Origin of the sequence: Pseudomonas sp. BIGb0164 (assembly GCF_024810135.1) — a bacterium.
Lineage (GTDB): Bacteria > Pseudomonadota > Gammaproteobacteria > Pseudomonadales > Pseudomonadaceae > Aquipseudomonas.
The window spans coordinates 687,375-742,743 of record NZ_JANUEA010000001.1 but is presented as its reverse complement, the minus strand read 5'-3'; the positions used below and the strand labels follow the sequence as shown (position 1 = coordinate 742,743).

General features: G+C 62.6%; 55 protein-coding genes and 1 pseudogene (2 of these 56 only partly in view). 29 read left to right on the top strand and 27 right to left on the bottom strand.

What is annotated here, in order from left to right; genetic code table 11:
* Positions 1–563, top strand: the 3' portion of a protein-coding gene (locus tag M2394_RS03275; RefSeq protein WP_178924747.1) for a response regulator. The gene continues 145 nt to the left of window position 1, outside the view; only the last 563 of its 708 coding nucleotides appear in the window; the start codon falls outside the window, past its left edge; its stop codon occupies positions 561–563.
* Positions 564–1,841: an ATP-binding protein gene (locus M2394_RS03270; RefSeq protein ID WP_259171617.1), complete on the top strand. Its 1,278-nt coding sequence runs from the start codon at positions 564–566 to the stop codon at positions 1,839–1,841.
* A 112-nt stretch (positions 1,842–1,953) separates the two neighbouring features.
* On the opposite strand, the gene M2394_RS03265 is transcribed toward M2394_RS03270, so the two are convergent.
* The 4 genes from M2394_RS03265 to M2394_RS03250 all read right to left on the bottom strand — a co-directional run bounded on the left by M2394_RS03265 (position 1,954) and on the right by M2394_RS03250 (position 6,092).
* Entirely contained in the window at positions 1,954–2,745 is a 792-nt protein-coding gene (locus M2394_RS03265; protein WP_259171616.1) for a MipA/OmpV family protein, read from the bottom strand.
* 17 nt (positions 2,746–2,762) lie between these two features.
* Entirely contained in the window at positions 2,763–4,586 is a 1,824-nt protein-coding gene (locus M2394_RS03260) for a serine hydrolase (protein ID WP_259171615.1), read from the bottom strand.
* Positions 4,587–4,680: 94 nt separating this feature from the next.
* The gene (locus M2394_RS03255; protein WP_178924755.1) at positions 4,681–5,169 is read right to left on the bottom strand and encodes a GFA family protein; all 489 of its coding nucleotides are present in this window, start codon (positions 5,167–5,169) and stop codon (positions 4,681–4,683) included.
* Between the two features lie 32 nt (positions 5,170–5,201).
* The gene (locus tag M2394_RS03250; RefSeq protein WP_176995816.1) at positions 5,202–6,092 is read right to left on the bottom strand and encodes a LysR family transcriptional regulator; all 891 of its coding nucleotides are present in this window, start codon (positions 6,090–6,092) and stop codon (positions 5,202–5,204) included.
* Positions 6,093–6,358: 266 nt separating this feature from the next.
* Between M2394_RS03250 and M2394_RS03245 the strand changes: the two genes are divergently transcribed.
* From M2394_RS03245 to dctM, 8 genes are all read left to right on the top strand, one after another.
* The gene (locus M2394_RS03245) at positions 6,359–7,177 is read left to right on the top strand and encodes a MaoC family dehydratase N-terminal domain-containing protein (RefSeq protein ID WP_178924757.1); all 819 of its coding nucleotides are present in this window, start codon (positions 6,359–6,361) and stop codon (positions 7,175–7,177) included.
* 28 nt (positions 7,178–7,205) lie between these two features.
* Entirely contained in the window at positions 7,206–8,369 is a 1,164-nt protein-coding gene (locus M2394_RS03240) for an acyl-CoA dehydrogenase family protein (RefSeq protein ID WP_176995818.1), read from the top strand.
* Between the two features lie 10 nt (positions 8,370–8,379).
* Positions 8,380–9,729, top strand: coding sequence for an MmgE/PrpD family protein (locus tag M2394_RS03235; RefSeq protein ID WP_259171614.1), 1,350 nt, complete (start codon positions 8,380–8,382; stop codon positions 9,727–9,729).
* A 9-nt stretch (positions 9,730–9,738) separates the two neighbouring features.
* Positions 9,739–10,932, top strand: a complete 1,194-nt coding sequence (locus M2394_RS03230; RefSeq protein WP_259171613.1) for a CaiB/BaiF CoA-transferase family protein — start codon at positions 9,739–9,741, stop codon at positions 10,930–10,932.
* 69 nt (positions 10,933–11,001) lie between these two features.
* Positions 11,002–11,817 (top strand): CoA ester lyase, encoded by an 816-nt coding sequence (locus tag M2394_RS03225; RefSeq protein WP_259171612.1) that lies wholly within the window; start codon positions 11,002–11,004, stop codon positions 11,815–11,817.
* 153 nt (positions 11,818–11,970) lie between these two features.
* Positions 11,971–12,954: a TRAP transporter substrate-binding protein gene (locus M2394_RS03220; protein ID WP_159956088.1), complete on the top strand. Its 984-nt coding sequence runs from the start codon at positions 11,971–11,973 to the stop codon at positions 12,952–12,954.
* 174 nt (positions 12,955–13,128) lie between these two features.
* Positions 13,129–13,761 carry a TRAP transporter small permease gene (locus tag M2394_RS03215; protein WP_259171608.1) on the top strand — a complete coding sequence of 211 codons (633 nt, stop codon included), beginning with the start codon at positions 13,129–13,131 and terminating at the stop codon, positions 13,759–13,761.
* Positions 13,761–15,041: a C4-dicarboxylate TRAP transporter large permease protein DctM gene (gene dctM, locus M2394_RS03210; RefSeq protein ID WP_178924767.1), complete on the top strand. Its 1,281-nt coding sequence runs from the start codon at positions 13,761–13,763 to the stop codon at positions 15,039–15,041. The genes M2394_RS03215 and dctM overlap by 1 nt, the downstream gene beginning before the upstream one ends.
* A 64-nt stretch (positions 15,042–15,105) precedes the next feature.
* Here the strand turns inward: dctM and ampC are convergent, their stop codons facing one another.
* Complete coding sequence (gene ampC / locus M2394_RS03205; RefSeq protein ID WP_178924769.1) at positions 15,106–16,248, bottom strand: class C beta-lactamase; 1,143 nt, start codon at positions 16,246–16,248, stop codon at positions 15,106–15,108.
* 129 nt (positions 16,249–16,377) lie between these two features.
* Between ampC and M2394_RS03200 the strand changes: the two genes are divergently transcribed.
* Together M2394_RS03200 and M2394_RS03195 are read left to right on the top strand one after the other, a co-directional pair.
* Positions 16,378–17,256: a LysR family transcriptional regulator gene (locus M2394_RS03200; protein ID WP_178924771.1), complete on the top strand. Its 879-nt coding sequence runs from the start codon at positions 16,378–16,380 to the stop codon at positions 17,254–17,256.
* Between the two features lie 73 nt (positions 17,257–17,329).
* Positions 17,330–18,514, top strand: a complete 1,185-nt coding sequence (locus M2394_RS03195; protein ID WP_259171607.1) for a DUF2252 domain-containing protein — start codon at positions 17,330–17,332, stop codon at positions 18,512–18,514.
* Positions 18,515–18,639: 125 nt separating this feature from the next.
* Here M2394_RS03195 and yghX read toward each other — a convergent pair whose 3' ends face one another.
* Both yghX and M2394_RS03185 read right to left on the bottom strand, forming a co-directional pair.
* Complete coding sequence (yghX, locus tag M2394_RS03190) at positions 18,640–19,527, bottom strand: YghX family hydrolase (protein ID WP_259171606.1); 888 nt, start codon at positions 19,525–19,527, stop codon at positions 18,640–18,642.
* A 44-nt stretch (positions 19,528–19,571) separates the two neighbouring features.
* On the bottom strand, positions 19,572–20,066 hold the full coding sequence (locus tag M2394_RS03185) for a PaaI family thioesterase (RefSeq protein ID WP_259171605.1): 495 nt from the start codon (positions 20,064–20,066) through the stop codon (positions 19,572–19,574).
* Between the two features lie 134 nt (positions 20,067–20,200).
* On the opposite strand from M2394_RS03185, the gene M2394_RS03180 reads away from it, so the two are divergent.
* On the top strand, positions 20,201–20,755 hold the full coding sequence (locus tag M2394_RS03180; protein WP_178924779.1) for a YceI family protein: 555 nt from the start codon (positions 20,201–20,203) through the stop codon (positions 20,753–20,755).
* Here M2394_RS03180 and M2394_RS03175 read toward each other — a convergent pair.
* Positions 20,752–21,642 (bottom strand): DMT family transporter, encoded by an 891-nt coding sequence (locus M2394_RS03175; protein ID WP_259171604.1) that lies wholly within the window; start codon positions 21,640–21,642, stop codon positions 20,752–20,754. The two genes, M2394_RS03180 and M2394_RS03175, sit on opposite strands and share 4 nt — an antisense overlap.
* A 91-nt stretch (positions 21,643–21,733) precedes the next feature.
* Between M2394_RS03175 and M2394_RS03170 the strand changes: the two genes are divergently transcribed.
* Positions 21,734–23,059, top strand: a complete 1,326-nt coding sequence (locus M2394_RS03170) for a PLP-dependent aminotransferase family protein (protein WP_259171603.1) — start codon at positions 21,734–21,736, stop codon at positions 23,057–23,059.
* Between the two features lie 28 nt (positions 23,060–23,087).
* Here M2394_RS03170 and M2394_RS03165 read toward each other — a convergent pair whose 3' ends face one another.
* Positions 23,088–23,519, bottom strand: a complete 432-nt coding sequence (locus M2394_RS03165; RefSeq protein ID WP_176995833.1) for a nuclear transport factor 2 family protein — start codon at positions 23,517–23,519, stop codon at positions 23,088–23,090.
* Positions 23,520–23,779: 260 nt separating this feature from the next.
* Between M2394_RS03165 and M2394_RS03160 the strand changes: the two genes are divergently transcribed.
* Genes M2394_RS03160 through M2394_RS03150 form a run of 3 tightly spaced genes read left to right on the top strand, consistent with a single transcriptional unit; the run spans position 23,780 to position 25,222 of the window.
* Positions 23,780–23,998, top strand: a complete 219-nt coding sequence (locus M2394_RS03160; protein ID WP_178924785.1) for a DUF6434 domain-containing protein — start codon at positions 23,780–23,782, stop codon at positions 23,996–23,998.
* The gene (locus tag M2394_RS03155) at positions 23,995–24,465 is read left to right on the top strand and encodes a RidA family protein (RefSeq protein ID WP_259171601.1); all 471 of its coding nucleotides are present in this window, start codon (positions 23,995–23,997) and stop codon (positions 24,463–24,465) included. Before M2394_RS03160 ends, M2394_RS03155 begins: the two co-directional genes overlap by 4 nt.
* A gap of 19 nt (positions 24,466–24,484) precedes the next feature.
* Positions 24,485–25,222 carry a CPBP family intramembrane glutamic endopeptidase gene (locus M2394_RS03150; protein ID WP_178924789.1) on the top strand — a complete coding sequence of 246 codons (738 nt, stop codon included), beginning with the start codon at positions 24,485–24,487 and terminating at the stop codon, positions 25,220–25,222.
* 99 nt (positions 25,223–25,321) lie between these two features.
* Here the strand turns inward: M2394_RS03150 and M2394_RS03145 are convergent, their stop codons facing one another.
* Complete coding sequence (locus tag M2394_RS03145) at positions 25,322–27,031, bottom strand: amidase (protein WP_178924791.1); 1,710 nt, start codon at positions 27,029–27,031, stop codon at positions 25,322–25,324.
* A gap of 55 nt (positions 27,032–27,086) precedes the next feature.
* Complete coding sequence (locus M2394_RS03140) at positions 27,087–27,875, bottom strand: helix-turn-helix transcriptional regulator (protein ID WP_259171600.1); 789 nt, start codon at positions 27,873–27,875, stop codon at positions 27,087–27,089.
* A gap of 83 nt (positions 27,876–27,958) precedes the next feature.
* Between M2394_RS03140 and M2394_RS03135 the strand changes: the two genes are divergently transcribed.
* Together M2394_RS03135 and M2394_RS03130 are read left to right on the top strand one after the other, a co-directional pair.
* Complete coding sequence (locus M2394_RS03135) at positions 27,959–28,264, top strand: DUF2834 domain-containing protein (RefSeq protein ID WP_259171599.1); 306 nt, start codon at positions 27,959–27,961, stop codon at positions 28,262–28,264.
* Entirely contained in the window at positions 28,257–28,679 is a 423-nt protein-coding gene (locus M2394_RS03130) for an MAPEG family protein (RefSeq protein WP_259171598.1), read from the top strand. Before M2394_RS03135 ends, M2394_RS03130 begins: the two co-directional genes overlap by 8 nt.
* A 109-nt stretch (positions 28,680–28,788) precedes the next feature.
* Here the strand turns inward: M2394_RS03130 and M2394_RS03125 are convergent, their stop codons facing one another.
* From M2394_RS03125 to M2394_RS03115, 3 genes are read right to left on the bottom strand one after another with little or no spacing between them, the layout of a single operon-like run.
* Complete coding sequence (locus M2394_RS03125; protein WP_259171597.1) at positions 28,789–29,712, bottom strand: sugar ABC transporter substrate-binding protein; 924 nt, start codon at positions 29,710–29,712, stop codon at positions 28,789–28,791.
* 43 nt (positions 29,713–29,755) lie between these two features.
* Positions 29,756–30,889, bottom strand: a complete 1,134-nt coding sequence (locus tag M2394_RS03120) for a phytanoyl-CoA dioxygenase family protein (protein ID WP_259171596.1) — start codon at positions 30,887–30,889, stop codon at positions 29,756–29,758.
* Entirely contained in the window at positions 30,889–31,734 is an 846-nt protein-coding gene (locus M2394_RS03115) for an SDR family oxidoreductase (RefSeq protein WP_259171595.1), read from the bottom strand. Before M2394_RS03115 ends, M2394_RS03120 begins: the two co-directional genes overlap by 1 nt.
* A 124-nt stretch (positions 31,735–31,858) precedes the next feature.
* Between M2394_RS03115 and M2394_RS03110 the strand changes: the two genes are divergently transcribed.
* Positions 31,859–32,884: a LacI family DNA-binding transcriptional regulator gene (locus M2394_RS03110; protein ID WP_178924804.1), complete on the top strand. Its 1,026-nt coding sequence runs from the start codon at positions 31,859–31,861 to the stop codon at positions 32,882–32,884.
* A gap of 34 nt (positions 32,885–32,918) precedes the next feature.
* A complete protein-coding gene (gene iolG / locus M2394_RS03105; RefSeq protein WP_259171594.1) occupies positions 32,919–33,923 on the top strand; it encodes an inositol 2-dehydrogenase in 1,005 nt (334 codons plus the stop codon).
* Between the two features lie 478 nt (positions 33,924–34,401).
* Here iolG and M2394_RS03100 read toward each other — a convergent pair whose 3' ends face one another.
* The 3 genes from M2394_RS03100 to M2394_RS03090 form a co-directional block, all read right to left on the bottom strand.
* Positions 34,402–35,121 (bottom strand): M12 family metallopeptidase, encoded by a 720-nt coding sequence (locus M2394_RS03100; RefSeq protein WP_405046545.1) that lies wholly within the window; start codon positions 35,119–35,121, stop codon positions 34,402–34,404.
* A gap of 158 nt (positions 35,122–35,279) precedes the next feature.
* Positions 35,280–36,449, bottom strand: coding sequence for a GGDEF domain-containing protein (locus tag M2394_RS03095; RefSeq protein ID WP_259171593.1), 1,170 nt, complete (start codon positions 36,447–36,449; stop codon positions 35,280–35,282).
* Between the two features lie 108 nt (positions 36,450–36,557).
* Entirely contained in the window at positions 36,558–37,769 is a 1,212-nt protein-coding gene (locus M2394_RS03090; protein ID WP_178924812.1) for an MFS transporter, read from the bottom strand.
* A gap of 98 nt (positions 37,770–37,867) precedes the next feature.
* Between M2394_RS03090 and M2394_RS03085 the strand changes: the two genes are divergently transcribed.
* A complete protein-coding gene (locus tag M2394_RS03085; protein WP_176995848.1) occupies positions 37,868–38,689 on the top strand; it encodes a helix-turn-helix domain-containing protein in 822 nt (273 codons plus the stop codon).
* 3 nt (positions 38,690–38,692) lie between these two features.
* Here the strand turns inward: M2394_RS03085 and M2394_RS03080 are convergent, their stop codons facing one another.
* Both M2394_RS03080 and proP read right to left on the bottom strand, forming a co-directional pair.
* Positions 38,693–39,196: a GAF domain-containing protein gene (locus tag M2394_RS03080; RefSeq protein WP_259171591.1), complete on the bottom strand. Its 504-nt coding sequence runs from the start codon at positions 39,194–39,196 to the stop codon at positions 38,693–38,695.
* A 150-nt stretch (positions 39,197–39,346) separates the two neighbouring features.
* The gene (proP, locus tag M2394_RS03075) at positions 39,347–40,849 is read right to left on the bottom strand and encodes a glycine betaine/L-proline transporter ProP (RefSeq protein WP_178924816.1); all 1,503 of its coding nucleotides are present in this window, start codon (positions 40,847–40,849) and stop codon (positions 39,347–39,349) included.
* A gap of 244 nt (positions 40,850–41,093) precedes the next feature.
* Here proP and M2394_RS03070 point away from each other — a divergent pair, with 244 nt between their 5' ends.
* Entirely contained in the window at positions 41,094–41,624 is a 531-nt protein-coding gene (locus M2394_RS03070) for a GNAT family N-acetyltransferase (protein ID WP_259171590.1), read from the top strand.
* A gap of 143 nt (positions 41,625–41,767) precedes the next feature.
* Positions 41,768–43,171, top strand: coding sequence for an MFS transporter (locus tag M2394_RS03065; protein WP_178924819.1), 1,404 nt, complete (start codon positions 41,768–41,770; stop codon positions 43,169–43,171).
* A 37-nt stretch (positions 43,172–43,208) separates the two neighbouring features.
* Here M2394_RS03065 and M2394_RS03060 read toward each other — a convergent pair whose 3' ends face one another.
* The 3 genes from M2394_RS03060 to M2394_RS03050 all read right to left on the bottom strand — a co-directional run bounded on the left by M2394_RS03060 (position 43,209) and on the right by M2394_RS03050 (position 45,902).
* Positions 43,209–44,129 carry a helix-turn-helix domain-containing GNAT family N-acetyltransferase gene (locus M2394_RS03060; protein ID WP_259171589.1) on the bottom strand — a complete coding sequence of 307 codons (921 nt, stop codon included), beginning with the start codon at positions 44,127–44,129 and terminating at the stop codon, positions 43,209–43,211.
* Between the two features lie 70 nt (positions 44,130–44,199).
* Positions 44,200–45,492, bottom strand: a complete 1,293-nt coding sequence (locus tag M2394_RS03055) for a sorbosone dehydrogenase family protein (protein ID WP_259171588.1) — start codon at positions 45,490–45,492, stop codon at positions 44,200–44,202.
* Positions 45,489–45,902 carry a DUF2231 domain-containing protein gene (locus tag M2394_RS03050; RefSeq protein ID WP_218172601.1) on the bottom strand — a complete coding sequence of 138 codons (414 nt, stop codon included), beginning with the start codon at positions 45,900–45,902 and terminating at the stop codon, positions 45,489–45,491. Before M2394_RS03050 ends, M2394_RS03055 begins: the two co-directional genes overlap by 4 nt.
* Positions 45,903–46,075: 173 nt before the next feature.
* Here M2394_RS03050 and M2394_RS03045 point away from each other — a divergent pair, with 173 nt between their 5' ends.
* Positions 46,076–47,104, top strand: a complete 1,029-nt coding sequence (locus M2394_RS03045) for a UV damage endonuclease UvsE (protein ID WP_259171587.1) — start codon at positions 46,076–46,078, stop codon at positions 47,102–47,104.
* Positions 47,105–47,110: 6 nt separating this feature from the next.
* Here M2394_RS03045 and M2394_RS03040 read toward each other — a convergent pair whose 3' ends face one another.
* The gene (locus M2394_RS03040) at positions 47,111–48,061 is read right to left on the bottom strand and encodes a transporter (protein ID WP_259171586.1); all 951 of its coding nucleotides are present in this window, start codon (positions 48,059–48,061) and stop codon (positions 47,111–47,113) included.
* A gap of 145 nt (positions 48,062–48,206) precedes the next feature.
* Between M2394_RS03040 and M2394_RS03035 the strand changes: the two genes are divergently transcribed.
* The 3 genes from M2394_RS03035 to M2394_RS03025 all read left to right on the top strand — a co-directional run bounded on the left by M2394_RS03035 (position 48,207) and on the right by M2394_RS03025 (position 50,821).
* On the top strand, positions 48,207–48,983 hold the full coding sequence (locus M2394_RS03035) for a nucleotidyltransferase domain-containing protein (RefSeq protein WP_178924829.1): 777 nt from the start codon (positions 48,207–48,209) through the stop codon (positions 48,981–48,983).
* Positions 48,984–49,038: 55 nt separating this feature from the next.
* Complete coding sequence (locus M2394_RS03030; RefSeq protein ID WP_259171585.1) at positions 49,039–49,941, top strand: LysR family transcriptional regulator; 903 nt, start codon at positions 49,039–49,041, stop codon at positions 49,939–49,941.
* A 79-nt stretch (positions 49,942–50,020) separates the two neighbouring features.
* Complete coding sequence (locus M2394_RS03025) at positions 50,021–50,821, top strand: alpha/beta fold hydrolase (RefSeq protein ID WP_259171584.1); 801 nt, start codon at positions 50,021–50,023, stop codon at positions 50,819–50,821.
* A 12-nt stretch (positions 50,822–50,833) separates the two neighbouring features.
* Here the strand turns inward: M2394_RS03025 and M2394_RS30420 are convergent, their stop codons facing one another.
* The 4 genes and pseudogenes from M2394_RS30420 to M2394_RS03010 all read right to left on the bottom strand — a co-directional run bounded on the left by M2394_RS30420 (position 50,834) and on the right by M2394_RS03010 (position 54,460).
* Positions 50,834–51,601 (bottom strand): methyl-accepting chemotaxis protein, encoded by a 768-nt coding sequence (locus M2394_RS30420; protein WP_371319343.1) that lies wholly within the window; start codon positions 51,599–51,601, stop codon positions 50,834–50,836.
* 87 nt (positions 51,602–51,688) lie between these two features.
* A pseudogene (locus M2394_RS30415) lies at positions 51,689–52,693 on the bottom strand (cache domain-containing protein); the annotation flags it as partial.
* 230 nt (positions 52,694–52,923) lie between these two features.
* The gene (locus M2394_RS03015; protein WP_259171582.1) at positions 52,924–53,856 is read right to left on the bottom strand and encodes a DMT family transporter; all 933 of its coding nucleotides are present in this window, start codon (positions 53,854–53,856) and stop codon (positions 52,924–52,926) included.
* 136 nt (positions 53,857–53,992) lie between these two features.
* Positions 53,993–54,460: a MarR family winged helix-turn-helix transcriptional regulator gene (locus M2394_RS03010; protein WP_256732946.1), complete on the bottom strand. Its 468-nt coding sequence runs from the start codon at positions 54,458–54,460 to the stop codon at positions 53,993–53,995.
* 79 nt (positions 54,461–54,539) lie between these two features.
* On the opposite strand from M2394_RS03010, the gene M2394_RS03005 reads away from it, so the two are divergent.
* Positions 54,540–55,369 carry the 5' portion of an FAD-dependent oxidoreductase gene (locus tag M2394_RS03005; protein WP_259171581.1) on the top strand. Its footprint extends 676 nt past the window's final position, so only the first 830 of its 1,506 coding nucleotides appear in the window; the start codon lies at positions 54,540–54,542; its stop codon lies beyond the right edge, outside the window.

The window sequence follows — 55,369 nt, the reverse complement described above, 5'->3', positions numbered from 1 at the left end:
TCAAGCCGAAAATCGTCGTGCTCGACTTGATGTTGCCGGGCCAGAGCGGCCTGCACGTGTGCCGCGAAATCCGCAATGTGTCCGACACGCCCATCGTGATCCTCACCGCCAAGGAAGATGACCTGGACCACATCCTGGGCCTGGAGTCCGGTGCCGACGACTATGTGATCAAACCCATCAAGCCACCCGTGCTGCTCGCCCGTTTACGTGCCTTGCAGCGCCGCCAAGTGCCCGAGCCCACCGTGCGCGGCTTCCTGGAGTTCGGCCGTTTGTCGATTGACCGCAGCTGCCGGGTGGTCAGCCTGGGCGACGAGAAGGTCGACCTCACCACCATGGAGTTCGAGCTGCTGTGGTTGCTAGCCAGCCACTCCGGCACCATCCTGTCGCGCGACGACATCCTCAACCGCATGCGTGGCATCGCCTTCGACGGCCTCAACCGCAGCGTCGACGTTTACATCAGCAAGCTGCGCGGCAAGCTCAACGACAACCCACGGGAACCGGTGTGCATCAAGACCATCTGGGGCAAGGGCTACCTGTTCAATCCGTTTGCGTGGGAGGCCTAGATGCTACGGCTGTTTTTGCGCCTGTACGTCATCCTCGCGCTGGGGTTGGCCGGGGCGATCTGGCTGGTCAACTACACCTTCGACGAGCTGCTGCCCGAAGCCAACGAAGTCTATAACCGCGAAGCGCTGCGCGGCCCGGCTTATGGCGTGGTGGAGCAACTGCGCTCGGTGCAGGGCGCGGCCCGCGAGGCGCGCCTGGCCGAGCTGCAACCCCATTACGGCTTGCACCTCAAGCTGGTGGAACGCGATGCCATGGCCCTCAACGAGCGCGAGCAAAAGCTGCTTGCCGACGGCCAGTTGGTGGTGCGTGGCGACTTCATGGAGTTCATCACCAATATCGACGGTGGCCCGCAACTGCTGGACATCAAGTTGCCGGAAGAACCCAAGTGGTTGTACCTCTGGGCCTATAGCTTCCTCGGGGTGAGCCTGGCGATCGTGTTGTATTTCTGGGTACGCCCCCATTGGCGCGACCTGGAGCATATCCGCCTGGCCGCGCAGCGGTTTGGCGATAACGACCTGGGTTCACGCATCCTGCTGCCGCGCCGCTCCACCGTGCGCGAACTGGCCGGGCACTTCAACCAGATGGCCGAGCGCATTGAAAGCCTGATCGCCAACCAGCGTGAGCTGACCAACGCCGTGTCCCACGAGCTGCGCACGCCGATTGCGCGGTTGTCGTTCGAGCTGGACCAGCTCAAGCAACAGGCCGACCCGCGCCAGAGCCGCGAGCTGATTTCCGATATGTATGCCGACCTCGGCGAGCTGGAGGAAATGGTCTCGGAACTGTTGACCTACGCCAGCCTGGAGCGCGGCGCCACCCAAGTCACCCGCGAAAGTATCGAGGCCCACAGCTGGCTCGACAGCGTGATCGGCAGCGTGGCGCTGGAGGCCGAGGCGGCCGGTGTGCAGTTGTCGTTACGCACCTGCGAGGTGGATTTCATCCAGATCGAGCCGCGCTTCATGGCCCGTGCGGTGATCAACCTGCTGCGCAATGCCATCCGCTATGCCGAGCGCCGCGTGGAGGTGTCGCTGGTCAAGTTCGGCAGCGGCTACGAAGTGCGGGTCAACGACGATGGCCCGGGCGTACCGCTGGACGGCCGGGCCAAGATCTTCGAACCTTTCATGCGCCTGGACGCCAGCCGCGACCGCCGCACCGGCGGCTTCGGCCTGGGCCTGGCGCTGGTGCAGCGTGTCAGCCAGTGGCACGGCGGGCAGGTGGAAGTGATGGATTCGGAGTGGGGCGGGGCATCGTTCCGCATGACCTGGGCGTATGCCGAGTGAATGTGTAGACGTTCTAATGTGGGGCGGGCTTGCTCGCGAATGCGGCCGATCAGTCGAAGTATCTTTGCCTGACACACCGCCTTCGCGAGCAAGCCCGCTCCCACCTATCAGGTCAGAAGGTGTACTCGACCATCCCCATCACCGACGTCTGCAACCGTCGCTCCACAATCGGGCTCTTGCCCGCTTCATCTGCCAGGTACTGCACGTCCAGCAAGGTCGAGAACTGGGTGTGTTCGCTGATTGGCACGCTCCAGGTCAGGTTCATGCCGTTGCTGATGTTGCCCGCGCCAGCCTTGTAGGCCTTGAAGCGGCTTTGCGCGGCCTGGCCGGTGGTCACGCCGTACCAGGTCTGCAAGTACTCACGGTCGCCGAAGTGGCTGCTCAGGCCAGCATCGACTGAACCATAGCGGCCTTCATACAGGTTGGTACCCAGGCTCAGCTCCAGGTGGGTATAGGCCTTGCCGATGTCCTTGTGATCGTTTTCCTTGAACGCATGCTCCAGGGTCGCCCCCGCGATCACGCCGCCCAGGTTGTAGCTGGCACTGACGCCCAACTGCGGGCGTGACTTGATCTCGCCCATGCCCTCGAGGCGTTTGGAGCCTGCGTGCAGGCTGTCATTTTTATCTTTGCGTGAACCGCTGGCGCCCACGTAGGCGCTGAAGCTCAGGGCATTCCCTTCATAACCCCAACCCAGGCCTTTGTCGGTGTCGAGGAAGATGCCCCAGGGGCTGACGACTTTGCCGCCCAGCACTGGCGCGGTCATGCGTTCATCGCTGCCGCTGTAGCGCGGCGCATTAGCCACGCCCGCCTTGAGGCTGTATTCCCAGTCGTCGGCGAATGCCGTGTTGGCGCCCGCAAGCAGGCACAGCGAGGTCATCGACAGGCAAAGGTTTCTTGAGCGCATCAGGGTGGTCTTCCGTATCAGAAAATCAGAGGGTTATTGGGGGAGTGCGTGCGTTTGAAGGAGTAGCCCGAAGCGCTCAAGCCGTTGACCTGGCGGCTCACGGTGTCGCCCAGGCCATAGCCGTTCCCGGCCAATACCGCGTGGGCGTTGTCGACGGGGAGCAGGATGTAGTCGGTCAGTGGCTCGTCATGCAGTTGGCCGCGAATCACCAGGAAACCTTCTTCCAGGCGCACGCTGATCCCGCTCAAGGGCGCGTCGGGCTCATGGGTATTGAGCACTTGATAGGTGCCGATGGTGTCGGCCCAGGCCAGGGGCAGGGGCGGCGGGTCGATGCGTTCGCCAATGGCAATGCGCTGGCCGTGGCTGCGGGCGGTAAGCATCTGGCGGCCCTGTACCGTCACCACATCCAGCTGCACGCGGCCCAGTTCGCCGAGGTCCTTGAGCCAGAAGCCGAGGATTTTCTTCTGCGCACGCAGCCAACCGTGATCGTCACGCAGCAGTTCGAAATCGTACCCGGCCAACTCGCCGGTCAAGCGATCAGGCTCATCCTTGATCCGGAACACCCCCCAAGCCGTCGCATAAAACCCGGCCAGGCGCTTGCGGTCGACGGCGGCCGGCACATGGCGCAGCTTGAGGCCGTGGGTGGGCGCCTGGCAGTCGTCGGCGCACACCGGTTCGCCGGTTTGTGCCTGCAGCATCAGGCGCAGGGCATCGGTGGACAACGACACCACCATGTCCTCAGCGTTGCTGTCGTTGGCCATGATGATCACGGCCAGTTGCTGGTCGGGCAGCAGGGTCAGTTGCGCGGCAAAGTCATCACCACCGCCGCTGTGCTGGTAGGTGCGTACGCCTGCGCCAATAGGCTCGTCACCGCAAGGCGCGAGGAACCAGGCCAGGCCTATCTGGCAATCGAAGTCCAGGGCATTGCCGGTGTTTTGCTGGGTGAACATGTCGTCGATCGAGGCGCGGCTCAGCACGGCGCTGCCTTTGTAGGTGCCTTGGGCGAACAGCATCTGCACGTAGTGAGCGAGGTCTTTGGGACTGGTCCACAAACCGCCCGCAGCGAGGTCGCGCACTTGGGCGTCGGTACTGGCGACGCCATCCTCGTAACCCAACGCGCGATAGTCGAGTTCGGCGCGGGTGCCGACAAAACTCGACTGCTTCATCTCCAGCGGCTTGAGCAGGCTGTTTTGCAATTGGGCCTCAAAGCTTTTGCCGCTGCTGCGCTCGATGGCGGCGCCGACCAACGAGTAACCGAGGTTGGAATAGGCCACCTGGGAGCCGGGCGGGCTGCTCAGCCACACCCCTGATATGCGTGCCGGCATCTGCCCCATCGCAAAGCTGCTGCGCAGGTCACGCAGGTGTTCGCTGGGCAAACCGGATTGGTGGCTGAGCAAACGGCGCAGGGTGATATCGCGGTCAGCGGCAGCCTGGTCGGTGTGAAAGCGCGAACGCACGTAAAACTCGCGCAAGGTCTGCTGGATCGGCGCATCCAACGCCAGGCGTTGCTGTTCCACCAGTTGCAGGGCCGCCGTGGCGGTCAGCAGCTTGGAGATGCCCCCGGCGCGAAAGGCCGTATTGGGCGTGACCGGTACACCCTGGCTTTTGTCAGCCAGGCCAAAGCCACGGGCCCAGATCAGCTCCTGGCCATTGACCAGGGCAATGGACAGACCGGGCACATTCTCCCGGACCATGTCCCGGGGAATGCGGGTTTGCAGGTAACGGATGATCGCGCTGTAGTCACCCTTGGGAATCGGCGGCGGGGCAGGCGGTTGCCCATGGCACCCGATACTGCCCAGCAGGCAACCCAGCAGTGGAATACCGCGCAATGTGCGAAACATGAAGAGCACCCGGATGGTGATGTGGATGCTCGAATGCTAGGGCCGTGCCCGCCCACAATCTTTGAGAGCTTTGTCGGGAAACTGTCAAAGACTGTTAACGGGCCAATCCCAATCGCGCATGCCACTGGGCGATGGATTCCTCGGGGTATTCGTCGAACTGCAGGTCGCCCTTGCGCACGCTCACTTCAACCCAGGGTGCCTTGGAGCCCAGCATCAAGTGGGTGTGCTCCGGCGGCACCGGCAACGGCGTGTCGATGGCCGAGGCAAACGGGTGGATCAGCTCCGGCCACTCGGGGCTGAACAACCACAAGGCACTGGCGCACTGCGAGCAGAAGTGTCGCTCGGCCGTGCTCGCATGGGCGCGGCTGGCGCCGTCCGGCTTGAGCTTGGCGTGGTAGATCGAAATGTATTTTCGCCCGCGTACTTTAAGGCTTGAGGCGTCGCCGCCCAGGTTGATCGCGTAGCCGCCACCGCCCCCGGTCTTGCGACAGATCGAGCAATAGCAACGCTGGTAAGGGTAGGGGTGGGCGCTGGTGAGGCTGAACGTCACGGCGCCGCAATGGCAGGATCCTTCTAAATGCATGGCTGTCTCCTTTGGCAAGGTGACTGTTGAGCTTAGGCGCTCTCGGGCATCAAGGTGGCGATCAACGCGCGGATCGTCCCCGGCAAGGCTTCCAGCTCGCGCACCAGGATGCTGCGCTCGCGAATCGCCCAGGGCTCATCCAGCTTGACCGCCACCAGTTGCATGGTCCGGCTGTGCCGCACGGCGGCAGACTCCGGAATGATCCCGATGCCTACACCGGCCTCGACCATCCGGCAGATCGCCTCGAAGCTCGACACCTGGATACGCAACGACAAATGCTTGCCGATGCGCTCCACGTGTTCACGCAAAAAGCTCAACAGCGTGCTGCCTTCATGCAGGCCGATGTGCTGGTAGGCGAGGGTCTGTTCCAGGGTGACTTTGGCGTGGCCAGCCAAGGGATGATCCACGGGTACCATCAGCACCAGTTCGTCGGTGCTGAAATGCAGCACCTGCAAACCTGCCGCTTCCACGGGGCCGGCGATGATGCCCATGTCGCTGGTGCCGTCCAGCACGCCGCGCACGATATCCCGGGACAGTCGCTCTTGCAGGTCTACTGTCACCCCGGGGCGCTTGGACAAGAAACCCGCCAGCACTTCCGGCAGGAACTCGGTGACGGCCGTGGTGTTGGCGAAGATGCGGATGTGCCCGGCCGAATCCACGCCGTACTGGGTGAACTCGCTTTTGAGGTAATCCACCTGGCGCATGATCAACCGCGCATGGTGCAGCAGCCGCTCGCCGGCCGGGGTGATCTCCACGCCCCGGCTGTCACGGTAGAGCAGGCGCGTGTCCAACTGGCCTTCCAACGCCTTGATCCGCGCACTCGCGGCGGCCGGTGAAAGAAACGCCCGCTTGGCGCCCTGGGTGAGGCTGGGGGATTCGGCGATATGGATAAACAGGCGCAGGTCAGCAAGATCGAAGTGCATGGCGGCTCCAGGTTGAACATGACTCTCATCACAATGGAGATCTCATTGTGGGAGCGGGCTTGCTCGCGAAGGCGGTGTCTCAGTCAATGAATGTGTATCGGGCAAACCGCTTTCGCGAGCAAGCCCGCTCCCACAGGGAATCGCCTCGTACATAAGAGTGGCGTTCAGCATAACCGAACGCTGGTTTATTGAAATGCAAATTCTCAGAACGGGCACGCGCTTGCATGATCCGGGGCAGACACCCACTGCCAGAGGACCTGCACCTGATGAGCGCCACAGACTGGATCGGCCGAAGCGAAACCGCCCACGACCATTTGAGCCATAACCTGCTCAAACGCATTGCCGCCACGTTCGGTGAGCCAGTGCCTGAAGATGGTGCGCCCGTGCCCCCGCTGTGGCAGTGGTGTTTTTTCCAGGACCCGGTGCCAGAAGCGGCGCTGGGCAGCGACGGCCATCCGGCCCGAGGCGGCTTCCTGCCGCCGGCTGACAACCGCAACCGTATGTGGGCCGGTGGGCGCCTCGAATTCCTGCACCCCCTGCGTGCCGGTGAAGCGGCCACCCGCGTATCCACCATCACCCAGGTCGAAGAAAAGGCCGGTCGCAGCGGTTCGCTGTTGTTCGTCACCGTGCGCCACGACTACTCCCAGCAAGGTCGCCTGGCCATCCGCGAAGAACAGGACATCGTCTACCGCGAGCCCACGCCACCCAAGCAGGGCAGCGGTGAGGCGCTGGCGGCCGGCGAATGGCGCGAAGCCGTCGAGCCCACCCCCACCTTGCTGTTTCGCTACAGCGCCGTGACCTTCAACGGCCACCGCATTCACTACGACTACCCCTATGTCACCGGCACGGAAGGCTACGCCGGGCTGGTGGTGCACGGGCCGCTGATCGCCACCTTGAACCTGCGTGCCTTCTGCCGTGCCCACCCCGACAAGACCTTGCGCCGTTTCGCCTATCGCGGTGTGCGCCCACTGATCGCGCCGCAGGCCTTTGAAGTGGGCGGGCGCCTCACTGAAACCGGCGTTGCCGAGCTGTGGGCCGGTAACGGCGATGGCCTGGCGCAGACCGCACACGTGCATTTCGAATAATCAAAGAACAACAGGCGGAGAGCCGTTAATGAACCCCCATGACAATGAAGAACTCAACGCCATCCGCGAAGGCGTGCGCGCCTTGTGCGCCGAATTCGATGCCGCCTACTGGCGCAAGATCGATGAAGAAAAAGGCTTCCCGGAAGCCTTCGTCAAGGCCCTGACCGACGCCGGCTGGCTGTCGGCGATGATCCCCGAAGCGTACGGCGGTTCCGGCCTGGGCCTGGCCGAAGCCTCGGTGATCCTTGAAGAGGTCAACCGTTGCGGCGGCAACTCCGGCACCGTGCATGGCCAGATGTACAACATGTTCACCCTGTTGCGTCATGGCAGCGAAGCGCAAAAAAGCTTCTACCTGCCCAAGCTGGCCAGCGGCGAACTGCGCCTGCAGTCGATGGGCGTCACCGAGCCCACCACCGGCACCGACACCACCAAGATCAAGACCACCGCGATCAAGCGCGGCGACAAGTACGTGATCAATGGCCAGAAGGTGTGGATCTCACGCATCCAGCATTCCGACCTGATGATCCTGCTGGCGCGCACCACGCCGTTGGCCGAGGTGAAGAAAAAGTCCGAAGGCATGTCGATCTTCCTGGTGGACCTGCGCGAGGCCATCGGCAACGGCCTCACCGTGCAACCCATCGCCAACATGGTCAACCATGAAACCAACGAGCTGTTCTTCGACAACCTGGAGCTGCCCGCCGACAGCCTGATTGGCGAGGAGGGCAAGGGCTTCAAGTACATCCTTGACGGCCTCAATGCCGAGCGCACGCTGATCGCTGCCGAATGCATCGGTGACGGCCGCTGGTTCATCGAAAAAGCCAGCGCCTATGCCCGCGACCGCGTGGTGTTTGGCCGGCCCATTGGGCAGAACCAAGGCGTGCAGTTCCCAATTGCCGAAGCCCATATCGAAATCGAGGCGGCCGACCTGATGCGCTGGCGTGCCTGCGAGGAATACGACAGCGGCCGCAATGCAGGAGCCAGCGCCAATATGGCCAAGTACCTGGCGGCCAAGGCGTCCTGGGAAGCGGCCAACGCCTGCCTGCAAACCCACGGCGGCTTCGGGTTTGCCTGCGAGTACGACGTGGAGCGCAAATTCCGCGAGACCCGCCTGTACCAGGTGGCGCCGATCTCCACCAACCTGATCCTGTCCTACGTGGCCGAGCACCTGCTCGAACTGCCACGCAGTTTCTGAGGGCCCGACCATGAGCCATACCCAAGCGCTGTGCCGGTTCCTCGCCGCATTGAATTACGAGCAATTGCCTGACGCCGTGCTGGCGCGCACCGAAGACCTGTACCTGGACTGGTTGGCCTCGGCCCTGGCCAGTAAAGGTGCGCACCCGATCCCGTTGTTCGAACGTTATGCGCAGAAGATGGGCCCTGCCAGTGGCCCAGCCCAAGTGATCGTCAGTGGCGGCAGCAGCAGCGCCTATTTCGCTGCGCTGGTCAACGGTGCGTCGTCCCACCTGGTGGAGCAGGACGACCTGCACAACAGCTCGGTGCTGCACCCGGCCACCGTGGTGTTTCCGGCGGCGTTGGCCGCAGCACAAGACCTCGGCAAATCCGGCCGCGACCTGCTGCTGGCATCGGTAGCCGGCTATGAAGCGGGCATTCGCATCGGCGAATTCATGGGGCGTTCCCATTACCGCATCTTCCACACCACGGCCACCGTCGGCACGCTCGCAGCTGCCGTGGCCGTGGGCAAGCTGCTGGGTTTCAACGAAGAACAATTCATCAACCTGCTCGGCAGCGCCGGCACCCAGGCCGCAGGGCTGTGGGAGTTCCTGCGCGATGCCGCCGACTCCAAGCAACTGCACACGGCCAAGGCGGCGGCGGATGGGTTGCTGGCCGCTTACCTGACGGCCGACGGGCTGACCGGTGCGCGCAATATCCTCGAAGGTGACCAGGGCTTGGCGGCGGGCATGTCCACCGATGCCGAACCCGCCAAGCTGTCTGCCAACCTGGGCAGCCGTTGGGCGCTGTTGGAAACCTCGTTCAAGTTCCACGCCTCGTGCCGCCACACCCACCCGGCCGCCGATGCCTTGCTCGGCCTGATGCAACGCGAAGGCCTGCACGCTGAACAGATTGCACGCGTGCAAACCCATGTGCACCAGGGCGCCATCGACGTGCTGGGCCGCGTGAAGGTGCCGGCCTCGGTGCACCAGGCCAAGTTCTCCATGGGCACCGTGCTCGGCCTGATCGCTGTGCATGGCAAGGCGGGCCTCACTGAGTTTCACGAACTGGCGTTGAACGACCCGGCTGTCGCTACCTTTCGCGACAAGGTCAGTATGACCCTGGACCCCGAAGTCGATGGCGCCTACCCGCAGCGCTGGCTCGGCCGCGTCACCGTCACCACCACGGATGGCCGCACGCTGTGTGGTGCCATCGACGAGCCCAAGGGCGACCCGGGCAACACCCTGAGCCGGGCAGAGCTGGCGGACAAATTCCAGCGACTCATCCACTTCAGCGCTGCCCGCACCCCGGCCCAAGCCAATGCCCTGATCGAGAAGGTCTGGGACTTGCGCAACGCCGCGTCCATGGCCCACTGGCTTTGAGGGATCATCATGACTAACCAACGACCACTGGACGGCATCACCGTCATCAGCCTGGAACATGCGATTGCCGCGCCATTCTGCACCCGCCAATTGGCCGACCTGGGGGCTCGGGTGATCAAGGTGGAGCGCCCGGGCGCCGGCGATTTTGCCCGGGGCTACGACGAGCGCGTGCGCGGCCTGGCCTCGCATTTCGTGTGGACCAACCGCTCGAAGGAAAGCCTGACCCTGGACCTCAAGCAGGACGAGGCGGGCGCGATTCTCGAGACCCTGCTGGCCGACGCCGACGTGCTGGTGCAGAACCTGGCGCCCGGCGCAGCGGCGCGCATGGGCCTGTCGTTCGAGGCGCTGCATGAGCGTTTTCCACGGTTGATCGTCTGCGACATTTCCGGCTATGGCGAAGGCGGGCCGTATGAAAAGAAGAAGGCCTACGACCTGCTGATCCAGAGCGAAGGCGGCTTTCTGTCGGTGACGGGCGGGCCGGGCGAAGACCAGATGGCCAAGGCCGGCTGCTCCATCGCCGACATTTCGGCGGGCATGTACGCCTACAGCGGCATCCTCTCGGCCTTGCTGTTGCGCGGCAAAACCGGCAAGGGCAGTCGTATCGACGTGAGCATGCTGGAAAGCCTGGTGGAGTGGATGGGCTACCCGATGTACTACGCGTTCGACGGCGCGCCCCAGCCACCGCGTGCGGGCGCCGCGCATTCGACGATCTACCCCTATGGGCCGTTTCCTACCGGTGACGGTGGCACGGTGATGCTCGGTTTGCAGAATGAACGCGAGTGGGCGGCGTTCTGCGACAAGGTGCTGCTCACGCCGGAACTGGCGACGGATGAGCGTTTCTCGGCGAACTTCAAGCGCTCGGCCAACCGCGAGGTGCTGCGCCAGATCATCGTCGACCGCTTTGCGCAGCTCGATGCCGAGGCCGTGATCCAGCGCCTGGAGGAGGCGCAGATTGCCAGTGCACGGGTCAACGACATGCAGGGCGTGTGGGAGCACCCGCAGCTCAAGGCCCGCGACAGCTGGCGTGAGGTTGATAGCCCGGCCGGGCCGTTGCCTTCGCTGCTGCCGCCGGCACGCAACGCGGCGTTCACCCCGCGCATGGACGCCGTACCGGCACTGGGGCAACACAGCCAGGCCATCCTCGACAGGCTCGGTTACAGCGCCGACGCCATCGAAACCCTGAAAACCCGCGGCGTCATCTGACCCGCATCCCCTTTGTAGGCGCCGGCAAGCCGGCTCCTACGGGGGCTGTGATAACAAGGAAATTCTGTGATGCCCAAGCCATTAGTGCGCTCTGCGCTGTTTGTACCCGGCAGCCGCCCGGAACGATTTTCCAAAGCCTTGGCCAGTGGTGCCGATGCGGTGATCGTGGATTTCGAAGACGCGGTGGAAGAACCCCTCAAGCGCCAGGCACGGGACAATCTCGGGGCCTTTCTCAGCGCCAACCCGGCGGCCCAGGTCTGGGTGCGCATCAACGCGCCGGAACATGCCGAGCACTTTGAGGACGTGGCGTTCTGTAAAGCCCACCCAAATGTGGCGGGTGTGCTGTTGCCGAAGGTCGAAAGCGCAGCCCAGGTGGCGGTGGTGGCCGCCACCGGCAAAGTGATCTGGCCGATCATCGAAAGTGCACGGGGCTTGCTGGCCGTGGCCGAGATCGCCCACGCCCCTCAGGTGGAACGCCTGTCGTTCGGCGGCCTGGACCTGGCGCTGGACCTGAACCTGAGCAGCCATTCGCCGGCCGCCCAGTTCGCCCTGGACCAGGCGCGCCTGGCGCTGATCGTACATTCCCGCGCAGCCGGGTTAGTGGCGCCGCTGGACGGCGTGCACCCGGCCATCGACGACCCCGAGGGCCTGCGCCGCTCGATCCGGCATGCCTATGAAATGGGCTTCGCCGGGGCGCTGTGTATTCATCCCAAGCAGGTGGCGGTGATTCATGAGGCGCTGGCGCCCAGTGCCGAGGATCTGGCCTGGGCTAAGCGCGTGGTGGAAGGCGGCGCCAGCGGGGCAGGCGCCTACCAGATCGATGGACAGATGGTGGATGCACCGGTGTTGCTGCGTGCCCAAAGATTGCTGGCCGCCCAGATCTGACTGACACCACCTACTCAAAAACTGTGGGATCTCCATTGTTCTTTGGATTGGTGTTCGGCCAGGCCGAACGCAGGTATCAAAAAATCGAAATTCACTACACGCGCCACATCAGGCACCTTGCCCTACAACACAACAATAAGAAGGTGATTTCCCATGCTCAAGCTTTCCCGGGCGCTGCTGTGCGCCGCCACCTTGTTTGCCGCGGGCCTGGCCCAGGCGGCGGACCCGATTGTCATCAAGTTCGCCCACGTCGTCGCCGAAAACACCCCTAAAGGCCAAGGTGCGCTGCTGTTCAAAAAGCTGGCGGAAGAACGCCTGCCGGGCCGAGTGAAAGTCGAGGTGTACCCCAACTCGTCGCTGTTCGGCGATGGCAAGGAAATGGAAGCGCTGCTGCTGGGGGATGTGCAGATGCTGGCGCCGTCCCTGGCCAAGTTCGAGCAATACACCAAGCAAGTGCAGATCTACGATTTGCCGTTCCTGTTCAACGACCTGGCGGCCGTCGACCGCTTCCAGGCGGCCCAGGGCAAGGCGCTGCTGACCTCCATGCAGGACAAGAACATCCTCGGCCTGGCCTATTGGCACAACGGCCTCAAGCAATTGTCGTCGAACAAGGCCCTGCATGAACCCAAGGATGCCCGGGGCCTGAAATTCCGCGTGCAGGCGTCCAGCGTGCTCGAAGAACAGTTCAAGGCGATCCGCGCCAACCCGCGCAAGATGAGCTTTGCCGAGGTGTACCAAGGCTTGCAGACCGGCACCGTGAATGGCACCGAGAACACCTGGTCGAACTATGAAAGCCAGAAGGTCAACGAAGTGCAGAAGTACTTCACCGAGTCCAACCATGGCTTGATCGACTACATGGTGATCACCAACGCCAAGTTCTGGAACGGCCTGCCACCGGATATCCGCACCACCCTGGAGCAGATCATGGCCGAGGTCACCGTCGAGGTGAACAAACAGGCCGAAGCGCTGAACCAGTCGGCCAAGCAAAAGATCATCGACGCCAAGACCAGCGAAATCATCGAGCTGACCCCCGAGCAACGCCAACTCTGGCGCGAAGCCATGCGCCCGGTGTGGCAGAAGTTCGAGGGTGAGATCGGCGCTGACCTGATCAAGGCGGCGGACGCCTCCAACCAGTGATTCCAGGTTGTACCGAGATCCCATGTGGGAGCGGGCTTGCTCGCGAATGCAGTCTGTCAGTTGATAGAACTGGTGACTGACACACCGCTTTCGCGAGCAAGCCCGCTCCCACATTTAGCTCCGGCTTACACCCTGAGCCTTGCACAACCCATCTCTTTTACGCGAGGTTTTGCCATGCAAACGCTAAGGCGCGTCTGGGAGCACCTGGAGGAAGGTTTTATCGCTTTCCTGCTGGCCGCCATGACCCTGGTGACGTTCGTCTACGTCATGCTCAACAACATCTACACGCTGTTCTTTGCCCTGGCTGACAAGTGGGCGTTCAGCAGCGGCTTCTTCAACGCCCTGGGCGACGGCACCATGACCTGGGCCCAGGACATGACCTGGAGCGTGGCACTGACCAAGGCCATGTTCGGCTGGCTGATTTTCTTTGGCATTTCCTACGGCGTGCGCACCGCTGGCCACCTGGGGGTGGACGCGCTGGTCAAGCTGACCAAGCGCCCGGTGCAGCGCATCCTCGGCATGCTCGCCTGCCTGTGCTGCCTGGCCTATGCCGGGCTGTTCATGCTCGCCAGTTACAAGTGGGTGAGCGCCGTGATGACCGCCCACATCGGCGCCGAAGACCTCGACCAATACGGCATCGACGTCGGCGACATCGTGGTGATCGTGCCCATCGGTTTTGCCATGGTGTTCATCCGCTACCTGGAAATTTTCTACCGCATCTTCACCCACCGTCAGGTCGGGTTGGGGCTGGCCGATGAAGCCGGTGAGGCCAGCAAGTTGGCCGGCAGCCATGAGGAGCGTCACTGATGGCCGTGCTCTGTCTGTTTCTGCTGTTGTTCGTGTTCATGTTCCTCGGCGTGCCGATCGCGATTTCCCTCGGCTTGTCCGGCGCGGTGTCGATCCTGATGTTCAGCCAGGACTCGGTGAGTTCCCTGGCGATCAAGCTGTTTGAAACCTCTGACGCCTACACCTTCCTGGCGATTCCGTTCTTCCTGCTGTCCGGTGCGTTCATGACCACTGGCGGCGTGGCGCAGCGGCTGATCGACTTTGCCAACGCCTGCGTCGGGCATATTCGCGGCGGCCTGGCGATTGCCGCGGTGCTGGCGTGCATGCTGTTTGCGGCGCTGTCCGGTTCGTCACCGGCGACGGTGGCGGCGGTGGGCTCGATTGCCGTGGCGGGCATGGTGCGTTCCGGTTACCCGAAGGAGTTCGGCGCGGGGATCATCTGTAACGCCGGTACTTTAGGCATCCTGATTCCGCCGTCGATTGTGATGGTGGTGTATTCGGCGGCCACCGAGACCTCGGTGGGCAAGCTGTTCATGGCGGGTGTCATCCCGGGGCTGTTGCTGGGCTTGATGCTGATGGTGGCGATCTACATCGTCGCGCGCATCAAGAAATTGCCGGCCCAGCCACGGGCGACCTTCCGCGAGTGGCTGACCTGCGCACGCCGGGCGTTCTGGGGCTTGCTGCTGCTGGTGATTATCCTCGGCGGTATCTACAGCGGCATGTTCACCCCGACCGAAGCAGCGGCCGTGGCAGCGGTGTACTCGGCGTTCGTGGCCTTGTTCATCTACAAGGACATGAAGTTCCGTGACTGTCCCAAGGTGCTGTTGGAGTCCGGGCGCCTGGCGATCATGCTGATGTTCATCATCGCCAATGCCATGCTGTTTGCCCATGTGCTGACCACTGAGCAGATCCCTCAGGAAATCACCGCGTGGGTGATCTCCGAAGGGCTGACGCCGATCGGCTTCCTGATCATGGTCAATGTGGTGCTGCTGGTGGCGGGCAGCTTCATGGAACCGTCCGCCATCGTGCTGATCCTGGCACCGATCTTCTTCCCGATTGCCATGAAGCTGGGCATTGACCCGATTCACCTGGGCATCGTGATGGTGGTGAACATGGAGATCGGCCTGGTACACCCACCGGTGGGGTTGAACCTGTTCGTGACATCCGCCGTGACCGGGCTGAGCCTGGGGCAGACTATCCGTGCGGCGCTGCCGTGGCTGATGATTTTGCTGGTGTTCCTGATCATGGTCACCTACCTGCCGTTCATCTCGCTGGCGTTGCCGCACTGGCTCGGCATGTAACTCGCGCCCCAAACAATGTGGGAGCCGGGCAAGCCCGGCTCCCACATTAAGTTGTTGTTCGACGTTAGTGGTCGAGCGCGCTCAAGATCGCATGGGCCAACTTCACCCGCTCCGCATTCGGGTAGTTCTTGTTCGCCAGGATCACCACACCTATATCCTTGCTCGGCACAAACGCCACGTACGCACCAAAGCCTGCGGTGGAACCGGTTTTGTTGTACAGCACGTTGGCGGGTTGCACCTGCGGTGTCGCGAGCCAATTGGCCTTGTGCGGCTCCATGGCCATCGGCGTGGAGTTGCCATCGATCAATGCCTGCAGCGTGATCGGATAGGCGTAGTACTCCCAGCCGAGACCCTGGGTCATGTCGTTGACGGTGTAGTAACCGGTATGCGTGGTGGCGATGGCTTGTTGCAGAGGTTTTGCCAGCGTCTCAGTGTGCATGTTGACCATCACGTAGCGCGCCATGTCTTGGGTGCTGGTCTTGATGCCATAGGCTTCACTGTCCAGCGCACCGGGGCCGACACGTACAGGTTTGTGCTGCTTGTCGTAGCCCTGGGCATACTGGCCGGCCTTTTCGGCGGGGACGCTGACATGGGTGTTCTTCAGGCCCAGCTTCGGCAACAGGGTGCGTTCCATGGCCACGTTGAATGGCTGATGAAGGCTTTGCGCGGCAAGGTAGCCGAACAAGCCGATGCTCGGGTTGGAGTACAGCCGCTGGACGCCGGGTGCGTAAGTGGGTTTCCAGTGCTGGAAGTAGCCGAGCATGGCGCCCGCATTGTCGGCGGCATCCGGAAACTGCAGTGGCAGGCCCCCGGGCGTGTAGGTGGCCAGTTGCAGCAGGCTGATACGGTCAAATGCGCTGCCATAGAGGGTGGGCAGGTACTGGCTGGCGTTGTCGGTCAATTTGAGTTTGCCCGTGGCCTGGGCATAGCCGCCGAGGGTGGCGGTAAAGGTTTTGCTGACGGAACCGATTTCAAACAGGGTGTTCTCGGTGACAGGCTGTTGGGTGCTTTTAGAGGCCACGCCGTAGTTAAAGTATTGCGCCTGCCCATTTTTCACCACCGCCACCGACAGGCCGGCAATGCCTTGTTGCTGCATCAGCGGTTCAACGCGGCTGTCGACGACCTGGCGCAGGCCCGTGTCCGCCATGCAGCTGCCGCTTGCGAGCAATAACGCCGAAATCATTAAGGCGTGTACGTTACGATTCATGCTGATTCGCTTCCCTATAAAAACGCAATGAGAGGATGGCCTGCGCAGGCGCCGCAAATCTAGGTAGATTTCAGCCGTGGGGCAAACGATGATATCTCGCACCAGCCATTAGATAAATTTGGGTCAGACATGCTGCGTTCCCATCTTCCCCTCAACGCCCTGCGTGCCTTTGAGGCTTCCGCCCGGCATTTGAGCTTCACCCGGGCCGCCATCGAGTTGTGCGTCACCCAGGCCGCGGTCAGCCATCAGGTCAAGAGCCTGGAGGCCCAGTTGAACGTCACCCTGTTCAAGCGCCTGCCCCGAGGCTTGATGCTGACCAGCGAAGGCGAAACCTTGCTGCCGGTGGTGCGCGAGTCCTTCGACCGCATTGCCCAGACCCTCAGCCAGTTCGAAGGCGGCCACTACCGCGAAGTGCTCACCGTGGGCGCGGTCGGCACCTTTACCGTGGGCTGGCTGCTGCCGCGCCTGGCGGATTTCCAGGCGCGCTACCCCTTTATCGACCTGCGCCTGTCCACCCACAACAACCGCGTCGACGTCGCCGCCGAAGGGCTCGACTACGCCATCCGTTTCGGCGCCGGTGCCTGGCACGGCACAGACGCCTGCCAACTGCTCGAAGCCCCGCTGACCGTGCTGTGCGTCCCTCAATTGGCCGAGCAGTTGCACACGCCCGCCGACCTGTTGAAGCATACGCTGCTGCGCTCCTACCGTGCCGATGAGTGGACCCAATGGTTCCACGCCGCCGGCTTGCCCGCCGACACGCCTGTGCCGCGCAGCATCATGTTCGACTCCTCCCTGGCGATGATGGAAGCCGCGCTGCAAGGCATCGGCGTGGCCCTGGCCCCGGCGATGATGTTTTCGCGGCAGTTGGAAAACGATGCGATCCGCCAGCCGTTCGACGTGGGCATCACCACCGGCAGTTACTGGCTGACGCGTTTGCAGTCACGGGCAGAGACGCCGGCGATGTCGGCCTTCAAGGGCTGGCTGACGGAAGTCATCGGGCAGGCATGAAATTTTATTCGTGAAACAAAATGAAACATTTGTGCCGGGCTAACCTCTACCGTACCCCGACCTGAGTGCATTCATGAAAAGTCCGCGTCCCTCCGCCCGCATCCCTCACCTCACTCAACTGCGTAACCTGAAAATGGCGCGTTCCGCCCACGCCTACGTGCGTGGCAGCACCGTGCAGTTCTACGAGTGGCTGCACAGCCAGCGCGGCCGGCGCTTGCCCCATGGCCCGGCGATCTGGATCTGCGGCGATTGCCACGCGGGCAACCTGGGGCCGACCGGGGACACCAAGGGTCGTATCGACATGCATATCCGTGACCTTGACCAGACCGTGATCGGTAACCCGGCCCATGACCTGGTGCGCCTGGCGCTCTCATTGGCCACGGCGGCGCGTGGCTCGGACCTGCCCGGCGTGACCACCGCACGCATGCTTGAAGAAATGATGGTGGGTTACGAGCAGGCTTTCAAAGACAAGCCTGATGAAGTGCCACCGCGCCCGTCCCAGGTCAAGGCGGGTATGCGCAGTGCGGTAGAGCGCACCTGGAAAAACCTGGCGCGTGAACGCATCGAAAATGCCCGGCCGACGATTCCGTTGGGCAAGCATTTCTGGTCGTTGTCGCGGGCAGAAAAAAGCGCGCTGGCCAGCGTCTGCGCTTCGGACGAGATCCACCAGTTGGTCACCTCTCTCAAGGGCCGCCCCAAGGGCGCCAAGGTCGAACTGCTGGACTCGGCCTATTGGGTCAAGGGCTGCAGCTCCCTGGGCCTGTTGCGGTATGCCGTGCTGTTGGGCGTGGGCGACAAGGACGATCAAGAATACTGCCTGATCGACATCAAGGAAGCCGTCGGCGCCGCTGCGCCCCGTGCCCCGCGCGCGAAGATGCCACGGGACAACGGTCGTCGCGTGGTGGAGGGCGCCCGCCAGCTGTCCCCCGGACTTGGCGAGCGCATGGTCGCCACGCGGTTCCTGGACCACGGTTTTTTCATCCGCGAACTGCTGCCCCAGGACATGAAGTTGGAGCTCGATGAGCTGAGTGAAATCGATGCCATGCACGCGGCCGGTTACCTGGCGCGTGTGGTGGGGATTGCCCATGCCCGGCAGATGGACCGCGACACACGCAAGGACTGGATGGCAGTGCTGCAGGAAAACCGCTCCAAACAGCTGGATGCGCCGTCGTGGTTATGGACCAGCGTGGTGCAGTTGGTGGGCAGCCATGAGCAGGGGTATCTCAACCATTGCCGGCGGTATGCCCTGGAACACTAATCTTGAGGACAACGACGTTCAAATGTGGGAGCGGGCTTGCTCGCGAATGCGGTGGATCAGCTGCATCTTCAGAGACTGACGAACCGCATTCGCGAGCAAGCCCGCTCCCACATGTTTGATTGCAACTAGGCCAGGTATTTGCGAAACCAGCCCAAAGTGCGTTCCCACGCCAGGTTCGCCGCCGCTTCGTCATAACGCGGCGTCGAGTCGTTATGGAAACCGTGGTTGGCCCCCTTGTAGATAAACGCCTCGTACGTGGTGCCTGCCGCCTTCAAGGCCTTCTCATACGCCGGCCAACCTTCATTGATCCGTGTATCCAACTCGCCGTAGTGCAGCATGATCGGCGCCTTGATGTGTGGCACGTCCTTGGCCGCTGGCTGGCGCCCGTAGAACGACACCGCGGCGCCCAGTTCCGGGTAGGCCACCGCCGCCGCATTGGTCACGCCGCCGCCATAGCAAAAGCCGGTGATGCCGACTTTGCCGGTGCTGCTGTCGTGGTGCATCAGCCATTCGATGGCGGCGAAAAAGTCGTTCATCAGCTTTTCGGGGTCGACTTTCTGTTGCAGTTCCACGCCTTTTTCATCGTTGCCCGGGTAGCCGCCCACCGAGGTCAGGCCATCCGGCGCCAGGGCGATGAAGCCGGCCTTGGCCAGGCGCCGCGCCACGTCTTCGATATAGGGATTCAGGCCACGGTTTTCATGCACCACCACCACGGCCGGCAGCTTGCCGCTGGCCTTGGCCGGGCGCACCAGGTAGCCGCGCACCGTGCCGTTGCCCTTGGGCGAGGGGTAGGTGATGTAGTCGGCGACGATGTCCGGGTCGGTGAACTTCACCTGTTCGGCCAGGGCGTAGTTGGGGCTCAGGGCGGCGAGCAGGGCCGAGGCGGTGAGGCCGCCAAAGGTGAACAGCGCAGCGCGGTCGAGAAATTCACGGCGGTTGATCTTGCCGTGGGCGTAGCCGTCGTAGAGTTCCAGCAATTCGGGGGCAAAGTCTTTCGCGGTAAGACGAGTCATCGGTGCAATCCTCGATTAGCGGTGGCCGTCAATGTAGACCAGGTTCAACCCTCGCGGCCATGGGCAGCGGCGGCCAACTGCGCGGTGTCGACGCGCACGAACACCGAATCGCCAATGGCCGTCAGCACGTCACCGGCGTACACCTCGCAGACCACGCGGCTCTTGCGCCCCACATCGCCTTCGACGCGGGCGCGCAAGGTCAGCGTAATGCCCATGGGGGTCGGCTTGATGAATTTGATGCCGAGGTTGCCGGTCACGCAGTCGATGCGCGGCGCACTGCCGGGCTCGCGCCCTTCGGCGCGATAGTGGTAGGCCATCGCGGTCCAGTTCGAATGGCAGTCCACCAGCATGGCGATCAGGCCGCCGTAGACCAGGTCGGGCCAGCCGGTGAATTGAGCGTCGGGCAGATGCTCGGCGATCACGTGAACGCCGTCGGCATCCCAACGGCTCTTGATGTGCAGGCCGTGCGGGTTGCTGCCGCCGCAGCCGTAGCAGATGCCTTCGGGTGCTGTGGTGTCCTGCAGGGAAGGGGCGTGCATGAGAGGTCCTTATCTTTCTGGGGCGACTACTCTGTTTAGCAGGACACGCGCCGGATGGGAATAAATCCATGACATGGGGTGTTAGCTCAGCACGTGTGTCCTTTTCTCTTGTGGAGTGTTCCCTGATGCGTCGAATGGCCCCAGTCGTCCTGCTGGCTCTTGTCTTCGGCTGGTTGTCCAGTGCCCAGGCCGTGGAGTACCAGGACGTCAACCGCACCGCCAGCCAGATCAGCTTCACCTTCCAGCAGTTTGGCCAGCGGGTGTACGGCACCTTCAGCCAGTTCGAAGGCACGTTGACGTTTGACACGCAAAAGCCCGAGGCGGGGCATGCCTTGCTCAAGATCCAGCTGGCCAGCATCGACGCCGGCAGCCCCGATGCCAATGACGAGTTGCAACGCGCCTCGTGGTTCGACACCGCGACCTATCCGGTGGGGGTCTACGAGTCCACCGGCGTCAAGGCCTTGGGCGACAACCGCTTCAAGATCAGCGGCAACCTGACGATCAAGGGCATCACCCAGCCGGTGGATATCGATGTGCTGCTCAAGGAGCAGAGCGGCATCGGCGTGTTCGACGGTGAGTTTGTGCTCAAGCGCGGCGACTTCAAGATCGGCGAGGGTGAATGGGCGGGGAACAGCGTGGTGTCCGACGCCATCAACATCAAGTTCAAGATGGTTGCGCCTCAGCGCTAGCGCGCAAACTTCTTGGCCCCGGCCACGCAGCCGATCACCGCAACGGTCACCAGCACCATGCCCAGGCTGACCTGCTCATGCAGCAGGCCGGCGGCCAGCGCCAGGCCAAAGAAGGGTTGCAGCAACTGCAACTGGCCAACGGCGGCAATGCCACCCTGGGCCAGGCCGCGGTACCAGAACACAAAGCCGATCAGCATGCTGAACAACGACACGTAGCCCAGGCTGAGCCAGGCGGGCAGGCTGATGCCGGTGAGGCTGTGTGGCGCCAGCACCAGGCTGAATGGCACCACTATCGGCAGCGACACCACCAGCGCCCAGCAGATCACCTGCCAGCCACCCAGGCTGCGCGACAGCTTGGCGCCTTCGGCGTAACCCAGGCCGCACACCAGCACGGCCAGCAGCATCAACAGGTCGCCGGCCGGTGCCGCGCTCAGGCCCTGGGCCAAGGCGTAGCCCATCACCAACAGGCTGCCGAGGACTGAAAACAGCCAGAACACCGGGCGCGGGCGTTCGCCACCGCGCAGCACGCCGAACACGGCGGTGGCCAACGGCAGCAGGCCGATAAACACGATGGAGTGCGCCGAGGTCACGTATTGCAGCGCCAAGGCGGTGAGCAGTGGAAAACCGATCACCACGCCCAGGGCTACCACTGCCAGGGGGACCCACTGGTGGCGTGCGGGGCGTTTTTCCTTGAAGGCCTTCAACAGCAGCAGTCCCAGCACAGCGGCGAGTGTGGCGCGGATCATGGTCAGGAACACCGGGTCGAACTCCATCACCGCCAGGCGCGTGGCCGGCAATGAGCCGCTGAAAATCACCACGCCGATAAAGCCGTTGATCCAACCCTGGGTGCGGGTGTCCAGGGTGCTGAGTCGTGAAGTACGTTCCATGGGGAGAGGCCCGAAAAAAGAAAGGTTGCGTGGCGCTCATCCTAGGATTGAAGATAAAGACAATCAAAGAATTGTCATGGATACATCGCCCATGCCTCGCGCTCGCTACAAGTCCTTGGTCGACGCCTTTGCCCAGAGCATTCGCTCCGGCGAAATGCCCCCCGGCACGCGCTTGCCCACCCATCGCCAATTGGCCGCCGACCACGGCCTGGCGCTGGTCACCGCGAGCCGGGTGTACACGGAATTGGAAGCCATGGGCCTGGTCAGCGGTGAAACCGGGCGTGGCACTTTCGTGCGCGAAATCGCCTTGCCGCCAGGGCAGGGCAGTGGGCAGATGACCCTGGCCACCGGCATGCTTGACCTCAACTTCAACTACCCCTCGCTGCCAGGCCAGGCGGATCTGTTGCGCAGCGCCTTGCGCCAATTGGCGTTGTCCGGCGACCTGGAAGCGCTGTTGCGATACCAGCCCCACGCCGGCCGCTTGCATGAGCGCGCAGCGGTGGCGCGTCATCTGGTGAGTCGGGGGTTGGTGGTGGAGGCCGAGCAGGTGCTGGTGGTCAGTGGCGCCCAGCATGGCTTGGCAGTCGCGATGATGACGTTGCTCAAGCCCGGGGACGTAATCGCGGTCGATGCCTTGACGTATTCGGGGTTCAAGGTGCTGGCCGAAACCTTGCACCTGGAAATCGTCGCCATCGCGGTGACGCCCCACGGCCCGGACCTGGACCATCTGCACAGCCTGTGTCGCAAGCGCCCGGTGCGGGCGGTCTACAGCATTCCCACCCTGCATAACCCGCTGGGCTGGGTGATGAGCCTGGAACAGCGCGAGCGGTTGGCGGCGATTGCTCGTGAACATAACGTGACGATCATCGAAGACGCGGCTTACGCCTTCCTGGCGGAGGATGCGCCGCCGCCGATGGCGACGCTGGCACCTGAGCGCACGGTGTATATCGGTGGGTTTTCCAAAAGCGTTGCCACCGGTTTGCGGGTCGGTTTTATCGCCGCGCCATCAGCGCTGGTGAAGGGCCTGGAACGCACCATCATGGCCACCACCTGGAACGTGCCGGGGGTGATGAGTGCGATTGCCGTAGGCTGGATCGAAGACGGCACCGTCGCGCAGTTGGAAGCCCAAAAGCGCCAGGACGCTCAGGCTCGGCAAGCGCTGGCGGCGCAGGTGTTGAAGGGGGTGGATTACATCAGCCATCCGTCGTCGTACTTTTTATGGCTGCCGCTGGCGGAAGACATGCGCGCCGATCAGATCACCATGGCGCTACAACGGGAAAACATTTCGGTGTCCACTGCCGAGCCGTTCGCGGTGTCGGCGACGGTACCCCATGCGCTGCGCCTGGCATTGGGGTCGGTCACGATGCCGGCGCTGCGCGAGGCACTGCTGGCGGTGCGCAAGGTCGTGGTGTGGTGAGCCGACGGGCGCGGCTCACCCACAGGCCTCAGTACTTGTAAGCCTGACGGCCGATCAGCAGCCATTTGCCTTTCTGTTTCTGCCAAACCTGGAAGTTGTCGATGTCAGTCGGCACTTCGACGCCGCTGTTCACCGCCAGGGCGTGGAAGTGGTTGCGCACCAGGGCGGTGTCGCCATCCAGGGTGATGGTCTGGTTCTGCATCTCAAGGGTCTTGAATGCGCTGGTGTGGGTTTCCAGGTCGGCGATGAATTGCGCCTTGTTCTGCACCTTGCCGCTGGAGTGGCCATAGGTGAGTTTGTCGGAGGTCAGCGCGTGCAGTTGCTTGAGGTCCAGGTGCAGCATGGCTTGGGTCAGTTGGTCGACCGCTTGGGCCACATCCTTTTCGGCAGGGGCAGGCGCTGCTGCGACGTAGCCGGTGAACAGGCACAGAAAACCGATCAGCACTTTGACGTTTTGCATGGGTGTTTCCTTATTGTTGTGGGGGGCGACACGACGGCTTGAGTCGTCGTACAACCATGCAATATTTACCGTCGAGAAGGAAAGTGAAATTTTGAAATATCTCGAAAATATTCAGCGATAAGCTGTTCTAAGCGAAGTTTGATCTTGTACGACGTCCCAACACGTTGAGTTCTTCAGACGTGCAGTGCGTGCCGCTTCCTGCACCAGTAGCACATCGCTATGCTATGGCCGAAACAACAAACCATCCCCCGAGGGACAGCATGGATTTTGACTGGCACAGCGGTTCCATCACCCGCGCCACCCCCGTGACCCCGCGCTATAAAAACACCCAGAACGTTCGCCGCTTCATGCTCGAACACTGCGGCCCCGGGTTCAAATTCGACCGGCCATTCATGGCCTGGATTCGCAACGGCCAGCCCAAGACACTGGGCGATGTGGTGCAAGAATGGCAACGACGAAACCCGGAGATACGCCCATGACACGCGACGAAAAATACCAGGCCGCCCAGCAACGTATCGGCTATCTGCTGGAGGCGTTCAAGGTCGGTGGCAACTACACGCCGTTGGTGCGCGACGGCAACCACCTGTACATCAGCGGCCAGATCCCCCGCGTCGGCGACACGATTGTGCTGCCGGGCAAGGTCGGCGAAAGCCTGACCCTGGCCCAGGCCCAGGTGGCTGCCGGTATCAGCGTGCTGCGCTGCCTGGGGCTGCTCAAGCAGGCGCTGGGTTCGCTCGACCGGGTCAAGGCGATTCCGCGCATTGGCGTGTATGTGCGCAGTGCCGAGGACTTCGACCAGCAAAGCGAAGTGGCCAATGGCGCCTCGGACCTGCTGCATGAAATTCTCGGCGAGGCCGGGCTGCATACGCGTACCTCGGTCGGTGTGTTCCAGTTGCCTAAATCGGCCGCCGTCGAGATCGAAATGCTCGCCATCGCCCACGCCTGACCCCAAGGATTGATAACCGATGATCACCGAAGGAATGGTGGTGCTTGTGCGGTACGCGGCTCATCTGGCCCCGGGGCTTGCGCTGTTTGGCCTGTGGTTCGCGCTCACGCCCAGGGCGCTGACCGCGATGCGCATCCTGATTGTGCTGGCGGCGTTTGTGCTGATGCGCGACGCGATGACACCTTTGGGCATGTGGCGGCTGGGCAGCGAGGTGCAGATCGCGTTCACCGCCAATGCGTTTGTGTTGGCGGCGCTGGGTGGTTTGTCGGTGCTGTTGATCCTGCTGCTGTCACGTGTGGCGCCGGAGCTGTGGCGGCTGATTCGCTGGTCCATTGGCAACCCGGTTGCCGGTCTGGCGGTCGGGTTGGCGGTGGGTGGCTTGATTGGCGTGCCGTTGCGGATTTACCAGGGGATCGACGCTGCCGATTTCCACGGTTACTGGGTGTGGTTGCCGGGCATGGTGGTGTTGGCCTATGGCGCCAATGCGTTGGAAGAAGTGCTGTTTCGCGGGTGCTTGCAGGGTTATCTGGAACAGCAGGTCTCACCCCTGCGGGCGGCGTTGATCAGCGGCGTGGCCTTTGCGGCCTGCCATGCGTTCCTGGCGTTGAGCGTGACCTCGCTGGGCTGGCCGATATTGGCCTTCACCCTGATCGAAGGCCTGGCCTGCGCGCTGGTACGCCTGCGCTACGGCGTGCTACCCGCCACCGTGGCCCATGGCACGGCAATCCTGCTGATCGCCGTGCCGTACATGGCTTGAGGTGAAACCCCGACCCAACTGTAGGCGCTGGCTTGCCAGCGATGGCGGTGAACCAGACAGACCGCAATCGCCGGCAAGCCGGCTCATACAGGCACCGTGTTAGTCCGTGGTCAGCGCCGGGGTGCGGGGTGGGATCTGGCGTTTGCTGCCGGTGGCTTCATAGGCGGCCGCGAGGCGCAGCAAGGTGGAGTCGTCATAGGCACGCCCCGCAAACGTCAGGCCTACCGGCATGCCAATGTCCGCCATCACGCCCATCGGCACGGTCACGGTCGGCACGCCCAGGTGGCGAATGGCGAGGTTGCCGTTGGCCACCCAGATGCCGTTGCTCCAGGCGATGTCGGCGGAGGCTTCGTTGACGTCGGCGTCGGCCGGGCCCACGTCGGCCACGGTGGGGAACAACACGGCGTCCAGTCCGAGGGTGTCCATCCAGTCTTCCAGGTCCAGGCGGCGGGTTTGTTCCAGGCCGCGCAAACCGTCCGGCACGGTGCTGATTTCATTCCAGGGGGTGATGCCGCGCTGGGCCATGCGTACGTATTCGTCCATGCCCGCGGCCAGGTCGTCTTCACGGTTGGGTAGGGTGCCCGGGTCGTGGGGGAAGATCTTCGGCCCGTCCACATCCGCCAGGCGGTTCAAGGTCGGGTCGCCGTTGGCCCGCAGGAAATCATCGAACGCCCAGGCCGACAGTTCCCACAGCTCATCGTGCAGGAACTCCTTGGACACCAGGCCACGGGTGAACACCGTCGGCGCGCCGGGGCGGTCGCCTTCGCAGTTGGACACCAGCGGGAAATCCACCTCGATCACTTCGGCACCGGCCGCTTCCAGTGCCTGGCGTGCGCCTTGCCACAACGCGATCACCGATGCGCGGGTGTTGATCTTTTGCCCGGTCGGCCCGCCGATACCCGGCTTTTCGCTGGTGCCGGCTTCGGGGTCGGCATTGATGTACATGCGCGGCACGCCGAAACGCTTGCCGGCCAGGGCGGCGCTGCCAACGGCCAGTTCGGCGTAGGACGCCGGGCGTACCGAGGCCACGCTCGGGATCGGTACCCAGGGTTGCAGGCGCCACAGGTCGCCACGGGTGTCGGGGTCTTCGGCGACCACCACGTCGAGCACTTCCAGCAGGTCGGCCATGGTGCGAGCGTAGGGCACCACCACGTCCATGGTCGGCGTCAGTGGCCAGTTGCCGCGTACCGAAATCACCCCACGGGACGGGGTGTAGGCGCACAGGCCATTGTTGGAGGCCGGGCCGCGACCGCTGGACCAGGTTTCTTCAGCCAGGCCGAACGCCGCAAAGCTGGCGGCGGTGGCGGTGCCGGCGCCATTCGAGGAGCCGGAGGCAAATGGTGCGGTGAGGTAATCGGCGTTGTACGGGCTTTCGGCGCGGCCATAGACGCCACGCTGCATGCCGCCATTGGCCATCGGCGGCATGTTGGTCTTGCCCAGGCAGATGGCGCCACCGGCGCGCAGGCGTTCAATGGTGAAGGCGTCACGATGGGCGGTGAGCTTGGCAAATGCTGGGCTGCCCGAAGCGGCCGTGAGGCCCTTGACCAGGTAGCTGTCCTTGGCGGTATACGGGATACCATCCAATGGCCCGAGGGTTTCGCCCTTGGCCCGGCGTGCGTCGGAAGCCTGGGCCTCTTCCAGGGCCTTGGGGTTGCGCACCACCACGGCGTTCAGTGCGGTCGCGGTCTGCGGGCCATCGTAGGCATCGATCCGCGCCAGGTACGCCTGGACCAGTTCAACGGCAGTGGTCTGGCCGGTTTCCAGCGCAGTGCGCAATTGGGCAATGGAGACTTCGGTAACTTGCATCACGTTTTTTTCGCCGCCTTCAAGTGGGAGGTATGGCGGCAGTCTACGTACAGATATTTCACAAAACCAGCGCCGCATGGTCGGCATACGCCGCACGCATGACCTGCCAGGTGTGCTCGTTGGCGGGAATCAGGTGTTCGATTCGCAGCGAGGTCAGCGTGATGTCCTGGGGCATGCCGAAGGTGGTAAAGGTCGACAGGAAGTTCAGCTCGCCCTGGGTTGAGCGGATGCGCGTCAGCACCAACGGCGGCATTTGCGTGGGCAGCTCGGTGCTGTCGGGCACCGGCAAGGTTGCCAGCAAGGCAGCCAGTTCGGGGTTGCCCAGTGCTTCGCGGGTTGCCCGTTGCCAGGCGAGGGTGCGGACCTCTTCGGCATTGATCAGGTGGTCGCCCAGGCCGCCCGTTTGCAGCAGGGTGGTGAGCAGGTTCAAGCCATCGGCCGCGTCTGGCTGCAGGCCGACCAGCGCGAACAGCACGCCAGCGCTGGCATTTGCCGCCAGCACTTCCCAGTGGTTGCCCAGCAAAATCGCCGGAGCGGGGTTGTTGGCATGCAGCACGTGGTGGACCGCTTCGCGCACTGCCGCCATGGCGGGCGAGGCGAGCGGGGTGGCGGCGTAGCGCGGGGCGTAGCCGGCGGCGAGAAACACCCGATTGGCTTGTTCCAGCGGCGCATCCAGAGCCGTCAACACCCGGTGCAGCGTGCCAGGGCTTGGCGTGGCACGGCCGGTTTCGATGCAACTGAGGTGGCGCTGGGAAACACCGGTGATCAGGGCCAGGTCCAGCTGGCTCAATTTGGCGTCGCGGCGCAACTGGCGCAGCAGTTCGCCGGCAGGCGTGGGCGTATCCATGAGGGTTTCATGACCTCCGAGGTCATTGCGAGGGTCGCCACCTTATCACTAGGGTGGGCCTCGATCACTTCAAGGACGACACCATGCGCAGACCTTATCTCGCCCTCGCTGCATTGCTCGGCTTTTCGATGTACACCCTGGCCACGATGCTGACGGCGCAGCAATCGTTGTGGGCGTTCGGGCTGGAACTGATGTCACGGCCCGACACCGCGCAGGTGGTTATCGACCTTTACCTGATGGCGGTGCTGGCCTGTGTGTGGATGTACCGGGATGCCCGCCGGCGTGGGCGTTCGGTGGCGTCGTTGGTGCCGTACGTTGTGCTGACGGCGGTGTTCGTCTCGGTGGGGCCGCTGCTGTATCTGGTGATGAATGGAGGCCGGGATGAATGACCTGCTGAAGGTGTATGCGCTGTGTGTGCTGGTGCTGTGCCTGAAGATGTTTGTGATTTCCTGCTACCAGGGGTTCTTCCGGCTACGGGGCTTGGCGTTTACTCATCGGGAAGATGCGGCGTTTTTCAAGCGTGCGGCCCAGCCAGAAGAATTGCCGCAGGTCGCCCGGGCGGCGAGGGCTTGGGCGAATGATCTGGAGAATATCCCGCTGTTTTTTGTGTTGGGTGGGTTATGTGTGGTGTTGAACGTCCCAGACGTTGCCGGTGCCGGGTTGTTCGCCGGTTTCACCCTGGCGCGGTTACTGCACACGCTGGCGTTCCTGGCGGGATGGCAACCCTGGCGCACGCTGGCCTACATGGCCGGCGTGGCGTGCCTGTTCGGCCTGGGCACCCTTGTGACGGCTGGGGTGTTGTAGTGAGCGGGCTTGCCCCGCGCCGGCGCCCCTGAGATCCCGATTTGCCCGCTTAATGGCGGTGACCGGGTTGACGCGGGCGCGGGGCAAGCCCGCTCACTACAGGACGCGATTATGGGTTGAGGAAGGCTTGGTAGTTGTCCTTGGTGATCTGCTGGTAAGGGATGGTCAGTTCAGCGGTGTAGGGTTGTTTCTTCACCATCTTTATCGCCAGGTCGATGGCGCCCACGGCCTGGCCCTTGTTGTCCTGGTACGCCGTCACCAGCAACTGGCCTTTTTTTACGGCATCCAACCCGGCGGCGCCGCCGTCGCTGCCGGCGACCAGAATGTCCTTGCCCGGTTGCATGCCCGCCTGGCTGATCGCCATGGCGGCGCCAATCGCCATTTCATCGGCGTTGGCGGCCACCGCATCGATCTTGGTGCCCGAGACGATCCAGTTGTTCATCAGGTCGATCGCCTTGCTGCGCTGCCATTCGGCGCTTTGTTCCTCGACGATCTTGATGCCCGGATATTCCTTGAGCACGTTCTTCACGCCCTGGGTGCGGTTGTGGGTGGCGTTGTTGGACAGCAGCCCGAGCATGATCGCGAGGTTGCCCTTGCCGCCCATTTTTTCCGCCAGGTAGCGCATCTGGATCTCACCGGCCTTGATCTCGTCGGAGCCGACATACCCCACGCCCGCCGGCACCTCCTTGAACTCAGGGCGACGGTTGACGTACACCAGTGGCGTCTTGGCCTGCTGGGCATTGACGGTCATCTTCTGCGTGGCGGCGGTGTCCACGGCGTTGACGATAATCGCGTCCATGCCTTGGGCGGTGAAGTTTTGCACCTGGTTGAGCTGGCGCACCACATCGCCCTGGGCGTCTTCGAATTGCAGGGTCACGCCGGGCAGTTCCTTGGCGTGGGCGGCCATGTAGTCACGCATCTGTGCGAGGAACACATCGTCGACCTGGGCGATGCTCACGCCGATCCGGATATCCGCCAGCGCCCACGGGGTGATCGCCAGGGTAAAGAGTGCCGCAAGGAGTTGCTTCTTCATGGGGGTGCTCCGTTATTTTTTGTTGTTGTTCAAACAGAGTGATTCACGCCTGGCGTTTGGCGCGCAGCTGCTCCACGGCAGCGGCGAAGTGCGCCAGTGACCAGCGTTCGTTGAGGGCCTGCACCATCAGTTGCTGCCCGGTTTGCGGTGCCAACCCGTGCAGGGGTGGGTCGGTGTCGAGGTTGGTGGGGAAGGAATAGCCGTCGGCGGTGCAGGCGATCACGGCCTCTACGGCGCTGGCATCCAGCGCGGTGTTTGCCAGCAGCACCGGGTACACCGCCAGCATCATGCGGTCGCGGTCGAGGGCTTCCATGGGTTTGCCGAACGCCGAGGAAATCTGCAGCAGGTTGGCCATGCGCTGGCGGTCGGGTGTGCGGTTAGTGCCGGCCGCGTGAAACAGCGCCGGGTTGAAGAACAGCAGGTCGCCCTTGTTCAGCGGCAGTTGCACGGCGTGTTGCTGGAAGTAGTCGATGAATTCTGCACGGCGCCACGCCAGGTAGCCCAGGGCGTACTGTTGGGAAAATGGCAGCAACTGGGTAGGGCCGGTTTCCAGCGGCATGTCCGAATGGGCCACCGCGCCTTGCAACGTCAGGTACTGGGACAGCACGTGCAGGGGCAGGGGGAAGCGCTCCACCACGTCGGTGGTCTGGAAGCCCAGGTGATAATCGCGATGGGGCTGCTGCGCCTGGCCGCCGGGGTGCACCACGTTGACCTGCGCGGTGACCTGAAAGCTCGGGCCCAGCCATGCCTCGGCGATCAGTCCCAGCAACGGGTTGGCGTAGTACTCGACAAACGATTCAGGCGATTGCAACGCGGCCTTTTGCAGGGAATTCCAGATACGCCCGTTGCTGCCAGCCTTGGCGAAGTGGTCGGCGGCCACACCTTGTGCGGCTTCGTTGGCAAAGATCGCCTCGAACACCTGGCTATGGCGGTCGACCACCTCAAGGTCTTCGTAGGCGCCGCGTACCACCATCACGCCCGGGCCATCGCGGAACAGGCGGTGCAGTTCATTCATCACGCTCAGGCGGTCGGTGTGACGCAGGGTGCGCGCCTGATAGATCGGCACATTGCTCAGCACCTCAGCGCACAGCGGATAATGCTCCTTGACGGCGCGTTGCGCGCAGAGGCGGCTGAAGTCCGCCAGTTGCACGGCGTCGCCTGTGACAAACGCCGACATCACACACCTCCCGACAGGCTCAGGGCCTGGTGCGGTTGCGGGGTGCTGCTGTCGGTGCAACCGACCACGCCTTGCTCCAGGTCGATCACCGCGCCGGTCATCATGCCCGACTCCCGGGACAGCAAAAACGCCACGCTTTGCGCCACTTCCTCGGGCTTGAGCAGGCGGCCGAAGGGCTGTGCGCTTTCGGCCTTTTCCAGCCAGCCGTCCTCGGCACCGTGGTACTGGCGCTGGATCTCATCCTCGTGGGGCGTGTCCATCCAGCCGATGTTCAGGCCGTTGACCCGGATACGGTTGCGCAGGGCACTGAACGCGACGTTCTTGGTCAGGATCGCCAGCGCGCCCTTGGACGCCGCATACGCGCTCAAGAACGACTGGCCACCATGGCCGGTGACACTCTGGATATTCACCACGGCGCCTTCCACGCCGGTGCTGATCATCAGCTTCAACGCTTCCTGCATCAGGAAAAACGGCGCGCGCACGTTCACCGCAAACAGGCGCTCGAACAGTTCGGGCGAAGTGTCGAGGATGGTGCCGCGGTCGGACATGCCGGCGCAGTTCACCAGGCCATGCAGGGTGCCGAAGTGGGTGCGTGCGGCCTTGATGATCGCGCGGCAGTCCTCGACGTTTTCCAGGTCGGCCTCGACAAAAAACGCCTGGCAATCGAGCTGCGCCAGTTGCCGCACCTGCTCTTCACCCTGGGCACGGCGGCGACCGCACAGGATCAGCCCGGCGGCGCCGCGCTGTGCCAGGGTATGGGCCACCGCAGCGCCGAGGCCCTGGGTGCTGCCGGTGACGACAAAGTATTGGCCGCTGAACGAGGTGGCGAGATCGGTGTGGGGCATGGGGTTCTCCTGAAATTTTTGTTGTTGTGCATCGCCCGGCTCGACGGCGGGCAAAACTGAGACTAGCATTGCGAAACCTCAGTAACGCCCAAAAAAGACCTCAAAAACACCTCAGGCAAACCCCATGCTCGAACGCGCCAAACACTTCTCCATCAAGCAACTCGCCACCCAGGCGGGTGTGAGCAAAGCCACGGTCGACCGTGTGCTTCACCAGCGCGGCAGCGTGCACGGACAGACGCGGCGGCGTATCGAGCAGGCGTTGGATGAGTTGGAGGCCCAGGAGAAAAACGGCCTGGCGGTGGGGCGCACGTTCCATGTCGACGTGATCATGCACACGCCCCAGCGTTTCAGCGCGGCGGTGCAGGCGGCCATCGTGGCGCAATTGGCCAGCCTGGCGCCGTTTCGCATCGCGCCGCGTTTTCACCTGTTCGAAGAGATCGAACCCCAGGCCATGCATGACCAGTTGCTGCGTTGCCTCGACACCGGCAGCCAGGGCGTGGTGCTCAAGGCCGCCGATGAGCCGGCGGTGAACCAGGCGGTCAAGCAATTGATCGCGGCGGGCATTCCGGTGGTGACGCTGGTCACCGACCTGCCGCAAAGCGAGCGCATCGGCTACGTGGGCATGGACAACCGCACGGCAGGGCAGACCGCTGCCTACCTGATGTCGCGCTGGTTGCCGGTGCAACCTCAAGACGTGGCGGTGGTGATCGGCAGCGAGTTGTTCCGGGGTGAAGAAGAGCGCGAGATGGGCTTTCGCGCCTGGCTGCGCGGTCGTGCTGCGCACCTGCGGGTGATGGATATCAGCGGTGGTTACGGCGTGTATGACCGCACGTTCGAGCGCGTCACCCAGGCCTTGAAACTCAACCCTGAGCTGAAAGCGGTGTACAGCGTGGGCGGTGGGAACCGGGCGATTGTCGACGCGTTCGCCGCGCTGGAGCGGCCTTTGGAGGTGTTCATCGGGCACGACCTCGACGAAGAAAACCGCCAGTTGCTGCTCGAAGAAAAAGTCGCCGCGATCATCGACCACAACCTGCAGATCGATGCCCGCAGTGTGTTCCTGCACATCCTGCAATACCACCGGCTGTGGAAGGCCGGGCCGATTGCGCCGTCCCAGGTGCAGATCGTCACGCCGTTCAATCTGCCGGACTAAGCACTCCCTCAATAACAACACCAGGAGTTCGACCATGCTGAGAATCGCCGTTCTGGGTGCCGGGCGCATCGCCAAGATCCACGCCGCCAACGTCGCCGCCCACCCGAATGCCACGCTGGTACTGGTGGCCGACCCCTGGCGCGAAGGCGTCGATGCGCTGAGCACACAGTTGGGCTGCGAGGCGGCCTACGATTGTGCGGCGGTGCTCACCCGCAAGGACATCGACGCGGTGGTGATCGGCACGCCCACCGACACCCATATCGACCTGTTGCTGGCAGCGGTGGCCGAAGGCAAGGCGGTGCTCTGTGAAAAACCCATCGACCTGGACATCGCCAAAGCCCGCAGCGCCGCCCAGGCTGTCGAGCGCCAGGGTGGGCGGGTGATGCTCGGCTTCAACCGGCGTTTCGACCCCGACATGCTGCGCCTGCGCCAGGCCCTGGATGCCGGGCAGATCGGCGCGGTGCGCCAAGTGATCATCACCAGCCGCGACCCCGGGCTGGCCCCGCGTGACTACCTGGCACACTCCGGTGGCATCCTGCGGGACATGACCATCCACGACTTCGACACCGCCCGCCACCTGCTCGGCGAAGAACCTGTGGAAGTCAGCGCCATCGCCAGCCGCTTGGTGGACCCGAGCCTGGCCGAGATCGACGATTACGACAGCGTGATGGTGTTGCTGCGCACCGCCTCCGGCAAGCAATGCCACATCAACTGCTGCCGCCAGGCGGTGTATGGCTATGACCAGCGGGTGGAAGTGTCGGGGACCAGCGGCGTACTGCTCACCGACAACCACCGGCCCAGCACCTTGCGCCACTGGAGTGCCAAACACACCGAAGCGCTGGAGCCGTTACAGCACTTTTTTCTGGAGCGGTACGCCGATGCCTACCGCAATGAGCTGACGCAGTTCATCGACGCGCTGAACAGCGGCAACCCGCTGCCCACAAGCGTGCGCGACGGCCTGTACGCGTTGCATCTGGCCGATTGCGCGCTCGAATCGGTGAAAACCGGGCGCAGTGTGGCGGTCAACTACGATCTCTGACTGTACGCCGCTCCCCCTGTGGGAGCGGGCTTGCCCGCGAAGGCGGTGGTTCCGCCAAAGAAGATGTCGCCCACACCACCGCCTTCGCAGCCTCGCTAAAGCTCGACAGCTCCCACAGGGAAAATGCTGGCACGCTTAAAACACTGTGGAGATCAAAGGTGGGAGCCGTCGAGCCTTAGCGAGGCCGCGAAGGCGGCGGCACAGTCGATACATTTGCTGACTGACCCGCCGCTTTCGCAGCCTCGCTGAAGCTCGAGTTGCTCCCACAGGGATTTGTACAACGACGAAGATCCACTGTGGGAGCGGGCTTGCCCGCGAAGGCGGTATGTCAGGCAACGGATATTTAACTGGCGGGGCGCCGTCGCTGTTGGCGACCAGGATGTCCTCTCCTGGTTGCATGCCCGCCTGGCTGATTGCAGTTTCGTCAGCATTCACCGCAACCGCAACGATTTCGCATGCGGACACGATCCAACCTTGTCTAAGCCTCGCGGGCCGGTAGATACAGTGAGGCCAGAAAATCCTTATCGCCTTGTGACAGCTCGTCATTGGCGGGGATGGCCTCGTTGTTGGAGGTAGAACTGGCGGTAAACGGGTAGTGCATCACTGATGTCTGATCATAGTCAGACGTTGTCACGCTGGCACGGTTGAGAGAGGCGAGTATGTTTGGGCCGACGTATGCCGTGGAGGCGCCACCATAGCTTCTGTACACCTGAGGGGCGTTGAAAGAAAAAGGCCGGTCCGGATGTTGATGTTCATGTTCCAAGCCCAAGGCGTGCCCAAACTCATGAAGTATCTTGCGTTTAATCGTTTTGTCGTCAAAACCCTGCGTGTCCACGTTCAAGGTCGCCTCATCGGGCGCACTATGGAGGGCTGCAACGCCTCCCTCTGACCAATCACCTTGGTTTTTTTCAGTGGCAATGCGTATTTCACCGTCGTTCCCGTCAACAAACTTGAACTTCAGGTTCACGTGCGAGGCGAATGACTCAATGGCCTTTTTGAAAATGCCTTTATCTTTGTCCGACACATCCATGAAGGAAATCGTGATGGTTTTGTATTGAGGCCATAGCTTGCGAGTGCTGGCGACACCGCGTTTATGACGTACGACGGTTTGCGCCTCGGACGTTTCAGAATTGCGCAGTGTGCTGGCTGAGTCAGTCGGATAGAAAGTGTGATTCACCGCAGGGGAGATCGTAGTCATGCAATATTCTCCTCAGGTAGCGAGTGACTTCAGTCACTGTCGATTAGCCTCGAATAGGTGGCACGGCAGGTGATCAAGTTCCTTTGCAAAGCAGGAGATCATCCAGCAGCAAGGACGAAAGTCGAAGCGCATTCCGGGGGGCTGAAGGAGTCCTACGGTTATGGGCGGTAATGGCCGACGCCGGTACGGTCCACCAATCGAATGCTGTCACGCCCGCCGCGCTTGCTCTCGTAGAGTGTGGTGTCGCCTTGCTCGATCAGTTGCGCGAGGGTGGCAGGTGGCTGGTCGAACAAATGGGCACCGATACTCAAGGTAACCGGCGCCGGGGTGGCGAAGGTGTGCGCGGCCAGGTGCTGGAACTGCTCGCGCAAGCGGCTGCCCAGGTCGACGATTTGCGTGGTCGATGCATTGTTGAGCAATATCACGAACTCGTCGCCGCCCAAACGCGCCGCCAGCGCGCCGTGGGGCACCTTGCTACGAATCATCTCGCTCAGGGCGATCAGTAAACGGTCGCCGGCGGTGTGACCGTAAAGGTCGTTGACCCCTTTGAAATTGTCGATATCAATCAGCAGCAAGGCGCCCGGTTCAGCCGCCGAGACCTGCGCCAGCAGACGTGGCGCATGCACGTCCAGCGCACGGCGGTTGTACAGCGCCGTGAGCGGGTCGCGGGCGGCGAGTTGAGCGATCTGCTGTTCGCGGCGGTAGCGTTCGGAGCCGGTCATCGACAGCGCGATCAGCATGATTGCCATTGCGCCTTCCACCAGGGAAATCTGGATGATCTCGCCCTTGAACGCGGCCAGGTCAATCAAGGTGCCCGGGATCAAGACCGACAGCGCCTTGGCCACATAAAACGCGCCGTGAATCAGCAAGACGAAGCGCAACTGCACCGCGCCGATGCTCAGGGACTTGCCGTGGGGACGCAGCAGGAAACTGGCGCGCAGGGTGGGCAGCGCCACCAGCAGCGACTGCACCCCCAGCATGACCTTGGACCACGACGGGTCGGCCGGCAGCATCAGCATGCCCAGCCACACCGCCAGCATCAGCAGCCACAGGGGCGACAGGCGCGTCTGGGTAAAGCGCGCCACGCCGAGCAAAAACAGGAAGTGTGCGGTCACCAGCAAGCCGTTGGCGAACCAGATGCCAATCATCAGGTAGCCATTGAGGCGCAAGAGGGCGAGGGTGGAGCCGACGGTGATGGTGGCGAACCCGGCGCTCCAGTAGAGCAACGAAGGTTCGCGCACACTGCGCCATTCAACGGCCAGGTACAGCGCGGCAGCGGCGGCCAGGGCCACGGTGAGGGCCAAAATCGTAGGGGGGTCGAGCGTCATGTCTTGCCGGATCTGCCTGGTGTGCGTTTAAACCGGGATTGTAAGCGCACACGCAGGTTTTTCAGAGCAACTTTCGTGATGGCATACAGCCATCCGATAATCGGCCGGTCAGGCGCCCTTGGTCGAGGGCAGCAAGACCGTCAGGATGCCCACCAACGGCAGGAACGAGCACAGTTTATAGACGTACTCGATACCGTGGGTATCGGCGAGCAAACCGAGTAGCGCGGCACCAATCCCGCTGAAGCCGAACATCAGGCCGAAGAAGATCCCGGCGATCATGCCCACGTTGCCCGGCACCAGTTCCTGGGCGTACACCACGATGGCTGAGAAGGCCGAGGCGATGATAAAGCCGATCACCACGCTCAACACCGCCGTCCAGAAGAGGTCGACGTAGGGCAGGGCCAGGGTGAACGGCGCGGCGCCAAGGATCGAGAACCAGATGACTTTCTTGCGCCCGATCTTGTCGCCAATCGGGCCGCCCGCGAACGTGCCGACGGCCACGGCGCCGAGGAACAGGAACAGGTACATCTGCGAGCTGGCGACCGACAGCTGGAATTTTTCGATCAGGTAGAACGTGAAGTAGCTGGTCAGGCTGGTCATGTACCAGTATTTGGAGAACACCAGCATGGCCAGCACGATGAGTGCAAAGGTCACCCGGCCCTTGGACAAACCATGGGTCGCTTTGCCGCCGGTCTTGAGCTTGAACAGGTTGAGGTGGTTGCGGTACCAGCGGCTCAGGCCGTACAGCACCAGGATCGCGAACACGGCAAACAAGCCGAACCAGGCGATATGGCTTTGGCCGTAGGGGATGATGATCGCCGCTGCCAGTAACGGGCCGAAGGCGCTGCCGGCGTTGCCGCCGACCTGGAAGGTCGATTGCGCCAGGCCATAGCGACCGCCGGACGCCAGGCGTGCGACACGGGAGGTTTCCGGGTGGAAGGTCGACGAGCCGACACCCACCAGGCCCGCAGCCAGCAAAATCGCCGGGAAGGTGCCGACAAACGCCAGCATCAGGATGCCAATCAGCGTGCAGACCATGCCCGCTGGCAGCAGCCACGGCTTGGGATGGCGGTCGGTGTGGTAGCCGATCCACGGTTGCAGCAGGGACGCGGTCAGCTGGAAGGTCAGGGTGATCAGGCCCACCTGGGTAAACGTCAGGCCGTAGTTGGCCTTGAGCATCGGGTAGATCGACGGCAGCACGGCCTGGATCAGGTCATTGATCAAGTGCGCCAGGGCGCAGGCGCCGAGGATGCGCATGACCAAGGGGCTGGCTTGGGGTGTCGTGGTTGCGGCGGCGGGTGACGCAGTGAGGGTCGACATGCGGGCATTCCATACAAGGCAGCTAATCAAAGGCGGCGACTGCTTACGGTCGCCATCCATTACAAAATGATTCGGCGTTCATGCTAGATTCGTCATGAATGCCTGTCTCGCGTAATTCGGGCGACAACCATCGCAAAAAGGGCGAAATGATTAAACCACTCAACGAATTCCTCCAGGAAATCAACGAAGGCGACTGGGCCGTCATCAGTTCAGCCACGGACTACCCGGAAAACTGGGTGATCCCCGACCACAGCCACGAGAAGCACCAGTTGCTCTACGCCATCGAAGGCGTGATGGTGGTGTACTCGGCGTTGAACCAGTGGACGGTGCCGCCCAATCGCGGCATCTGGATGCCGGCTGGGCAAGTGCATTCCCTGCGTTGCGTAGGCACGTTGAAGATGCGCAGCGTGTTTGTGCGCCCGGATCGTTTCCCGAACATGCCGGGCGAGCCGAAGACGGTGAGCATCTCGCCGCTGCTCAGCGAGCTGATCAAGGCCTCGGTGAGCTTGAAACCGCCGTATGCCGAGGATTCGCGAGACGCGCGGATCATGCACCTGATCCTCGACGAACTCGCCATGTTGCCGGCCTTGCCGCTGTCCTTGCCGCAACCGGCGGACCCGCGCCTGCAGCGTATTTGCGTGGCGCTGCAAGAAGAGCCGGGCGACGCCTCCACGGTGGCGCACTGGAGCGAGCGCCTGAACCTGGACCAGAAAACCATCCAGCGCCTGTTCCGCAAGGAAACCGGCATGACCTTTGGCCAGTGGCGCCAACAGGCCAGGTTACTGCTGGCGCTGGAGCGCATTGCGGTGGGGGAAAAGGTGATCGATATCGCCTTGGAGCTGGGCTACGAAAGCCCCAGCGCGTTTACCAGCATGTTCAAGAAACAGTTTGGCAAGACGCCGAGCCATTTCTTCCGGTAGCGCCTAGCGGCCGTCCGCCAGGTTGGCGAAGAAGATGCAGCCCACCAGCCGTGCGAACAGGCTCAGGGTTTCCGGCAGGTTGGGGTCGTCAAACAGCATCGCCCGCGAGTCCAGGGCGCACAGTGCACCGTACAGTCGGCCATCGGGCAGGAAGATTGGCGCCCCGGCGTAGCTTTCGATTTCAAACTGCTTGACCACCGGGCGCGTAGCGAAGCGGCCGTTTTTGCTGATCTCGGGAATGAACAGGGCCTGTGGATTGATACAGAACTCACTGCACAGGGTGGTTTCCAGGTCGAGCACGTCGTGCACGTTGATGCCCATCTGCAACGGGTCGTAGACCGAGCACACCACCCATTCCAGATCGGTGAACTTGGCGATCCCGGCAAAGCGCATTCCGGTCAGGCGCGTGACCAGATGAAGAATATTGGTGGTGGCTTCGATTTCGGCGATGGCGGCGCGTTCGTCTGCGCTGAGTCGCGCGTGTGCTGAGGTGACGCTTGGAACCATGCAGAATACTCCAGGGTGAACGGTCGGGCAACCTTCGTAATGAACGGGCTTGCCCCGCGCCGGCGTCAACGAGACCGCGATTTGGCAGATTCACTGCGGTGGCCGGGTTGACGCAGGCGCGGGGCAAGCCCGCTCACTACACGTTATGGGTCAGTTGATGCGGGGGTGCTGTTGCACAAGGTTTTGGCGCTTGGCCTCCAGCGCGGCAATTTCGGCATCGATGTCTTCGATCTTTTGCTCGATGTTGTCGTGGTGCTCTTGCAGCAATTCCTTGGCTTCTTCCATGTCCGAGGCGGCCGGTGCGGCGCCGCGCAGGGGGCGGTTGGCGGTTTCCTTCATGGTCAGGCCGGTGATCAGGCCGACCACGGCAAACACCATCAGGTAGTAGGCCGGCATGTACAGGTCGTTGGTGCTTTCCACCAGCCAGGCCACGGCCGTGGGTGTAAGGCCGGCGATCAGCACCGAGACGTTGAACGCACTGGCCAGGGCGCTGTAGCGGATGTGGGTAGGGAACATCGCCGGCAGCGTCGAGGCCATCACGCCGATGAAGAAGTTCAACACCACGGCCAGGATCAGCAAACCTGCGAAGATCAGGCCGATCTTGCCGCTGGTGATCAGCATGAACGCCGGAATGGACAGCACCAGCAGGCCGATGCTACCGCCGATGATGAAAGGCTTGCGGCCGATCTTATCGCTGACAAACCCAATGAACGGCTGCACGAACAGCATGCCCACCATGATCGCGATGATGATCAGCACGCCGCTGTTTTCTTTGTAGTGCAGGTTGTGCGACAGGTAGCTCGGCATGTAGGTGAGCAGCATGTAGTACGTCACGTTGGTGGCCGCAACGATCCCGATGCAGGTCAGCAGGCTGCGCCAGTGCTTGGTGGCGACTTCCTTGAAGGACACCTTGGGGCCGTGGGTCAGGCCTTGGCGGTCGCCTGTTTCGAGCTTGTCCATGTGTTGCTGGAACGCCGGGGTTTCTTCCAGGGCGTGGCGCAGGTACAGGCCGATGATGCCCAGGGGCAGGGCGAGGAAGAACGGCAGGCGCCAGCCCCAGGCTTCGAACTGCTCGTCGCCCAGCACGCTGGAGATCAACACCACCACGCCCGCGCCCAGCACGAAACCGGCGATGGAGCCGAAGTCCAGCCAGCTGCCGAGGAACCCGCGCTTGCGGTCTGGGGCGTATTCGGCGACGAAGATCGACGCGCCGGTGTATTCGCCGCCCACCGAGAAACCCTGGGCCATTTTGCACAGCAGCAACAGGATCGGGGCCCAGATGCCGATGGCGTCATAGCCGGGGATCAAGCCGATGGCGAAGGTGCTCAGGGACATGATCACGATGGTGGCGGCGAGGACTTTTTGTCGTCCGTATTTGTCACCCAGGGCGCCGAAGAACAGGCCACCCAGCGGGCGGATCAGGAAGGGCACGGAGAAGGTTGCCAGGGCGGCGATCATTTGTACGCTGGGGGAAGCGTCCGGGAAGAACACCTTGCCCAGTACGTAGGCGACGAACCCGTAGACGCCGAAGTCGAACCATTCCATGGCGTTACCCAGCGCAGCGGCGGTGATCGCCTTGCGCACTTTGGTATCGTCGACAATCGTGATGTCTTTCAATCCGATGGGTTTGACGCTTTTCTTACGTAATTTCATGCGGGACACTCTAAAACAGAACAGGGGAGGTGCCATCGTTGCGATGGCACCGCTCTGTCAGTTCAGATACAAGCCGACACGAAAAAATTCACCGCTAATTTGTTTTTTTACCTTATGGGCACGCTTTTGTAGTGAGCGGGCTTGCCCCGCGCCTGCGCAAACCCGGCCACCCTGGTTAAATTGTCAAATTGCGATCTCGGCGGCGCCGGCGCGGGGCAAGCCCGCTCACTACAGGAATATTCGTATGGCTACAGCTGTTGCACGACTGATCTACCGCCAGCCACAACCGAGTGACGTGCAGCGATTGTTCGCGATCTTCGGTGATCCACAAACCAACCAGTTCAACCCCGCCGGCCCGATGGCGAGCCTGGAGGTTGCACAACGCCTGCTCAATCACTGGCTCCAGCAGTGGGCCACCGAGGGCTATGGCTGGTGGGCGATTGCGCGCAGTGAAGCGCCGGATCACCTCATTGGCTTCGGGGGTGTCGCGCCACTCGATTACTTGACCGACCGACGTATCAACCTCGGATATCGGTTTGCAGTGGAAGCCTGGGGGCAGGGCTACGCCACCGAGTTGGGCCGCGATGCGTTGGCGTGGGCATTCGAAACACTCGGCCTGCCTGAAGTGTTCGGCCTGGTGCGGCCTGACCACGCCGCCTCGATCCGCGTGCTGGAAAAGATCGGCATGCAGCCCTATGGCCTGCTCGACGACGTACCCGGCAAGGCGCCCAGCCGGGTTTTTCACATTCGTCGTCCTACAACTGATTTTGCCTGACCTTTCACATCGCCGCGTAATACCTGAATAACAGCGATCTTTCAGATTGACAGCCCGTAGGCGGCCCGATATAAAAGTCACAGTTGTACGACGACATATGACGTTATGTATGTCTTACCTAACAAAAATAAAAAAGTGATGCCATGAACTTGAACGAGCCCATCAACGCCCAGCGCGTTGGCCAAGCTGTAGGCAACTATCGCTGGACCATCTGCGCGATGTTGTTCTTCGCGACCACCGTCAACTACCTCGACCGGCAGGTGCTCAGCCTGCTGGCGCCGCAGTTGTCGACGCAATTTGGCTGGAGCAACACCGACTACGCCAACATCGCGGCGGTGTTCCAGTTTGTCTATGCCATCTCCATGCTGTTTGCCGGGCGCTTTGTCGACAAGATCGGCACCAAGGCCGCCTACATCGTGGCCATTGGGATCTGGTCCACGGGCGCCGTCATGCATGCGTTCGCGGTGCCGATGGGCGAGGGCGTCGCAGCGATCAGCGGGGCCATCGGGCTGGCGGTGATTCCGGTGTCGATTGCCGGCTTCATGCTGTCCCGCGCCGTGCTGGCGATTGGCGAGGCGGGTAACTTCCCGATTGCGATCAAGGCCACCGCCGAATACTTCCCCAAGAAAGAACGCTCCCTGGCCACCGGCATTTTCAACTCCGGTGCCAACGTGGGCGCGATTCTGGCGCCGATCTGTGTGCCATTGATCGCCGGCCTGTGGGGCTGGGAAGCGGCATTTATCGTGATCGGCGCCCTGGGCTTTGTGTGGGTGGCGGTGTGGATCGGCCTTTATCAGAAGCCGGAAGAGCAAAAGCGCCTATCGGCCGCCGAACTGGCCTACATCCGCAGCGACCAGACCGTACAGCCGTTCACCCCGGCGCCGGCCGGCGCGGTCGAGAAGAAAGTCTCCTGGTTCAAGCTGCTGACCTACCGCCAGACCTGGGCGTTTGCCTTTGGCAAGTTCATGACCGACGGCGTGTGGTGGTTCTTCCTGTTCTGGCTGCCCACCTACCTGTCGGCGCAGTACGGCATGAAAGGCGCGGACATCGTGATGCCTTTGGCCGTGCTGTACAGCATGACCATGGTCGGCAGCATCGGCGGCGGCTGGTTCCCCAGCTACTTCATGGCGCGGGGCGATGCGCCGTATGACGGCCGCATGAAAGCCATGCTGGTGATCGCGCTGTTCCCGCTGGTAGTACTGCTGGCGCAGCCGTTCGGTTACCTCAGCTTCTGGGTGCCGGTATTGCTGATCGGCGTGGGCGCTTCCGCGCACCAGGCGTGGTCGTGCAATATCTTCACCACTGTGTCCGACATGTTCCCGCAGAAAACCGTGGCCTCGGTGGTGGGTATCGGCGGCATGGCCGGTGGCCTGGGCGGTGTGGTGATGACCAAGATCGGCGGCTGGGTTTTCGATTACTACAAGTCCATCAACGACATCCACACCGGCTACATGATCATGTTCGCCATCTGCGCATTGGCGTACCTGGTGGCCTGGAGCGTGATGAAAGCGCTGGTGCCACGCCACAAGGAAATCACTGACCTGTAAGACGAGACGTCCCGCGCCGCAACGGCGCGGGACGGCTTCACAGGTCGCGGGCCCAGGTCTGGCTGACCAGGGATTTGCCGAAGGTATCCAGCGTTTCTTCCTCGACCAACGCGAACCCGGCTTTCTGATAGAGCTTGCGGGCAGTGGCGAGGATGTCCACGGTCCACAACTGCATGCGCTGGTAGCCGACCTGCCGGGCAAAACGCACGCACTCATCCACCAGCCGCTGGCCGATCCCCATGCCCCGCGCACTGGCGTCCACGTAGAGCATGCGCAGTTGGGCGGTGTTGTCGTCGTGGCGAATCACAAACACCGATCCCACCACTTCACCGTCCTTTTCCGCGATCCAGCAACGCTCGCAGCTCGGATCAAACGCCCTCAAATACTTGGCGACAGTCTCCGCCACCAACGCTTCGAACTCCCAGTTCCAGCCATATTCTCGGGTATACAACGCGGTTTGTTGCTGCACCACTGTACCCATGTCGCCGGGTTGTGGATCGCGCAGCAGGTAGCCTGGCGCCGTGCCTTGCAGCAGGGCCTGGATGCGTTTCATGGCCTCGGTGAGCTGCCGCTGTTGTGTCTCGGGCAGGCTGTCGAGCAGGGCGATGACTTCGCACTGGGTCTGCTGTTCCAGGGGCGCCAGCACCTCACGGCCGTGATCGCTGAGGTGCAGTTGCAGTGCGCGGGCGTCGGTGGTGGAGCGGACTTTTTCGATCAGGCCTTTCTTTTCCAGGCCGCTGGTCAACCGGCTCAGGTAACCCGCGTCGAGGCTGAGCATCTGGCACAGGTCTGCGCTGGTCAGGTCACCCCGGGTCGACAGCTCGTACATCACGCGGATTTCAGTCAGGGAAAAGTCGCTTTGCAGCAGGTGTTCCTGCAGCACGCCGATCTGGTGGGTATAGAAGCGGTTGAAGCCGCGCACGATGCCGGCGCGTTCGACAAGCAGGGGGGTAGACATAGCGGAATGCTCGAATGGTTGCCTGAGGCAATTATATTGTTGCTTCAGGCAACCATGTCAAACACTTTGCTTATTGGATGCGTGTAACCCGCCAAAGGGTATTGGCCAGGTCATCGGCGATGATCAGCGCGCCTTTGGGGTCCACCGTCACGCCAACCGGCCGCCCACGGGTCTTGCCGTCTTCACCGCGAAAACCCGTGGCAAAGTCGATCGGCTCACCGGACGGCTTGCCGTTGCTGAAGGGCACGAAAATCACTTTGTAGCCCACCGGGTTGTCGCGGTTCCAACTGCCGTGCTCACCGACGAACACGCCGTCGGCGAACTTCTCGCCCATTTGCGGGATGGAAAAGTCCACGCCCAGCGCCGCCACGTGGGAACCCAGGCTGTAATCCGGCTTGATCGCGGCGGCGACCTTGGCCGGGTTTTGTGGCTGGGCGCGTGGGTCGACGTTCTGGCCCCAGTAACTGTAGGGCCAACCGTAGAACGCACCTTCACGCACTGAGGTCAGGTAGTCCGGCACCAGGTCCGGGCCCAGCTCGTCGCGTTCGTTGACCACCGTCCACAGTTGCCCGGTGTCTGGTTGAATCGTCAGCGCCGTCGGGTTGCGCAGGCCGGTGGCGTAAGGCTTGTGCGCGCCGGTGGCGGCGTCGATCTGCCAGACCATTGCACGGTCGATCTCCACTTCCATGCCACGCTCGGTGACGTTGCTGTTGGAGCCGATCCCCACATAAAGCTGGCTGCCATCCGCGCTCACCGCCAGGGACTTTGTCCAGTGGTGGTTGATCTGTGCCGGCAGGTCGGTGACGGTACTGGGCGGCCCGCTGGCTTTGGTCTGGCCATCGGCGTAATCGAAACTGACCAGGGCATCCTGGTTGGCCACGTAGAGTTTGCCGTTGGCATACGCCAGGCCATACGGGGCGTTGAGGTTGTCGGCGAAGACGGTCCTGAGTTCGTACGTACCATCACCGTCGGCATCGCGCAGCAGGGTCAGGCGGTTGCCGCCCTTGACCTTGGTGTTGCCCTCGGCCTTGATCACGCTGGCGATCACATCCTTGGGCTTGAGCTTGGCCGCGCTGCCGCCACGGCCTTCGGCGACGAGAATGTCGCCATTGGGCAACACCAGGGTCTGGCGCGGGATGGCGAGGTCGGTGGCGATGGCGGTGACGCGGTAGCCTTCGGGCACGGTGGGTTTCTGCTCGCCCCAGGGCGTGGGTTGGGCAATCTTCATGCTGGGCAACAGGCTGCTTTGCTGTTCCGGCAGCTTGGGGTCGGGGCCGCGGGCCTGGGTCTTGTCGCCTTCACCGCCGCAGGCGCTCAACAACAGGGCGGCGCTCAACAGCGTCAGGGTGCTGGACGTCTTCATTTGACACCTCCCGAACGCAAGCCGGTCCAGGTCGCCGCCAAGGCCAGCAACAACACGATGGCCGACAGAATCAGGCCGCCCGGCATCGAGCCGTAGGCGTCTTTGGCGTGCTGGAAGGCGTTGACCAGCCCCAGTACCCAGGTGGCCAACAGCAGCAGGACATACCGCGTGGGTTGCCCGGCCTTGGGCCTTGCACGAAGCAGGTTGACCAGCGCGAATAAAAACGCGAAACCTGCGAACACCAGCGCCCCGGCAATCAACCAGGAGGCGAAGTTGGCCCATTGAATCTGGTAAGTCTGGGTGTAGGCAATGTCGCTGAGCAGGGCGCCGAGAAACAATGGCACGGTGCCGGCGAGTAAGGTCGCATGCAGCGGCCCGGGGGCGTATCGGTAGGTGGGGAGGGTAGTCATGGTGATGGCGGCTCCTTGTTGTACAACGCCCCTGGACGGGGCAGCGCATAGGAAGTGAGCGCGCCACAGGTGAGAAAGTTCAGCGTGAAACGTTTCGAAATAGTGTGAACCCCCTGCGTATGCGCGAGCCTAACCCCGTATCATCGCGTCCTTACCTCGTACCAGGCCTCCTCATGACTCATCCTCGCATCGGCTTCCCCTGCCAGTACAAGCACCCCGAACGCCTGCTGTCGGCCAGTGCCTTGAAGTTGATTGAAGGCCCGCTCAACCCGCGCACCACCACCTTGCGCTGGATGGACAGCGTCACGCCGCAAGTGGCCCGCGACAAACTGGTCGAGGTGGTCACGCACAACCTGCAAGCCCAATTGCACCTGCTGGCTTACGTGGCCGGGTTGCCGCCGATGTTGCGCATGCTGCGCCTGAGCAGTGATCTGCTGCCGTTCTACAGCCACCCGAAAGTGGCGGATGTGTATAAAGACCCGGCGATCGAGCGGCAACTGGTCGATGGGTTCGCCGCCATCGGCGACCTGGCGCGTGCCTCGGATATCCGCCTATCGTTCCACCCCGGCCAATATTGCGTGCTGGGCTCGGAAAACCCCGGCGTGGTGGAAAACAGCCTGGCCGAATTCGAATACCACGCTGACATGATCCGCATGATGGGCTACGGCCGCCAATTTCAGGACCTCAAGTGCAACGTGCACATTGCCGGCCGTCTGGGTGTGGAGGGCACCCGGGCGGTGTGGCCGCGTTTGTCTGAGGTGGCGCGCAACTGCATCACCTTCGAGAACGACGAGAAGACCTACGGCCTCGACCACTGCCTGCAAGTCGCCGACCTGGCGCCGGTGGTGCTGGACATCCACCATTGCTGGATCAACGAAAACGAGTACATCGACCCCCATTCGCCCCGGGTGGCCCAAGTCATCGACAGCTGGCGCGGCGTGCGCCCAACCATGCATTACTCGCAGCCCCAGGAGAGCCTGCAGGAACTGGGCTTTGATGCCGAGCACAAGCTGGAAATGGAGGCGCTGCTGAAGGTGGTTTCCAAGCGCGACCTGTACGGCCATAGCGACCAGATGTGGAACCGCTGGACCAACGATTACGCGCTGCAGTTTCTCGACCGCTTCGACATCATGCTGGAGGCCAAGGGCAAGAACGTGGCGGCGCTGGCGTTTTACGAACACTGGCAGCGCCGCACCGCGTAAAACCGCTTACTGCTTGCCGTTCAAGGGAATCACCAGCGACACCCACATGTTCCAGCCCTCGGGGCGGTTCTTGGCGTCGAACTCGTAGTAGCCCTTGATATTGGCGTACCACAGCCCTTCGCCCACCTTGAAGAAGTGCCCGGCCTGGGGGCCGATCCCGGCGACCCGCGACTTGAAGTCCCCCAGCACCGCGCCGCTGCCGCTGTCCCCGGTGACTTGTTCGAAGTAGTAGCCCACCAGCCCGACCAGGGATTGCGAGGTGAGGAAGTGCGAGGCGCTCAGGTCGATATGAGCGTCAATACCGTTCTGGTAGTCGGTGTCGTTGTTCTTCCAGTTGTAGGTCATGCCGGCGACCGCAGAAAACTCGTTGGTCTTGTCGAAGTAGGTGTAGCCACCCCCGGCATCCAGGGCCGCGTGGCCCAGGCCGATGTTCACCAGGCGGTTGGGGTCGTAGGCACCAATGGGGATGTTGCCCATGGAGTAAGCCATGAAGTTGTGCACGCCGTGGTTCCACTTCAGGGTGCCGAGCAGGTAGAGGTCGCTGCCGCCCTTGAGGCTGTCATTCGTGCCACCGGAGAAAGACCGCCCACGCGGGCCGGTGAGGGTTGCATCCACGCTGGCTTCGGAGCGCGCCACCGCCGCTATCGCAGAAATGGCGGCCTGGGCGCCGCCGAGCACCGGCGTCTCGAAGGTGTAGGTGGGGCTGGCGAACAGCAGGTCTGCCTTGGCATCCAGCCCGACCACCGTGCGCCCGCCACGCGGCACCACGGCATTTTTGTTGTCACTGGCGTTCACGTGGTAGTAGATCAGCGGCAGGCTCCAGCCCGGCGTGACGGGGGCGGCAGCCAGTGCGCCGAACTGCCCTGGTACCCAGAAACTCAGGCCACCATCGTCGGCCTGTGCCAGGGCGATGGGTAGCAGGGCGAGTACGCCCAATACGCTCGTCTTTGTGGTCATAGGACTTCCTATCCAAAAGGCCATTTTGTGCGTGCGGTTGGGGCTGTGCTCCCCACGGCTGCTTGAGCATAGTCCAAGGATTGAAGGGCGTTGCGCCCGTGCGCGATGGCGGGCATGCTCCCTGGCCTGAAATAAGGAGCTACCCATGAGTACCGCACAACCTGCAGGTGTCGACGCGGACGGCTTTGTCCTGACCGTTGGCGATCATCCGGTCCAGCCTGAATTCGAACCGTTGATGGCGGACGTCTGCCAGACCCTTTCCCAGCCTGAATCAGGGCTGCACAGCCTCTATCTTTACGGCAGCGTCGCACGGGGCGAGGCCACCCCTGGGGTGTCCGACCTGGACCTGACGCTGGTATTGAACGAGCCACCCGACGCCCACGCGTTGGAGCAACTGGAACGCATTCGACAGACGCTGGAGCAACGGCACCCGGAAGTCACCAAGATCGACTTCGATATTGGCCACCGCGCCGAGGTGCTGGCACCCGAGCAGAACAACCGGTGGGGCTTCTGGCTCAAGCACTGTTGCTGCTGTGTCTGGGGCGATGACCTTGCGCCGCACTTTGAACGGTTCCGACCGTCGCGGGACATTGCGCAGGCGCTCAACGGGGACTTCCAACAGAGCTTGGCGGCGTATCGCGAGCGCATTGATCTGGCCAGTGACGCATCGGAGCGTCTGCGCCTGCAGCGCGAAGCGTCGCGCAAGTTGATCCGGTCGACGCAAACACTGCGCGAACAAGACGCGCCAGGCTGGCCGCGCACCCTGGAAGAGCACGTCGGTGGGTTCGTCCAGCAGTACCCCACGATGCGCGTTCAGGTGGCGTACTTTTTGTTTGAAGCCAGAAACCCCAGCGCCGAGCGCGAGCCGTTCTTGAGTCGCCTGGATGCCTTTGTGGCCTGGATGGTTTCACAACAGGGATAGATAGGTATATTGGCATTAAACCCCACGTTGCATACGCCAAGCCTATGGACCTTTGATGATCAACTTCCGCCTGATTCGCCACCTCTGGCTGTTCCTCGCCGTTGCCGAAGAACAGAACTTCGGCCGCGCCGCCAAGCGCCTGGGCATGTCCCAACCACCGTTGAGCGAGCAGATCCAGGTGCTGGAGCAGGCGCTCAAGGTCACGCTGTTCGAGCGTTCGCGGCGCGGCGCCAAGCTCACGCCGGTGGGCGCGGCGATCCTGCCTGCCGTGCGCAAATTCGCCGAGCAACTGGAACGCCTGGAGCTGGCGGTGGAGGAGGCGGTGGCGGGGCAGTCGGGCATGCTGACCATCGGCGCGATCTCCACGGCGATGTTCGATGTGCTGCCGGGCCTGATCGACCGGCTCAAGCAGCAGTACCCGCACCTCACTGTCTCCGTGCGCGAGATCGACAGCGTCGAGGCGGTGCCGGCACTGGAAGCGGGGGATATCGACCTGGCGTTTGCCCGCCTGGACGGTGACCTGGGCCCGGCCGTGCAGTCATTGCCGTTGCTGGAGGACCGCTTGATGGTGGCGCTGCCCAGCGATCATCCGTTGGCCGCCCGCACGCGCATCAGCCTGTCGAGCCTGGCGTCCGAGCCACTGGTGATGTTCTCGCGCAAGGTCAGCCCGGTTTACTTCGACAACCTGATCGCCACCTGCCGCGCCAGCGGGTTTTCGCCACGGGTGCTGCATGAGGTGCGTTCGGTGGCGTCGCAGATCGCGTTTGTCAGTTGCGGGCAGGGCATTGCGCTGGTGCCGGCGTCGTTGAAGAAGCTCGCACCAGACAACGTGGTGCTGCGGGCGTTGACGCAAAAACTCCATGTGGTCACCACCGCCGTGGCCTGGAACAGCGAGCGGCCCAACCCGTTGGTGGCGGAAGTGGTTGCGCAGTTTCAGGCTCATACGATTGGCGTATGAATACGTTCCGCAATTCGTTATTTACACCTCGATCAATTCACCCGACAGTGGCGGCTTTTCTGTTCCGGGAGCCCCTGTCATGTCGTTCGTCCACACCCACCTGCCGCTGACGGTAGACGGCGTCTCGCTGAACATTGCCGCCTTGCATCGCACGGGCGAACGTGCGCCCATCCTGTTTTTGCACGGCTTCGGGTCCACCAAGGAAGACTACGCCGATATCGTCCTGCACCCGGCCTTCGACGGGCATCCCTTCGTCGCTTACGACGCGCCCGGCTGTGGCGAAAGCGAATGTGCCGACCTGTCGAAGATCGGCATTCCTTTCTTGTTGGAAACAGCAGTTCAGGTGCTGGAGCATTTCGCGATCGAGCGCTTCCACCTGGTGGGCCATTCCATGGGCGGCTTGACCGCGCTGATGTTGGCGCACCGCTTTTCCGACCGGGTGCTGAGCTTTACCGATATCGAAGGCAACATCGCTCCCGAAGACTGCTTTCTCAGCCGCCAGATCGTCGACTTTCCCGCAGACGATCCCGAGGTGTTTTTCACGGCCTTTATCGAACGCACCCGCCAGGCGCCGGCCTACGCCAGCGCCCTCTATTCTGCGAGCCTGCGTCACAAGGTGCGGGCGGGCGCGGTGCGCGGGATCTTCCAGTCGATGGTCGAGCTGTCTGACCATGGCGACTTGATGGGCAAGTTCCTCGGGCTGCCTTGCCCGAAGATGTTCATGTACGGCGAGCAGAACGCCTCGCTGTCCTACCTGCCGCACATCCAGGCCCACGGCGTGCGCCTGGCGCCGATTGCCCAGTGCGGGCATTTCCCGATGTATTCCAACCCGGTTGCCATGTGGCAGCAGATTGCGGATTTCCACCGCCACAGTGGCTGATGACGGCGGGCGCTACGACTTGAAACGCCCCACCAACCCATTCAGCTCCGCCGACAGGTCAGCCAGCCGCCCCGAATCGTCTTGGGCCGAGTTGGCCAGGCTTTCCACCAGGCGCGCTTCGTCGTAGATCTGCTGGATATGCCGGTTGATCTCTTCGGCGACGCTGTGCTGTTCCTCGGCGGCGGCAGAGATCTGCAGGTTCTGGTCGCGGATCTCGTTGACCGACAGCTGGATGCCTTCAAAGCTGTCCCGTGCGTTTTCGATGGACGACACACTGGCGCGGGACAGGTCCAGGCAGCTGCTCATCTTCTGGGTGACTTCTTCGGTCTTGCTGCCCAGGGTGCCGAGCAACTGCTCGATCTCGCCGGTGGAGTCGGAGGTGCGCTTGGCCAACGCCCGCACCTCGTCGGCCACCACCGCAAAACCCCGGCCCTGGTCGCCGGCGCGCGCGGCTTCGATGGCGGCGTTGAGCGCCAGCAGGTTGGTCTGTTCGGCGATGGCGCGGATGGTGCCGAGGATCTGGTTGATGCTGCGGCTGCCGGCTTCCAGCTCGACCATGGCCTGGGACGATTCGGTCAGGCGCCGGCCCAGGCGGTTGACGTTGTCGGTGGTCACTTCAATCTGCTGTTTGCCCTCGGCCACGCGGCGATGGCCGTTCTCGGCCGATTCCGCCGCGCCACTGCATGAGCGCGCCACCTCGTTGGCCGTGGCCACCATTTCGTTGAACGCGGTGGACACCAGTTCCACTGCCTCGCGCTGGCGCCCGGCCGCTTCGTTCATGTTGTGCGCCACTTCGCTGTTGACCTTGGACGCATCCTGCAAATTGGTCGACGCCGCGCCGATGTGCTGGATCAACTGGCGGATCGCCGCGAGGAACTTGTTGAACCAGCCCGCCAGTTCGGCGGTTTCGTCCTTGCCCTGTACGTGCAACTCGTGGCGTAAATCGCCCTCGCCCTGGGCGATCGATTGCAAGCCGGTGCTCACCTGGCCGATGGGCTTGACGATCACCTTGGAAAACGCCGCCGCAATCAGCCCGAAGATCAGCACCAGCACCGCAACGATCGCGGTGGTGATATAGGTCATGCGCGTGGCGGCGGCCATCACTTCGTTGTATTCGATCAGGCCGACATAGCGCCAGCCCAGGCCCGGCGAGGTCCAGACGTTGGCCATGTAGCGCACCCCGTCGATCACCACTTCGGTGGAGCCCTGGGGCGTTTCGGCCAGGTGTGCATACGGCGCGCCGAGGTCCTTGAGGGGCTTGAAGTTGTGCGCGGCATTGCGCGGGTCCACCAGCACCACGCCGTCTTCGATCAGCATCACGTAGCCGCTTTCGCCCAGCTTGATGCTCTTGAGCAACTCGGTGAGGTTTTTCAGCGACACGCTCACCACGAACACGCCCTTGGGTTTGCCGGTGTTATCCAGCAAGGCGCGGGCGGTGCCCACCAGGGCCACGTCGTCCTTGTCGTAATAATAAGCAGGGGTGCGCACCGTCTTGCCGGGGCTGGCCATGGCGGCCTTGTACCAGGGGCGGGTGCGCGGGTCGTACTTGGCCAGTTGTGGGTCATCCGGCCACTTGGCGTAAGTGCCGTCCTCCAGGCCGATGGACAAAATGGCGGCAGACGGGTGGGTTGCACCAAACCGTGCAAACTGGTCGATGACCTGCTGGGCCTGGGCTGGCATCGGCTGGCTGGCCGCGTTGGCAGGCTGGTAATCCTTTAGAGTGTTCACGGAAGTGTATACAGGATCTGCGGACATTTGATCGACGTTCTGCAGCGTGCCATCGAAGAACTGCCGGATGTTGCCATCGATCTGGCGTATTTCACGGGTGCTGCCATCAATGAATTGTTCGACCGCCTGGGTCCGTGTGTTCATGACGGAGATCACCGCGACCAGGCTGACCGGGATAAACGCGACGGATACGAAAGCAAGCACTAGCTTATTTTTTATTTTCATCGAGACGACCATCAGCGGGGAGGGCGGCCAAACCGTCGACTCCGGGCGAGAGGCGGCGATTTGCTATCACTGTCTGTTTCGGCTCGATGCGGGGAAATCTTTAGCGATATTTTGTGTACAACAACAATACTTTTTGTCCTGAATATTTTTCAGGTCGATAACCGTGCGACAGCTTTGTCCCCGTGCAACACATCATGCCCGCTGACCACCACGATGCCGACCAACACCAGGAGCGAGCCGAGCACAAACGTCGACTCCAGCGGCTCGCTCAACAGCCATACGCCGAACGCCACGCCAAACAACGGGGTGAGGAACGACAGCACGCCCAGCCGCGACCCCAAGTAACGGCTTAGCAACCAGAACCACACCAGCAGGCTCAGGAACGAGAACACCACGGTCTGAAATGCCAGGCTGGCAAACGCGATGCCGGAGAGGTGGAACCGGGTTTGCCCGGTGACCAGCGCCACCAGCCCGAGGATGATGCAAGCGCCGGCGAGTTGGTAGAACAGCGTCAAGGGTGCCGGCGCATCCGTCAGCCTTGAGCAGCGAATACTCAAGGTGGTCGCGCCCCAGGCGATGGCACCGACCACGCCCAATGCATCCCCCATCCGCTGCGGCGTGACCCAGCCATCGCCCGGTTTGCCTGGCGTATAAAAGGCGATGGCGATACCGATAAAGGCGATCAGGATGCCCAGCCATTGCAGGCGGCTCAGGCGCTCACTGGCAAAGCGAAGATGCAGGCCGATGGCGGCAAATAGGGGCGCGGTGTAGAGGAAAATCACCATGTGCGCAGCCGAGGTGTAGCTCAGCCCCACCGACACCGCGATGTACTCGACGGCGAACAGAACCCCGACCACCACGCCGCCTCGCCAGGTCTGCCAGTGGCACTTTTCGCGGTAGCGACGCAAGGTCAACAAGAGGCCCACCATCACCGCGGCAACCCCGGAGCGCAGGGCGATTTGCAGCATCGGCGAAACATCCTGGGCGGCCACTTTGATCGCCACTTGCTGTAGCCCCCAGATGGCACACACCACGACCATCATCACGGTGGCTGTTTTATCCAGTGTCTGGCGATTTTCCACGGTACGACTCCTCTGACCCAATGGCATCAGTCTGGGGTTGTCGTAATGGTGGGATATAGCGCAAAAACGACAAACGATAGCGAGGAATCGTCATTCGCGCCGTGGCCCGAACCACGGCGCTGGCAGCCGCATCGACTCAGCCCATGTCCTGGGTGGCACGTGCAGAATCGTCCTTGAGCTCCTCGGCGAACTTGCGCATCAAGCGCACCAGGTTGTCAAAGTCGCCTTCGTCCCAAGTGGAAAAGATCGACACGCCAATGCGTTCGCGCGCGGCGTCAACTCGGTCAGTCATGACTTTGCCTTTTTCGGTAATCACCGACTCGCGCAGGCGGCGGTCGAGCGCGCTTGCCTGGCGCTGGATCAAGTCGAGGCTTTCCAGCTTGGTCACTTGCCGGCTGACCGTGGTGTAGTCGCGACCGACGCGGTCGGCCAGTTCGACCACGCCGATAGGGCCCAGCCGTTCTACCAGCACCAGCAGGGGAAACAGCGCGCGGTCCAAGGAAATTCCGGCCTCGCGCACCATCGCTTCATCGCGCTGGGGGCGGTTCATCACCCCCACGATCTCAACCAACGACCCATGCAAATCACGCAGCTGAGCGCTCATATGTGCGTTTTGCACGCTTTTTCTTGACACTGTGTTTCTCCGTCTTAATATGTGCATATTGCACATATAGGTGGTCATTATGAACGAGCAATGCGCGGTCGATGTTCTGATTTGTGGTGCCGGTGCGGCCGGCTTGACCTTGGCGATAGACCTGGCCAGGCGCGGTATCCGCTTTCGTCTGATCGAGAAAAACCACCAGCCTTTCCACGGTTCCCGTGGCAAAGGCATCCAGCCCAGGTCGCAGGAAATCTTCGAAGACCTCGGCGTACTCGACCGCCTGTTCGCCATGGGTGGAGTCTATCCGACTGAGCGGCGCTACCGCGACGACGGCAGCACCCTCGACGCCGATCCCATCGAACACAGTGCCGCGACTTCGGCTGAGCCTTATCAGCAACCGCTGATGGTGCCGCAATTCCTGACCGAACAGGTGCTGCGCGAGCGGTTGCTCGAACTGGGCCACCGGCCAGTGTTTGGCTGTGAATTGACAGGGTTTGAGCAAGACGCGGACGGCGTGACCCTGCAGCTCAATGGCCGCGCAGGCCCGCAAACACTGCGTACGCGCTGGCTGGTGGGGGCCGACGGGGGGCGCAGCTTCGTGCGCCAGGCGTTGAATATCGGCTTCCCGGGCAAGACCCTCGGCGTGCGTGCGCTGGTGGCGGACGTGCAGCTGTCAGGCCTGTCGTCGACGTATTGGCATTGTTTTGGCGAGGGCGACCCACAACGTCAGATTGCCATTTGCCCGCTGGCCGGCACGCAACTGTTCCAGATTCAAGGTCCGATTGCCCTGGACGCCGAGGTGGACCTCAGTGCTGAAGGCTTGACCGCGATGGTGGCCCAGCGCACCGGGCGCGATGACATTCAGGTGCACGCGGTGTCCTGGGCGTCGGCCTACAGCATGAATGCGCGGCT

Bases quoted from the DNA above. Each gene is read 5' to 3' on its own strand.
- M2394_RS03270 (WP_259171617.1), top strand. From the start codon at position 564: ATGCTACGGCTGTTTTTGCGCCTGTACGTCATCCTCGCGCTGGGGTTG.
- M2394_RS03265 (WP_259171616.1), bottom strand. From the start codon at position 2,745: ATGCGCTCAAGAAACCTTTGCCTGTCGATGACCTCGCTGTGCCTGCTT.
- M2394_RS03260 (WP_259171615.1), bottom strand. From the start codon at position 4,586: ATGTTTCGCACATTGCGCGGTATTCCACTGCTGGGTTGCCTGCTGGGC.
- M2394_RS03255 (WP_178924755.1), bottom strand. From the start codon at position 5,169: ATGCATTTAGAAGGATCCTGCCATTGCGGCGCCGTGACGTTCAGCCTC.
- M2394_RS03250 (WP_176995816.1), bottom strand. From the start codon at position 6,092: ATGCACTTCGATCTTGCTGACCTGCGCCTGTTTATCCATATCGCCGAA.
- M2394_RS03245 (WP_178924757.1), top strand. From the start codon at position 6,359: ATGAGCGCCACAGACTGGATCGGCCGAAGCGAAACCGCCCACGACCAT.
- M2394_RS03240 (WP_176995818.1), top strand. From the start codon at position 7,206: ATGAACCCCCATGACAATGAAGAACTCAACGCCATCCGCGAAGGCGTG.
- M2394_RS03235 (WP_259171614.1), top strand. From the start codon at position 8,380: ATGAGCCATACCCAAGCGCTGTGCCGGTTCCTCGCCGCATTGAATTAC.
- M2394_RS03230 (WP_259171613.1), top strand. From the start codon at position 9,739: ATGACTAACCAACGACCACTGGACGGCATCACCGTCATCAGCCTGGAA.
- M2394_RS03225 (WP_259171612.1), top strand. From the start codon at position 11,002: ATGCCCAAGCCATTAGTGCGCTCTGCGCTGTTTGTACCCGGCAGCCGC.
- M2394_RS03220 (WP_159956088.1), top strand. From the start codon at position 11,971: ATGCTCAAGCTTTCCCGGGCGCTGCTGTGCGCCGCCACCTTGTTTGCC.
- M2394_RS03215 (WP_259171608.1), top strand. From the start codon at position 13,129: ATGCAAACGCTAAGGCGCGTCTGGGAGCACCTGGAGGAAGGTTTTATC.
- dctM (WP_178924767.1), top strand. From the start codon at position 13,761: ATGGCCGTGCTCTGTCTGTTTCTGCTGTTGTTCGTGTTCATGTTCCTC.
- ampC (WP_178924769.1), bottom strand. From the start codon at position 16,248: ATGAATCGTAACGTACACGCCTTAATGATTTCGGCGTTATTGCTCGCA.
- M2394_RS03200 (WP_178924771.1), top strand. From the start codon at position 16,378: ATGCTGCGTTCCCATCTTCCCCTCAACGCCCTGCGTGCCTTTGAGGCT.
- M2394_RS03195 (WP_259171607.1), top strand. From the start codon at position 17,330: ATGAAAAGTCCGCGTCCCTCCGCCCGCATCCCTCACCTCACTCAACTG.
- yghX (WP_259171606.1), bottom strand. From the start codon at position 19,527: ATGACTCGTCTTACCGCGAAAGACTTTGCCCCCGAATTGCTGGAACTC.
- M2394_RS03185 (WP_259171605.1), bottom strand. From the start codon at position 20,066: ATGCACGCCCCTTCCCTGCAGGACACCACAGCACCCGAAGGCATCTGC.
- M2394_RS03180 (WP_178924779.1), top strand. From the start codon at position 20,201: ATGGCCCCAGTCGTCCTGCTGGCTCTTGTCTTCGGCTGGTTGTCCAGT.
- M2394_RS03175 (WP_259171604.1), bottom strand. From the start codon at position 21,642: ATGGAACGTACTTCACGACTCAGCACCCTGGACACCCGCACCCAGGGT.
- M2394_RS03170 (WP_259171603.1), top strand. From the start codon at position 21,734: ATGCCTCGCGCTCGCTACAAGTCCTTGGTCGACGCCTTTGCCCAGAGC.
- M2394_RS03165 (WP_176995833.1), bottom strand. From the start codon at position 23,519: ATGCAAAACGTCAAAGTGCTGATCGGTTTTCTGTGCCTGTTCACCGGC.
- M2394_RS03160 (WP_178924785.1), top strand. From the start codon at position 23,780: ATGGATTTTGACTGGCACAGCGGTTCCATCACCCGCGCCACCCCCGTG.
- M2394_RS03155 (WP_259171601.1), top strand. From the start codon at position 23,995: ATGACACGCGACGAAAAATACCAGGCCGCCCAGCAACGTATCGGCTAT.
- M2394_RS03150 (WP_178924789.1), top strand. From the start codon at position 24,485: ATGATCACCGAAGGAATGGTGGTGCTTGTGCGGTACGCGGCTCATCTG.
- M2394_RS03140 (WP_259171600.1), bottom strand. From the start codon at position 27,875: ATGGATACGCCCACGCCTGCCGGCGAACTGCTGCGCCAGTTGCGCCGC.
- M2394_RS03135 (WP_259171599.1), top strand. From the start codon at position 27,959: ATGCGCAGACCTTATCTCGCCCTCGCTGCATTGCTCGGCTTTTCGATG.
- M2394_RS03130 (WP_259171598.1), top strand. From the start codon at position 28,257: ATGAATGACCTGCTGAAGGTGTATGCGCTGTGTGTGCTGGTGCTGTGC.
- M2394_RS03125 (WP_259171597.1), bottom strand. From the start codon at position 29,712: ATGAAGAAGCAACTCCTTGCGGCACTCTTTACCCTGGCGATCACCCCG.
- M2394_RS03120 (WP_259171596.1), bottom strand. From the start codon at position 30,889: ATGTCGGCGTTTGTCACAGGCGACGCCGTGCAACTGGCGGACTTCAGC.
- M2394_RS03115 (WP_259171595.1), bottom strand. From the start codon at position 31,734: ATGCCCCACACCGATCTCGCCACCTCGTTCAGCGGCCAATACTTTGTC.
- M2394_RS03110 (WP_178924804.1), top strand. From the start codon at position 31,859: ATGCTCGAACGCGCCAAACACTTCTCCATCAAGCAACTCGCCACCCAG.
- iolG (WP_259171594.1), top strand. From the start codon at position 32,919: ATGCTGAGAATCGCCGTTCTGGGTGCCGGGCGCATCGCCAAGATCCAC.
- M2394_RS03100 (WP_405046545.1), bottom strand. From the start codon at position 35,121: ATGACTACGATCTCCCCTGCGGTGAATCACACTTTCTATCCGACTGAC.
- M2394_RS03095 (WP_259171593.1), bottom strand. From the start codon at position 36,449: ATGACGCTCGACCCCCCTACGATTTTGGCCCTCACCGTGGCCCTGGCC.
- M2394_RS03090 (WP_178924812.1), bottom strand. From the start codon at position 37,769: ATGTCGACCCTCACTGCGTCACCCGCCGCCGCAACCACGACACCCCAA.
- M2394_RS03085 (WP_176995848.1), top strand. From the start codon at position 37,868: ATGCCTGTCTCGCGTAATTCGGGCGACAACCATCGCAAAAAGGGCGAA.
- M2394_RS03080 (WP_259171591.1), bottom strand. From the start codon at position 39,196: ATGGTTCCAAGCGTCACCTCAGCACACGCGCGACTCAGCGCAGACGAA.
- proP (WP_178924816.1), bottom strand. From the start codon at position 40,849: ATGAAATTACGTAAGAAAAGCGTCAAACCCATCGGATTGAAAGACATC.
- M2394_RS03070 (WP_259171590.1), top strand. From the start codon at position 41,094: ATGGCTACAGCTGTTGCACGACTGATCTACCGCCAGCCACAACCGAGT.
- M2394_RS03065 (WP_178924819.1), top strand. From the start codon at position 41,768: ATGAACTTGAACGAGCCCATCAACGCCCAGCGCGTTGGCCAAGCTGTA.
- M2394_RS03060 (WP_259171589.1), bottom strand. From the start codon at position 44,129: ATGTCTACCCCCCTGCTTGTCGAACGCGCCGGCATCGTGCGCGGCTTC.
- M2394_RS03055 (WP_259171588.1), bottom strand. From the start codon at position 45,492: ATGAAGACGTCCAGCACCCTGACGCTGTTGAGCGCCGCCCTGTTGTTG.
- M2394_RS03050 (WP_218172601.1), bottom strand. From the start codon at position 45,902: ATGACTACCCTCCCCACCTACCGATACGCCCCCGGGCCGCTGCATGCG.
- M2394_RS03045 (WP_259171587.1), top strand. From the start codon at position 46,076: ATGACTCATCCTCGCATCGGCTTCCCCTGCCAGTACAAGCACCCCGAA.
- M2394_RS03040 (WP_259171586.1), bottom strand. From the start codon at position 48,061: ATGACCACAAAGACGAGCGTATTGGGCGTACTCGCCCTGCTACCCATC.
- M2394_RS03035 (WP_178924829.1), top strand. From the start codon at position 48,207: ATGAGTACCGCACAACCTGCAGGTGTCGACGCGGACGGCTTTGTCCTG.
- M2394_RS03030 (WP_259171585.1), top strand. From the start codon at position 49,039: ATGATCAACTTCCGCCTGATTCGCCACCTCTGGCTGTTCCTCGCCGTT.
- M2394_RS03025 (WP_259171584.1), top strand. From the start codon at position 50,021: ATGTCGTTCGTCCACACCCACCTGCCGCTGACGGTAGACGGCGTCTCG.
- M2394_RS30420 (WP_371319343.1), bottom strand. From the start codon at position 51,601: ATGAACGAAGCGGCCGGGCGCCAGCGCGAGGCAGTGGAACTGGTGTCC.
- M2394_RS03010 (WP_256732946.1), bottom strand. From the start codon at position 54,460: ATGAGCGCTCAGCTGCGTGATTTGCATGGGTCGTTGGTTGAGATCGTG.